Genomic DNA, 57671 nt, shown 5'->3' on the forward strand with positions numbered 1-57671 from the left:
ACTTTTCAGTTTATAGATAGTGCTTTTTTCACATTGCAATTAATTTGAAAATTAAAATTCAAAATATTTTGATGCTCATCAATATTTCTGTCTTTGTTTTGAAAGGTAAATAGGCATGCTTATTTAAGTTTATAAACTTCGCTACCTGCCAATAAAAAAGCCCCCGTTCCAAAGTTAAACCATGAATCTTTGTCAGCAGGTTTTGGGTCAAAACCGATTGCTTGCACCCACCCTATTTTGCCATCAGCTTGTTGGCAAGCAGCCAAAGCCCTCCATGCTTTATCTACCACGGGTCTGTAGGTTTTGGCATCAAGAATGCCTTTGTTTAATCCCCAGGTTATAGCGAAAGTAAAAAAACCGCTTCCACTTGCTTCTCCAAATTGAAAAGATTCTGGACAAAGTAAACTTGTTCTCCAAAGTCCATCAGGATGTTGGAGGCCTACAACTTTCACAATCATTTCTTTATACAAATTTTCATAAAAAGGTCGATGTACATAATCTTTGGGCATACTATCTAAAATAAGTGCTAAGCCAGCCAAAACCCAACCATTCCCTCTTGACCAAAACACTTTTTTACCATTAGGTTCCCTCTTGTCTGTAGGCATATTTCTAATAAAAAACCGATTGTCCCGATAGAATAATTTTTCTTCTTTATCATAGAGGTAATTGTAGGCTTCTGTGTAATATTTATGCATTTCTTCCAGATACTTTTGGTCTTTGTGAAGGTTTGAATATTGAACTAAAACAGGAGGAGCCATAAATAATGCATCACACCACCACCACAAAATTTTCTGTTCGGCGTTCCCTTTTCCTTCTTTCCAATCTTGTGGTTGATAAAGATGTTCGTAAATCCACGTGTCAGTAGCTTGGAGATCCACTTCGGGATTTCCAATGGACTTTAGATAAACGTAAGCAGCAGAAATGGCAATGTCGTCAGCATGGAAATACCTGTCGTGTGTTTTCCATTGGTTACTCTTACCGATTGCGACCATTGCCTCCTCAAAAACAGGATTTTTAGTGGCTTTATGAGCCCGCATAACTCCAGAATAAAAAGCCCCGTTGGTCCAATCTGTTGGGCCTTTACCATATTTATGATTTTTTTCTTGCCATTGCATGGCTTTTACCATCGCTATTTCAATATCACTTTTATCATACCCTTTACTAGCTTTTTGGCTAGTTTTGCAAGACTGTAAAACAAAAGAAACAAGTAATATTATCACAAATACTATATTTCTAAAAACCCTAAACGAGCAAGTATAAGATTTGCTGTATTCCATTTTAAAATGTATTAATTCTTAGCTCAATTTTATTAATTCCAGAAGAAAGTCTGATATTCCCAAAACGTGTATCTACTTTTTCTTTATTCAAAAAAACCATGTCATTAGGTGAAATATCCAAATACAATTCAGCTGAAACATTGGCTGGAATTTCAATTTCATAAACTTGATTGAGTTTACTTTTTCTAAGATATTTAGCTGATATCGTACCTTTTAACATAGGCACTAAAATTTCGGAATGCTCCAAATTGGCCAGCTGTGGCATGATAGTAATAATACCACCACCAGGAATTTTTGGCTGAATGCCCCACATATTTCGAGCAACAATATTTGCAGGTGCTGCACCCCAGGCATGATTCCAGTCAAGATTAGGTTTGTATTTAATATCCCAAGCTTCCAAAGTCATTGTAGAGCCCACTTTTATCATGTTATACCAACTTCGGTCGTTTTTTGCTGTCATTAAACTTAATGCATAATCAGCTTCTTTGGCATTATACAAAGCCTCCAAAAGGTATTGCGAACCATACACACTGCATGCCATTCCGCGGGACTTTATAAAATCTGCTACAGACTGTCTATTCTTTTCTGGAGTAATATCAAAGGCCAAAGCCATCATATTGGCATGGAGCGAACTATGTGACGTACCTTCGCCATCTGTATAAGCACCCGTTTTTTCGTCAAAAAGCTTTTCATTTATCGCACTTTTAGCTTTAAAAGCCAATAGTTTAAATTTACTTTCATCTTCTGTCTTATTTAAAACACGTGCAAACTCAGCCATTATCTCCATGTTTTTATAATAAAAACAATTTACCACAGTGTTGATAGGCGTAAAAACATAGCCGTCACGTTCGCCCTCGGCAGTGGCTATCTTCCAACCGGTGTCCTTCTGAGCTGGCGGCCAATCTACAATATCTTTCAATTGAATCTTTGGGTCTTTAAAACCAAGCTTCTGCATGAATTCTGGTGTATTGTTGGGTGAAGTAGAACTTATCAAGCCATCTTCCCGAGCTAGATCCATTAATGTTTTATATTTCAATTGCTCATAATATTTGGCGATTAGCTCAGTATTGCCCGTGTACATGTAATCTTGATAAAACATTAGAGCAACATGCAACTGCCACTCTGTAGGCCAAGTGGGATGCTCCATAAAATACTCAATGGTTTTACGAGCTATGCCGTATTCTCTATCAATTGCATAATGACTGAGCTGGTTTAAATAAGCATCTGCTTCATAAGGAATTCGCTCGCGGTCGCCGTCCAAATAAAGACCTGAAAACGAGCTCCCTTTTATGGTGTATTTACACAAATCCCACACTTGGTTTAAAATGGTGTCCGAACTATTGAAGCTACTTTGACTATCTTCAAAATAGCTAAAGTAGGCTTTTTGAATGATGTTTTCTGAAGAAATATTTTGTTTTGCATTTGCTATTTCGCAATATCTAAATGGCAATAAAACTGGAAAAGAATCAGGCAAAATAACCGCCCCAGCCATAGACTTAGTGTTTCTTTCATCAGGCTTTATTTGTAGTTGGTAGGTTTTGGTACCTTTCTGTACCGGCAATTTTACTTCTTGGTATCGAATATGCCCCATTGGCTTTCTATTAATGACATTGTTTTCTAATTGCTCCCCGATTCGTATTATTAAAGTGTCTTTTTTTCGAGAAGAATAGGTCAGTTCAAGGTTGGCAAAAGCCGCTTTTCCAAAATCTACAAAATAGGAATCGTCACTTGTTTTTTTGAAAACTTGGGGGTGATTTTTTTCTATTTGAAAAATGTTGGAAGTAGAAATTGAACCAAAATCGCTATTAAGTCTAAAGCTTTGACTTTCAGAATATTCTCCGGTTCTATTATCGTTGTCCCATATTCTGACTTTCCAAAAATATTGGCTACCTGACTTTAGCTCATTCCCTTTAAAAACAACATTAGAAGACTGATTGCTTCGTACTTGTTGGCTATTCCAAACATCACCAATATTTGCATCGATATTTTCTTTTGATGAGGCTACAAGAATTTGGAATGCTGACTGATTTACGGCTTCTTTCGGAACTATCCAAGCAAATTCAGGGGTTTTATCATTAAGTAATGTATGGGCAGGTTGTCTTATAAACTCCACCATCAAACCAGTAGGCACTCCCGAATAGGGGTCTTTATATTTTTCAGTTAGCAGATTTGTTTTACTCCTTAGCTCTTTCAGTTTTTCAAAGTAATTACTGTTTTTTGCCAAATTTACCTTTTCAAGTGAATCAGACTTTAGATGATATAATTCTTCTTGGGTTTTATTATTGACATATCTAAAATACTTCCAATCCAGGGTTCTGAGTCCTTCACTGGGCGGAATCTGGTCAAACTCCCACAAATGTTCGATTAAGACAGTATCTCTTTTCATCGAACTAGCGTTTCCGCTTACCAAAGGATAAAGACTTTTGCCATGCCAAACATTGGGTGACTTTACGCCAGCCAAATCGGCAATGGTAGCAGCAATGTCAATATTAAGAGCCATTTCTTCAATATCCTGGTGTTTTTTAACTCTGGGATCAAAAATAATTAAAGGTACTCTGATGGAATTGTCATACATTAACCATTTGTCCGCAATCTGCCTTTCGCCCAAAAAATACCCATTATCTCCCATTAGAATAATTACCGTATTTTGATCTTGGCCTTGCTTCTTTAACTCAGCCCTTATTTTAGCAATCTCCAAATCAATACCAGCAATCATTCTGTAATAGCCCTTTACCATTTTTTGGTATTTCTCAGGTTCGTCAAACCTCCAAGTCCATCTTAATCGGCTGAAACCCGCTTTAACGCCTTCGGGTAGGGCATCGAAATACTTATCTTCTCCTAATAGTGGTGGATCAATTGTTGTGTTCTCCAGCAAATGAGCGGTAGACTCATCATAAAAATATTGCTCTTTGGCATTGTCGTGGGCATGGGGTGCTGAAAAACTCAAAGACAAACAAAAGGGTTTTTCCTTTGGAGCATCTTTGATAAAATCTATGGCTTTTTGACCAGTATATCTGGTAAGATGCACAGTATCTTTTCCAATTGTTTTGTAATAATAACCTCTTCTATCTGGAAACTTCACATTTCGGTCATAGTCTTCGTGAATATCAAACTGTTGATTAAGACCATCGTATTTCACACCGAATTTTCCATAAAAACCAGTATAATAGCCTTGATTTTTTAAGAGTTTAGGATAGGCCGTTTGCATATATTCATCCCGAATATTGCCTGTCTGAAAAGTATATTTATGTGTACGCTCCTGCATTGAACTCAGTATACTTGCCCGACTTGCCGCACAAATAGGCGTAGTAACCATTGCCTTGTTGAAGTACGCCCCTTCCCTAGCCAATTTATCCATTTCTGGTGTTATGGCATATTTGTTTCCAGCATAACCTAAAGCACCCGCTCGGTGATCATCAGTTAGAATGAAAATTATATTTGGCCTTTCGTCTTTTGGGTAAACGGAATGCTTTGTTTTAAAAGAAAACCCTAAAACTATACTGCAAAATACAATTAATACTAAAATTCCTTTCTCCACTTTTTTTTTCACTCTACTATAGGTTTACCTTCATAATTCATTTTAATATAGGGCACAGTCTCTGTTTCATCTACTACGTAATTCCACTTTTTAATGTACTCCATACCTGGTCGGAATTCATCTTTCCTTTTGGCCAATTCTATTTTTAACGCTTTTTCTAATTTGGTTTGGACATTTTCATATTCAGACTTTCCAACAAGATTGTTAAGTTGAAAAGGGTCACTTTCATTGTCAAAAAGCAACCAAGGGCCATTTAAGTCTTTTGTGTAAGTGTATTTTCCAGTATAAACACCTCTGTATTCTTTACCACCTTTTCGCCTATCCCACTGTCCAAAAGGCTGATAGCATGCTATCAAAGTTTGTGAAATTTTGTCTTTTTTTGTACCTTTTAATACTCCAGCAAAATCAATTCCTTCAACGGAATTTGGGATTTTTATACCAGAAAGTCCTAAAAGCGTAGGCATGATGTCCGGAGAATTAATTAATGCAGGTATGCTCTTTGGCGTTTTTCCAAATAATTTTGGGTAATGAATTAAAAATGGCACACGTATACTTTCGGCATAAGGCTGTTGTTTATTCCAAGCACCATGAGCCCCTAACAAATCTCCATGATCTGCAGAAAAAACAATTATTGTGTTTTCCTCAATTCCTAAATCTTTCAAAGTCTGCCACATTTTGCCTATGCATTCGTCAATTGCCGTAATATGTGAATAATAGCCCAAAAGGTCTTTTTTTACTTTTTCAACCTTGTCGGAGGGAACGTTTGGATTAACTTCCAAATCCTTGTTTTCATACAATTTACGATATTTTTCAGGTGCTGACTGATAAGGATCATGTGGGCTACCAATAGAAATAAACATCAAAAAAGGATTTTCTTGAGCGGCTTGTTTTTTCAAATATGCACAAACATCCTCAGTTTGGGCAATTACATCATAGCCCTCCCAAGTCAATTTCTTTTTTGAATTTCCAACATAATAGTCAGAATTATTATAATTGTGTGTGCATTCTAATGCTTTCCAATATTGAAACCCTTGTTGGCGAGTGGGAGGAATATAGCTATTCCTTCCGTGCCCATCTATATGCCATTTGCCTACATATCCAGTAGTATAACCCGCGTGCCTATAAATTTTGGCCATTGTTGTAGCATTGGTATCCAACAATACGTCATTCATAAACATGCCATTGGTGAGAGGATATTGCCCTGTCATAAGCGAAGCACGATGAGGTGTACAAACAGGCGTGCCAGAAATCGCATTTTTTAGGTTGATACTTTCAGAAGCCAAACGGTCAAGATTTGGAGTAATCACATTTTTATCCCCAGCATAGCCAGTAGCTTGAGCTCGCCATTGATCTACTAAAACATAAAGGATATTAGGTTTTTTTTGAGCAAATATTAGCTGAGAATATGCTATAAGTATGATATAGAAAAAGCATTTTAACTTATTCATAGTCTTTTTGATTTTAATATATGAAAGTCAACACCTAAGCTTAAAAAGCTTAGGTGTCGAACATTCAAAAAATCATATAATTACACTATTTATTTTGCCTTAAACATGGCATTTTTCTCATTTCCACCTGCCATTAAATAGGCCATCAAATCCTTATATTCTTCTTCATTAAGGCTATTTATTAAACCTTGGAACATGATGGATACATTCGAAAGCTTAGTAGAAGCTACATTCTTTTTCAAAACTTTCTCAAGTGTCTCAGGAGAATATGGATTTTGAGAAACATAATAGGCCAATTTATCTTCGTTTACCAATCTACCAACTATTGAATTACCATTTTTAAGCGTGAACTGGGTCGCAGCATATTGGTCTGAGACAGCTTTATTAGGGTCAACTATTGCCTCAAGCATATCTTTAGCAGAGAAACGAGTTCCTAACTGTGTCAAATCTGGACCAGTTGCTCCACCTTCGCCTCTCATAGTGTGACAGGCTTTACATGTAGTGGCTGCAAACATTGCTTTTCCTTGCTCAAAATCTCTATCCGTAAGGCCTTTTTCGAGTATAGGGAGACCATTTTCTACTCTCCAGTTTCTACCAGGTCCTTTAGGATAAGCCGAAGAAACAAGGTTGTTACCATTGCTTGACAATAATTCTGCACCAGACAATTTATCAAAGTACGATTTTTTATCTTCCGGAACATTCTTTAAAGCTAACTTCCTTGAACGATCAATAAAGCCTACATAACTATTTCCTCCTTTATAGGAAAATGCATTATTGAACCATTTAAAATAGGTCTCTCTTTGTGCAGGTGTCCAACCTTTTTTCGCCATGCTTAATACATTGGCATAATAAGTTTGTTGCATAGGAGGCAAATTGGCTAAAGTATTCGCAATATCCCCTCCATATTGCGTACTTCTAAGTATCAAATCACTCGAGTTGGTTGCTGATTCCAACATGTTGGCATTGCTACCTGGCTCACTCTTAAGCTTCATCAATGTTAAAGTTTTTTGAATAGCTCCTGGTGCATCTAAATACAATAAAACTTTACTCAACATTCTATTTAATTCTGCTGTTTCCCCGGGATAACTAGGATTCAAACTAGCAACAATTTTAGCTTTATTTGCCTCGGTAGGCATGCCCATTCTTAAAAATGCCAACTCATAAGCTCTTAATAAATCAATCTTTTGACTTTCTGAAAGTGATTTATAATTGATTTTCAATAATGCATTTATGATTTCATTTTGCTTATCTCCTTTACCCATTCTTATCAAAGATATCAAAGACTGCGTTGAGGCAATTGGGTCTTTTTCGGCCAAAGCCAAACTTTGCCATTCTTCTACGGGCTGATGCTCCAAAGCTAATCTTGCTGCATATCTGATAAACCTGTCGGTGCTTTTTAAATGTGGCCAAGCGGTTTTCACAGCATCAGGATTTGGTCCACCTGTATGGAATTTCTCCAAATTCCTTCTTAAGGCATTCGCTGCATTAATTGGTTCTACTGGGATTGCATCTGTATTTTCTTTTCCTACATAAGAAACTCTATAAAGGTCAGATTCTAGTCTTCTTCCACCTGTCATAAAATACAATGCTCCGTCTGACCCAATTACACCGTCAGTTAATGGTAAGGGTAAACCAGATAAAAACTCTTCTCGTTCACCAGAATAAGTAGAGCCAGAAGGTTTTAAGTTTATAGCATGTACAATACCAAAACTCCAATCAAAAGCCAAAAGCGTATGTTTGTATTTAGCTGGGAACTTTGCATCTTTTAGATGAATCAAGTTGGTAGGCGAGCCTTGACCAATATTAATAACTGGAGGCAGATTATCAGGATAAGTTGGTGACCATTTACTGTTTCCAGTTCTCCAGCCAAACTCACTGGCCGATGTGGCATGACAGATACGAGTTGGGCGATACCAAGGCAAACCAAAGTCCCATTCCATATCCGCATCGTAAACAAACAAATCACCTTCAGCATTAAAGGCTATATCAAAGGCATTTCTATAACCAGCACTTATCAACTCCCAATGTTTGCCTTCAGGGTCTACATTCGCTATCCATCCGCCGGGTGCCATGCGATCATTTGCATGCCCTCTTGGGTCTTTTATCAATGGGAATAAATTATCTTCTTGCCAGTTTTTAGGCAGACGATATGCATCCATTGGTGGCACATCCGTATGATTTCCAGAAATTACAAAAAGAGACTTTCCATCCGGTGACAATTTTATGCTATGTGGACCATGTTCACCATCGCCGTCCATAGATTTTAGTAGCGTAACTTTGTCAAAATGATCGTCACCATTGGTATCCTGAAGCCTATACAAACCGCTATGGCGTGTAAATGTCTTATTGTTTTTGTTGTTATTGATCATAACATAAAGACTATTGAAAGCATACAATAGCCCATGAGCATAGCCCATGCCCATTGTGTCAGCACCTACATCTGAGCCAATTTTCAATTTTTCAACTTCTGGTTTAACGGAAGTAGAACCAATTGGTGGTATTTTCAATCTGTAAAGTTTACCATATTGATCGGAGGTAATTAATCTGCCTTTATCATCAAAAGCCATAGCAACCCACGAGCCTTTTTCTTCGGCTGAAGGGCTATAAATATGCTCCGCAGCAAAGCCTTCTGAGAGTCTAAGTTTTTTAATTTTAGGGTCATCTTCAATTTTGGCATTTGAATATGGCCTTTTATTAATAGTAAATGAAGCGGCAAAGGCAAAGGCTAGAATAGCCAAAGCAAATTTCATAGTTTTTAGGTTGAATAACATAAAGTTTTTTATTTAAACATTTAAATTATGAATAAAAACAACATGCTTCACAGGAAAGCTAAATATTTTTCTTGTGAAGCATGAAGATTATTTAAATTCAATTAGAAATTAGGAGAAAGAGCTCCTTCATCCGCAGGTAAAGCATATAATTCAGTGATATTACTAAAGGCATTACTTCTTGGCAAAGCTCCTTCTGGATAATAATAATCTAAAGGATTGGCTTTAATTCTAGCTCCATAAGCGGTAATCGTCTCAATGGCCTTTCCAGTTCTTACCAAGTCAAACCAGCGTTTGTTTTCAAAAGCCAGCTCAGAACGGCGATCTTGGTATATTTGATTTCTTAAGTCAGCTTGAGAGCTGGCTGTAGTATTGGCCAAGCCTGCACGACTTCTAACTTGATTCAATGATGCAGCTGCTTCACCTAATTTACTTTGCTCCATTTGAGCTTCTGCTAAGAAAAGCAAAACTTCAGAATAACGATAAACTGGCCAATTGTTACCAGTATTTCCATGCAATGAGTGGGTTTTTGCAAACTTTTTAATGTAAGGATAAACCTTGTTGCTTCTTAAGCTACCACTTAATGTTACATAGCCTACAGAGGCATCTTTCCTTAAATCACCACTCTCATAGGCAGCAATCACATCAGGTGTTGGTGTATTGTTTCCTTCACCTGTTAATGGTTGCGGATTGGAAGTTCCAGAAATAGGCTTTAATTCTTCAGGACTCATTGGTCGTGGCAAGAAATTATAAATCAAACTTCCATTATAACCTGCGGAACCTTCTTGAAACTGAACCTCAAACACCGATTCTTTATTGTTTTTATTGCCAGTAGTAGTAGAAAACGCATCGTTATAATCTGGCATCAATGCATATTCACCACTATTTACCACATCTTTCAATAAAGTTTCTGCCTCAGCCCATTTCTTTTGAACTACATAAACATTTGCCAACAATGTTTTAGCTGCTCCAGATGTAGCTCTACCAGCTTCTTGTTTTGATTTTGGCAAAAGGTTGGATGCTGCAAAAGTAGCATCTTGAATAATTTGTGCATAAACCTCATCCACAGAAGCCAAAGGTAGGGCCGCTTCTTGACGAACCGTAACTGGCTCTAAATGCAAAGGCACTTTTCCAAAATACCTCACCAATTCAAAATATGCAAATGCTCTAAGAAAGGAAGCTTGACCTTTCAAATTATTTTTACTATCTGCAGCAAAATCAACATCATCAATTAATGTTAAAATCTGATTTGCCCTTGCTATTATTTGATAATCAAGCCTATACTGATTCAAAACATGGGTATTTGATGTTACGCCATTGGCAGTGGGTACCGCAAAATCAGCTATATCTTCTTGCTGCTCAGTGGCTCCAAAAAGAATATTCCGAGAATAGTAGGTATTGTCAGAGTGCATTTCCCCCAAAAGCCAAGCTCTATCGTTTACGATATTTCGCAGTGGCACATATGCGGCATTTACTGCCTGTTGGAAGTCTGCTTCTTTTTTAAAGAATGTAGCCGAACTTAAGTTTGTTTCAGGAACTACCGTTAAAAAGCCTTCTTTGCAGCTTATCAGACCAAAAACTACAAAGGCCGCTGTTATTATTAATTTTTTCATTTCTTTTTTCGATTAAGGTTTTAATTAAAAATTCAAGTTGGCTCCTATAGTGAAAGTACGTGGTACCGGATAGTTTGATAAATCCACTCCCGGGCTTAAGTTGCCTCCGTCTCCATTTCCATCCCTTTGTGCACTTGTTTCTGGATTTGGACCTCCCCAATATTTGGTAAATACATACAATTGCTGAATCGAAGTATACACACGGGCCGATTTAAACACCTTACTGATTTTCGGAATTGTGTAACCAACTGTTACATTTTTAATAGTAAAGAAAGATGCATCCGCTACAAATCTGCTATTCATCCAGTCTCTTTCTATACCCGTCACATTTCCACCTCCTACTGTTGTGCCATACATACCTAAACCAGGATTATCTACCGAACGGAATCTGTATTTTACACCTTCCACCATATTAAATACACCGTCGAGGTTGGCAGTACTATACAAGTGACGTACCAAAAGTTGATTTCCTTGCGATCCAGACCCAATTATACTAGCATCCCATTTCCCAAAAGAAAAGCTATTGGTAATTCCATAAGTAAATGTTGGGAAAGGATTTCCCATTATTACCCTGTCGTCCTCATTACCCCCGTTAGTTATTATTCCATCACCATTTTGGTCAGTTAGTTTAATACTTCCTACCGTAGACCTTCCTGGTACTTGCGGTGAGCTATTCAAATCTGCCTCATTAAGATAAACTCCCTGAGCTATATGACCATAAAACTGTCCAAAAGGATAACCCACTTTTGTAATGTGAAAAAGCCCATAAACTCTATCTATACCGTCAGCTAACGCAATTACTTTATTTCTATTAAAAGAAATATTGGCATTTGTGCTCCATTTGAATCTCCCTGTCGTGTTTTTTGTATTCAAAGCAAACTCATGACCCCAAAACTTAATCTCTCCAATGTTGTCATTGAAATTAGAGAATCCTGACTCTTGAGCAATTTGAACACTATATAATAGATTGGTGGTATTTTTTGTATAGTAATCATATACAAAAGTGATTCTGTCATTGTACATACCTAAATCTAGACCTATATCGAATTGTTTGGTAGTCTCCCAGCCCAAATTCGTATTAGCAAGCGAAGAAACAATTGCTCCGGGAGCAACCGTATTCCCGAAAACCGCATTGACCGTATTATTTACCAATGCATATGATGTATAATTACCGATGTTGTTGTTTCCAATTACACCATAACTTGCTCTAAGCTTAGCAAAAGATATTTTTTGTATGTCTTTTAAGAAACTTTCATCAGATATAACCCAGCCTGCTGAAAACGAAGGAAATGTACCCCAGCGATTGTCCGAACCAAAACGCGATGAACCGTCTCTTCTGACAGCCGCAGTGAAAAGATATTTTCCTTTATAGTTATATGTCAATCTCGACAATACAGAGGTAAGGGCCCATTCTTGAACACCCGTATTTGTACCACCTCTATTGATATTGATAGCACCCTGAACAGTTGGTAATCTATCGTCAGAATAAGTATCTGCTTGAATTCTGGTACTTTCTTCAGTAAATTTTTGATTTGAGAAACCAGCCAAAAGTTCAAAGTTATGATCATTGAAACTTCTAGTATAAGTAGCCAAATTTTCATTCAACCAAGCTAAACTTTCCACATTTTGACGAATTGAAACTGCTGTGGTAGGAATTGCCACATTGATAGCTGAAGTGGCAGTTGAAGGATTAAAGAAGAAAAACTTAGACCTAAGCATTTCAACATTAAAGGTAGACTTCAAGGTTAAGCCTTTAATAGGTTGGTATTGAATATAGGCGTTTGAAATCAAATTTGTAGTGGTTGTTTCATTTACCAATTCGTTTGCAGCCCTCACCCAGTTAGGATAGGCAAAAATATTCCCAGTGCTTGCAGGAAATCTATTAAAGAGTGTCAAATCACCATTTGAATCGTAAATTGGCATAACTGGCCAAGTATGCAAAGCATTAAACAAAATACCTGTTCCTCTATCTCCATCAGTTCTTGGTGTATTGTCAAATACGTATTGAGGTGCAACATTAAATCCGATTTTTACCTTATTAGATACATCGTATTCATTATTAATTCTTAATGAATATCTTTTGTATTCATTATTAATAACTACCCCTTGTTGGTTAAAAACTCCCGCAACTACCGAAGTCCTTGATTTTCCTGTATTATTTGAAAGGCTCAAATTATAACTTTGTAATGGAGCTTTTCTTAATAACGCACCATACCAGTCATTGTTTTGATTGGCATACTGCGAAGGGTTCTGAAACTCAGCAGGAACAGGCTGACCTGCATCCGTATAATATTCCTTTTTAAACTGTGCAAATTCCTCAGCAGTAAGCATTTTCACTAATCCTCTATCAGGAACTTGTTGAATACCAGTAAAAACATTGAAACTTACATTTGAGCCAGTCTTTCCTTTTTTAGTAGTAATCAAAACAACGCCATTTGCAGCACGTGAACCATATAATGAAGTTGAAGAGGCATCCTTTAAAACTGTAATTTCTTCAATCTCGTCTGGGTTCATAGAGCCAATATTGCCAGTTATTGGAAATCCATCTATTACATATAAAGGATCGCTACCTGCCGAAACTGACAATTGACCACGTATTCTGATGTTCATTCCTTGTCCAGGTTTACCTGTGGTCTGATTTATTTGTACACCAGCCAATTGACCTTGTAGTTTTTGCCCAATTTGAGACACAGGAAGATCTTTGATTTCCTTAGCACCAACTGTTTGCACGGCACCAGTTACGTTTTTCTTAAGTTGAGAGCCATAACCTACAACCACAACTTCATTTAGCAAGTTGTCATCTACACCCAATGTAACATTAATTTCTTTCTGACCATTATAAGTAACATCTTTGGCTTCATAACCCACAAAACTATAAGTAATAACGGACCCATTGGTAGCCTCTAGAGAGTAATTACCATTTGCATCAGATTGTGTACCTTTTGATGTACCTTTTATGGCCACACTTACACCCGCGAGCCCTTCGCCACTTTGGTCTGAAACCCTGCCTTTTACTTGAGAAAAAGCAAAAGAAGAACAGAATAAAACTAAAGACAGGAATACACCTGCCAAATAATACTTATTCCTTCGAATAGTAAATTTGAAGTTCATAGAATAAAAATTTAAGGTTGAATAAATGAGAAAAGGTTTCTTAGAAAAAAAACAAGATTTCTTGATTTTTTTATAAACTTATCTTTTTACAAAGACAAAAGTGTCATGTACTGTGCTGAAATATTAAAAATAAATTTAAATATTTAAAAAATTAACTTATTGATAATGAACAAATGCCGTTCAATAGAGTTTGAAAAACTATTAAACGGCATTATAAAAAGAAGAAAATTTACTAATCTACATTATATGTAGAGTAATAACTCAAAAAATTTGCGAAAAATGTTTGAATAAACCTCCAATTTATTTTTTTTCATATTGATTTCCAAAAGCACTTCCTGAGATTCAAAGCTGAGAAAACTAAAAATGAAAGCAGAATTTGCGGTAAAATCAATACAGTTAGGACCTTTTGGTCGGTTTGATTACCTTTATTAGAGCAATTATTGGTCTCACGTTCTAATGCTTCGGACTTATCATAAGTGACTTTTCCTTTATGGCTAGGAATAGGGAAATTAAGAACAGAATAAAAAAGGTGAATAAACAACAAGGTAATGGAAATGTATTCCCCGAAAGGCCAAATCTATTTACAAAATTGAACAATTTAATGTTGAATAAATGAGAGGAAAACTAATTTTAAAATCAAGATTAAATGATTTTTTGATAAATCAATTATTCGAAAAAAAATAAATCACGCAGTATTTAATTCTAATTCACTTTTAATGTTTTTAAAAATTTTCTAAAATAAAAAAAGATCGTCCTCAAATAATGAGAATGCTCTAAAAATAAACACTATAATAACCCTGTTATCAAATACCTTCTAGCTCTTTGATTGAATTTAAATAACTATCACCACTTTCTATTTTGTCAACCAAATTTGAAATTTTTAAAGTTTCGAATGTTTTAAAAATACTGTTTCTGCAGCCATCAAACTCATCATGAAGCGGGCAAGGATTAATTGCTGAACATTCCTCTCTACCCAAAAAACATTTTTTGAAAATACCCAAACCGTCTATGGCTTCTATAACATCTATCAATGGTCTAGAAACCGTATGATTATTGGCAAAAAAACCACCATTTGGACCTTTGATAGAACCAACTATTCCCCTTCGCACCAACTCCTGCAATATTTTTCCAAGAAAATGCTGCGGAATCTGCAATTCTTCTGCTATTTCATGTATTCCCGCTTTTCGACCACTATTTTTTTCTAGAGCTAAAAAAACTACCCCTCTAATTGCATACCCGCAAGTTTTCGAAATCATAATTATTGTGCTAAATATTTTTCCTCTAAATTAATCACTTTTGGGAAAAGTATGTTGTTTTCTAAATGAATATGTTGAATTAAATCTTTGTCCAAATCTTTAAGTTTGTCTATCATCACCAAGTGTGAATTGCAAGCACCTTCAGCTGCAGTATAATTATTTGTAATTTCACGCATCCTATGAAGAATTGTTCCAGCTTCGTCGTGCTCGTTAAGCATTACATGTATGGGGTTGTTCACAGTACCAAAAAAAGGAGATTTGGCAGGTGAATTGGTCCGGATATCTTGCAACATTTGTTTAATAAATGGAAACAAAATATTTTCTTCTTTTGGCAAATGTCCTATTAAATCTGCTTCTAGAGCATTGTATAACTCATACAATTCGGGCAAATTTTCAAATCGCTCACCGTGTTTATTAAAGACTTTATCTACAAAAAACCGAATTTCAGGAAGATTCCTATACAAATATTGATGATGTACATTAAAAATATAATCTGCCAAAAAATCAAGGTCAAAACTATCAAAATCCAAATTACTCTCAACATTTCTTTCTGAAGAAACCTCGACTAAAGTTTGCCAAACTTTCTGACTATCAAGACCTTTCGAATCACATACTTCTGTAAAAAGCACATTTCCTCCACAACAATAATCAATACCCATGTCCGAAAATATCCCAGCAGCTTTTGGATTTTTTCTTACTATTTCCCTTACTTTCAAACCTTCAAATTTTTCTAAAATTTCCATTTTTTCAAACCTAATTTATTGATAAAGATATAAAGGTCTTTTTTTCTATTTTATGATATCTATCATTTAAAAAACTGCTTTTAAATCATTAAATATTTAAAGCTTCCAAAATACTTTTGTTAAAAGATAAAAAACTCTTTTATTATTTAAATAAACATTTGCTATATGAAAAAAATTATTTTAATGCTATCAGTCTTACCAATAATAATATGGAGCTGTGGCGGAGCAGAAAAAAGGGCCGAAACACCAAAGACTGATGAATCGGTATTATTAAAACAAGATGAAGTCCATGGACAAGAGGTAAAAGAGTTAGCCCTTAGCACGCCATTAGACCAAACAATGGTAAAAGCAGGCCAAGAAATATATGACGTAAAATGTGCATCCTGCCATAGACTAACAGAAGAAAAATTAGTTGGGCCAGGTTGGAAAAATGTAACCACACGACGTAAACCAGTATGGATTGTGAACATGATTACTAATGTAGACATGATGCTTGCAGATGATGCCGAAGCTCAGAAAATGCTGGAAGAATGCTTGGTAAGAATGCCAAACCAAAATATTACTTCAGATGAGGCAAGAAGTGTTATTGAATATATGCGACATAATGACGGTGAAAAATAATTAAACAATAAACAAATGAAAAACAAGATTTTTACAAGTTTAACCTTATTGGGAACTTCAATGTTCCTTCTGAATAGTTGCAAACCCGCTGGACAAGGCTCTGGTGGTGGAAGCACACTGGCAGGTGATGCTGCTCAAAAAGTATATGTTGCCCCCGGTACACATGATGAATTTTATGATTTTGTATCTGGTGGATTTAATGGACAAATGTCTGTTGTAGGTTTACCCTCTGGTCGAGTTTTAAGAATTATTCCTGTGTTTACACAACATGCCGAAAGCGGTTGGGGATACAGTGAAGAAACAAAGCCTATGCTGAATACCTCTCATGGATTTGTGCCTTGGGATGACGCTCACCACACAACTTTATCGGTTACAAATGGTGAACATGATGGCAGATGGGCGTTTATTAATGGTAACAATACTCCTAGGATAGCCCGTATTAGTTTAAAGTCATTCAGAACAGAAGAAATTATCGAACTGCCTAACTCTGGAGGCAACCACTCCTCACCATTTGTTACTTTCAACTCTGAATATGCTGTGGCAGGCACTCGTTTTTCCGTACCGCCTGATAATTTCGGAGACGTGCCTATAAATACCTTTAAACAAAACTTTAAAGGGTACATAAGTTTTGTAAGTATAGACAAAACTACTGGGAACTTAGCTCTTAAGTTTCAACTGACCACCCCAGCCATAAGTTATGATTTGGCACGTGGCGGTAAAGGCCCATCTAAAGATTGGATATTTTTCTCGTCTTACAATACCGAACAAGCCAATACGCTTTTAGAAGTAAATGCATCACAAAAAGATAAGGATTTTATTTTAGCTGTAAACTGGAAAAAAGCAGAAGAATATCTTGCAAAAGGCAAAGGGAAGAAAGTTCCTGCTAAATATGCTCATAATGTATATAGTGATGTTACACACTCAGCAACTTCAACTATAATGACTGACGTAATGACCTTGGACCCAAAAGATTGTCCTGACATGTTGTATTTTATTCCTTGTCCAAAATCACCACATGGATGCGATGTAGACCCAACAGGTCAATACATAATTGGTTCGGGTAAATTAGCTGCAGTGATACCGGTTTTTTCATTTGCAAAACTTCAAAAAGCAATTGCTGACAAAAAGTTTGACGGAAGCTTCGAGGGAATTCCTGTGATGGATTACAATGCCGTGCTTCATGGAGAGGTGCAAAAACCTGGATTAGGACCACTTCATACTGAGTTTGATGGAAAAGGCAACGCATATACTTCGATGTTTGTATCTTCAGAAATTGTAAAATGGAACATAGAAAAACTAACCGTATTAGACAGAGTTCCAACTTATTATTCAGTAGGTCACTTGAGCATTCCTGGAGGCCCAACTACCAAACCCTGGGGAAAATACGTAATAGCCTATAATAAAATCACAAAAGACAGATACTTGCCTACAGGCCCAGAGTTGACGCAATCTGCCCAACTCTACGATATAACAGGTGAAAAAATGAAACTACTCTTAGACTTTCCAACAATTGGTGAGCCCCATTATGCTGAGGCCATTCCGGCAAGCATGATAAAAGACAAAACCATAAAACTATACAAAATAGAAGAGAACAAACACCCTTATGTAGCAAAAGGAGAAAAAGAAACAAAGGTAACTCGCAACGGAAAGGATGTCCATGTGTATATGACATCTTCTAGGTCGCATTTTGCCCCTGATAATATTGAAGGTGTAAAACTAGGAGATGACGTTTATTTCCATGTTACTAACCTCGAGCAAGACTGGGATGTACCGCATGGATTTGCAGTAAGGGGAGCAAATAACGCCGAAATATTGGTAATGCCCGGCGAAACTCAAACACTAAAATGGAAGGCAGATAGAATAGGAATTACTCCGTTTTATTGCACGGACTTCTGCTCTGCTTTGCACCAAGAAATGCAGGGTTATATAAGAGTATCTGCACCAAACAGCAACGTGCCTTTGACATGGCACACCGGAAAAACAGCCATGAAAGAAGCTGATGATAAATCTCAAAAATAAATTCAAATAAACAGAGGCGAATTCAATTCGCCTCTATTTTATTCATTTCGAAAATTAAAAATTGATGAAACCTTTAAAAAATGTTTCCAGAATACTAATTGCAGCCGGTTCGTTATTACTTATCGCTACGTTTTTTTTGCCGATTTGGAAGATAGACCTCTGGGCTCCTCAATACCCTGAAGGCCTTTCGATGCAAATTTGGCTGTATAAACTGACCGGGCAAGTAGAAATAATAAACGGTTTGAATCATTATATTGGAATGGCTCATATCAAAGAAGAGATGTTTCCTGAGTTTAAAATTTTGCCCTATTTTGTAGCTGGAATAATAATACTTGGCTTAATCACGGCTTTCCTAAAAAACAGAAAAATTCTGATTGGATATCTGTTAGTTTTAGTTTTGGCTGGATGTGCTGCATTATACGACTACTGGAAATGGGGATACGAATACGGCCATAATCTTTCAGACGAAGCTGCCATAAAAGTGCCGGGAATGACCTACCAACCCCCGCTAATTGGCTACAAAGAGTTGCTCAATTTTGGTGCATATTCAGTACCAGATATAGGAGGATGGATGTTTGTGGTCTTGGGAGCCATATTAATTGGGGTTTTATTTTTTGAAACAAAAACCAACAAATGATATGAGATACCTTCTTTTTATTGTTTTTATATGGTTTGCAAGCTCTTGCAACATAGAACCTCAGCCTATAAAATACACAAGCGATCCTTGTCAATTTTGCAAAATGACAATCATGAAACCTGGCTTTGCATGTGAGTTGGTAAATTCTAAAGGTAAAAATTTCAAATTTGATGATATTTCCTGCCTCATAAAATACATGAAAATTGAAGGCACAAGTCAATCAGATTATGAATTCATAGTAGTAAACCAGTTTCAAAAGGAAGAGTTTATAGATGCTAAAGAAGGACTATACCTACAATCTGAAAATTTCAAAAGCCCTATGAGAGGAGACATCGCTGCCTTTAAAAACTCACCCATCCAAATAGATATTTCTGACTACGAGGTTGATTTGAAAAAGGTCTTAACATGGGAGGAAATATTTGATCTATTTTAATTTCAAAAAAATGCATTTTCAAAAAACATATCATTTGTATTTTAAATCAGTATTGCTGAAAGTTTTATTACTTATATGCTTGGTTGTTTCTAATATTTTTGCAAAAAAAATTAATGTAAAAAACAAAAGTGAGCTTTTAAAAGCTATTCAAGAATGTTCAGATGGCGATATAATAATGGTTTCGAAAGGAAGGTATGAGATTAACAATCTTACTATAAACAAATCAATACAATTGCTGGGCATCGGACTCCCGATTTTTGACGGTAAAAATAAAGGAGAGATATTGGCAATAAAAGCTTCAAACGTAATCATAAAAGATTTAAGATTTGAGCATGTTGGTGTAACCAGTTCTATTGATTGGGCCGCTATAAAAGTTATTGAAGCTTCAAATGTCCAAATAATTGAAAATCAAATATTCGATAGTTTTTTCGGGATATATTTATCTGCTTCACAAAATTGCCTAATCAAAAACAACCAAATAAAAGGATCTCCACAAAACGAACAAAATACCGGCAATGGTTTTCATGCCTGGAAATGCGACAAAATACGAGTAGAAAACAATACCGTAGAAGGCCACAGAGATGGGTTTTACTTTGAATTTGTAACAAACTCTGAAGTTACCAACAACTTGAGCTTTCACAATATACGCTATGGCTTGCATTTTATGTTTTCGCACAAAAACAATTATTCATACAATACTTTTGACAACAACGGTGCTGGAGTGGCAGTAATGTATACAAAAATGGTGACGATGAAACATAATGTTTTTAAAAACAACTGGGGAAGTTCCTCTTATGGTATATTATTAAAAGACATTACAGATAGCGAAATGGAAAACAATGTGTTTGAAAACAATACTATGGGAATATTAATGGAAGGCTGTAATAGGTTTGTAATTAAGCAAAATGATTTCACAAAAAACGGAGTTGCAATAAGGATGCAAGCCAATTGTGAGTCAAACGAACTAACAGAAAACAACTTCAAAAACAATACTTTCGACATGGCAACAAACGGCACTGTAGTGTCTAATACACTAAACAATAACTATTGGGATAAATACGACGGCTATGACCTAAACAAAGACGGCATCGGAGATTATGCTTACAGACCGATTAGTTTATTTTCTACTTTAATAGAGCGAATGCCCCAAACAATGATGCTTTTGAGAAGTTTTACAGCAACACTTTTAGATAAAATAGAAAAAGTGCTGCCAAGCTTCACACCAGAAAACCTCAAGGACATCAATCCAAAAATGAACCCTTTTCTAAATTTTGAAAGAGCATAAAACCATGATAAGATTTGAAAATATTTACAAAAAATTCGGGAAACTTGAAGTTCTAAATGATATAAGCATAAGGTTTGACATCGGGCAATCGATTGCGATAGTAGGCCCAAATGGTTCTGGTAAAACGACCCTTATTAAAATCTTACTTGGGATGGTTTTACCAGATAAAGGCAAGCTTTTTTTCGAAGATAAAAATATATTTCAAACTCATGCATACAGAGGCAACATTGGCTATATGCCACAAATCAGCCGCTATCCACCCAATTTAAAAATAAGGCAATTGATAGAAATGATGACCGAAATTAGAAAATCCGAAGGCTGGAATGGAGACATTGATGAGGATTTGTATGAGGCATTTGAACTAGATAAAATAAAAAACAAACCAATGGGAACTCTCAGTGGCGGAACTAGTCAAAAAGTAGGTGCGGCCTTGGCTTTTAGATTTAACCCTAAAGTCCTAATTCTAGACGAGCCTACAGCAGGATTAGATCCGATAGCGGCAGAGATATTAAAGGATAAAATACAAAAAGAAAGAGCAAAAGGTAAACTTGTTATTATTACCTCTCATATAGTGTCAGACCTAGAGGAACTCACCGATTATATGCTTTATATGCAAGAAACCAGGGTTCATTTCTTCAAAAAAATAGATGATTTAAAAGATCAATACGGTGGCGAAAAATTAGGTAAAATCATAGCCTTCTTAATGAAAAAAAAAGCTTATAACACATTAGAAACAATTTTAAGTAAGGTAAAACAATGAGAAAAGTGCTTAAATACGTATTATATGATATTCTAAGAAATAAATTTCTTTTAGGATATACGATATTGTTATTGATTTTGAGTGGAGCTTTTTTTGGTTTTGAAGTTGACCCTGGAAAAGGAATAATCAGTATTTTAAACATCAACTTGATAGTGATTCCGTTGGTAAGTATTGTTTTCTCCACCACTCACTTTTACAATTCTTATGAATATCTTGAATTGCTCTCAGCACAACCACTGTCTAGAAAAACCATTTTCTTTAGTCAATACCTAGGCGTCAGCATTACGCTTATTTTGGCATTTTTGGTTGGAGTTGGCTTACCAGTAATAATTTACAACGGAGACTCATCTGGAATAAGGGTCATTTTAACAGGAATATTGTTAACATTGGTCTATGTATCCTTGGCTTTTTTGGCGGCAGTATTTACCCGAGACAAAGCAAAAGGTATAGGATTATCATTGGTAATATGGTTTTACTTTTCATTGGTATATGATAGCCTTGTTTTAGCACTTTTTCTCAATCTAAGCGACTATCCAATGGAAAAAATAACCGTGCTTTTTTCGCTACTAAATCCAAGCGACCTTGCCAGAATATTGGTATTAATTAAACTTGACGTCTCTGCACTCATGGGAATAACCGGAGCGGTTTTTCAAGATTTTTTTGGATCTACCAATGGACTTTTAATATCTTTTTTAGCTCTAATTTCCTGGTTTTTAGTGCCTTTAATTGCATCTTTTCGAATATTTAACAAAAAAGATTTATAAAAAAATAATTTTAAATTTAAACCAAATACAAAAATGAAGGAAATAGTGATTTCTCTCTTATTCGCAAGCGTCTTATGTGCTTGTCAATCATCTCAAGAAACTACCGAAACCACTGATGCCGTTGCAGTAAGTGCGGGTCAAGAAGCAGTGGTAGACGATGTCTCACAGAAAGATGTGGTGAAAGTGGCGGTTGGTTCGGCTGACCATACTACATTGGTAGCGGCGGTAAAAGCCGCAGATCTTGTTACATCTTTATCCAATGCTGGCCCCTTTACGGTCTTTGCACCAACCAATGCAGCTTTTGACAAACTACCAAAAGGAACAGTTGAAGATCTATTAAAAACCGAAAATAAAAGCAAATTGGAAACTATTCTTCAACATCATGTGATGACCTCGGCATTAGCAGCAGACTTCTTCCAAGATGGACAAACAATGGGAATGGTTGACGGAACAAATGTGACTTTTACAGTGAAAGATGATGGAACCTATATTGATGGAAATAAAATACTTGGTTCTGTAAAAGCATCCAATGGTTGGGTTCATGTTATAGATACAGTTTTGTTGCCTAAATAAAAATCAAAAAGCCAAAGGGATATTAATAATTTCTTTGGCTTTTCAAAATTTTTAAAAAAATACAATTTTATGATATTTATCAATACAATTTTTAAATTCTCAAATTACATTTGCACTGAAGATGGAATTAGTTAAAAAAATAACAGGAGCGATACTTTTTGTCACCATAGCATTTAAGATGTTTATGGCTCCGATTATTTTTGCGAACTACGAACTCCGTAAAGACTTTATAATCAAGAACTATTGCGTTAACAAAAACCGACCAGAGCTTCATTGTGATGGTAAATGTTATCTTGCAAAACAGCTAAAAAAGGCAGAACAAGAAGACCAAAAACAAGCAACTGGAAATTTCATTTCAAAACTACTTTCGTTTGAAAGTGAAATCAAAACCAATCTTTTTGCCAATTATTTTGCTAAAAAAGCTTTTACAGAAAAAGAAAATTCTAATTTTCAATATAAAGAATCATTCTCTTTGATTCAAGCTTTTTCGTTTTTTCATCCTCCGCAGGTATAAATACTTCTCCTTTTATTATTTTCTTCCGAAATCAATTTTATGGTGATTCGTCATTTTATTTGGTTTTGGCCTTGGAATGCGTATTTCCAGGAAAATCGTAATTAATATTAATATCTTTTAAAAAAATGAAAAAATTATCTATCGCCCTAGTAATGGGTATTTCTATATTCTTTGCAGCATGTGAAAAATCAGACAGCATCGGTCCAAATGACAAAAACGACTTGAGCATGTATTTCGAAAACATGGTAGGTACCGAACCTATTACTTTAGGTACTAAAACCTATACAAGCGGTGCAGGCGAAGACTTTACCATAACTACCTTGAACTATTTCATCAGCAATATTTCTATCAAAAAAAGAGACGGAACTGAGTTGAAATTTGCTGATCAATATTTTTTAGTAAAAGAAACAGATGAAAACAGCAAAACCATCACGCTTAAAGACGTACCTGCTGGAGATTATTCTTCTATATCTTTTATGGTTGGTGTGGACAGTGCTAAATCTGTATCGGATGTATCACAAAGAACTGGTGTTTTGGATCCTGCATCGTATGGTACTGACAATATGTATTGGTCTTGGAACTCAGGCTATATTTTCTTCAAAATGGAAGGTACATCCACAAAATCTACAGGAGCCGGAAATGGATACAAACTACATATTGGAGGATTTGGTGGCATGTCTGCAAAAACAGCGAATAACCTTAGAACAATCACTTTGCCGTTTGGAACTGATGCTGCTCAAGTAAGAAAAAACATTGCTCCTGAGATTCATCTTGGAATTGATGTTCTTAAAGTATTTGGTTCAAACGTGAAAATTGCCGACAAAAACGAAATAATGAACCCCACTTTGGGTATTCCTGTGGCTGATAATTACAAAAACATGTTTGATGTGGAACACATCCACAACGACGCAATGTAATTTAGCATGAAAAAGAGAATCGGAATTGTACTTGGTTTGACATTAGGACTGTGGTCGTGTTCGGAAAAAATTGAAACCGAACCAGAAGCTGTAGAAAAGCCATTGTTTGAAATACCAAGTACTTTTCCAACTCCTACTTACAATATGGCCTCTAATCCGATAACGGAGGATGGGTTTGTACTTGGTAAGAAAATTTTCTTTGATGGAAAACTTTCGCGGGATGGAACAATCTCCTGTGCAGAATGCCACAACCAAGTGTATGCATTTACGCATCATGGCCACGCCATAAGCCACGGACTTGACGGTCTGGTCGGAATCAGAAATGCCCCTACATTGGTAAATCTTGCTTGGCAAAATACATTTTTCTGGGATGGAGGAGTTTTTGACTTGGACTTATTTTCATTAGCTCCTATCGAAAATCATGTAGAAATGGATGAGAAAATTGGCAATGTTTTAGACAAACTTAGAAATGACAAAGATTATCCGGGTTTATTCAAAAAGGCATTTGGCACAGAAGATATTACTACAGAAAGATTTCTAAAATCCTTGTCTCAGTTTATGCTGACTTTGATTTCAGCCAATTCAAGATACGATAAATACATTGCCGGCAAGGAGCCATTTACTTCAGAAGAAACAGAAGGTTTAAGACTTTTCAAAGAGAAAGGATGTGTTACTTGTCATCCTGAGCCATTGTTTACCGACCATAGCTTTAAGTCAAATGGCTTGCCTACTGACTTTTACAGAAATTTTATTGACTACGGTAGGTTCAGGATAACAGAATTGGATGTGGACAAAAACAAATTTAAGGTTCCAAGTCTAAGAAATATCGAATACACTTTCCCTTACATGCACGATGGCCGTTTCAATGGCCTTGATGAAGTTCTTGACCATTATTCTGACGGAATGGCGGATTTAGAAAATCTCGACCCAATATTCAAGAAAACCACAAAAATAGGTGTGGCACTTACTGCCAAGGAAAAGTCTCAAATCATTGCTTTCTTAAAAACCCTTACCGATGAGGGTTTTCTAAAAGATAAGCGGTTTGCGGCTCCTTGATTTAATTTTAAAAAAAAATGAAAAAAATAATTTTAGCAATCAGCATTTTGATAAGTATTCAAGCAATAGCTTTACAACAAGAACCAACAAAAAAAAAAACTGAAACTTTGGCCAAAAATGGCACAGATCCAGTTTGCAAAATGCCAGTAAAAAAAGGCACTAAATTAGTTTCCACCCACAAAGAAAAACAATATGGTTTTTGTAATAAAATGTGCAAGGACCAATTTGACAAACAACCAGAAAAATTCATAAAATAGATTTTGAGAAAAAATAAACTCCTCAGATTAACCTACAGCCTACATAAATGGACAGGCTTGATAACAGGATTCTTTTTGCTGATATATGGCCTTAGTGGCTCATTATTGGTTTATAAAGATGCCTTGGAGGAGTATTTTTACCAAAAACCAATTGAGGTAGAGGCAGGCTCTAAGCCGCTTCCACTAGATAGCCTTTATCATATAATTACTCAAAAATACCCCGCAATTGATGGATTGGCCTGGGTAAATCCCGATGCGGTCAAAAAACTACCCTATCATTTCAGACTATACCTCAACGATGCCCGTTTGATTTCTTATGATTTAGGAGCATTGACTATCAATCAGTTTACGGGCGAAATTCTGAGCCATGGCAGAGGAGATGACCTTGAAGTCGGTTGGATTGAATGGATTTATCAATTACACTTTTCATTACATCTTGGCATACCTGGGGCGGCTCTTACGGCCATTTTTGGACTTACGATGTTAATTTCTATCATTACGGGATTCTTGGTTTACCGAAAATACATCGTAAAAGTACTTTCTTTCAAAATCAAGCTCAAAGGTAAAAACTGGAGAATCATGTCTTCAGAATGGCACAGAATTATTGGTGTATGGTCATTAGTTTTCAATGCTATCATTTTCTTTACTGGTTTTTGGATGAACCTTTTCGCTTTCGAAAAAGAATCTTGGGAAAGAGAAACTATTCCTACGACTACCAACACATTGGCAAAAGCATCTTTTGATAAAATGCTGAAAGAAACATACCAAATAAACCCAAATTTTGAACCTCAATATATATATTTCCCAACCCAAGAAAACAAAAAGTTTAATCTAAGAGGCAAACTAAAAGGTCAGAATGAAATGTTTGCAGGAGGAAATGCTATAAGATTTGATGCACAAACTGGGAAATTGGTAAGCATTAGTACTTTTGAAACATTGAGATTCTCCGAAAAACTCGAAGCTTTTGTTTTCCCACTACACGTAGGCAATTTCGGTGGACATTTTTTAAAAATATTTTATATCATCATCGGTCTTACACCTGGTTTTTTGGCAATTACTGGCTTTTTACTTTGGTGGAGACGAAAATCAAAAAGAAAATGAAAAATCTTTTTTTCATACTAATTCTATTGAATTCCATAAACGCCTCCGCATGCGACATTTGTGGTTGTGGGAATGGATCCTCTTTTTTTGGTATTTTGCCACAATCTCATTATAAATTTGGAGGGATTAGATTTCAAAACAAAACCTTCGAATCACATGCAAGTTTGCCTTTGCTAAAAACCGAAGAAAACTTTCAGTCCATAGAGCCATGGCTTCGCTTGTATCCATTTCCAAAAACGCAATTGATGATTTTAGCACCTTTCCAATACGGCACCCAAACGGTAGTCTCAACCAATAAACAGACTAAAATAAATGGAATGGGAGATGTTTCTGCAATTATGCATTATAATATCAAAAATACTTTTTTTGATTCTACTGCTCACAAATTAGACCAAATTTGGTTAATTGGAGGCGGTATAAAATTGCCTACTGGAAAGTTTGACTACACATCAGATAAATCAACTGTAGATAACCCAAATTTTCAGGCAGGAACTGGTAGTTTAGATTTTATAATAAATAGTATTTATACCATTCGAAAAAACAATTGGGGTTTCAATACGGACCTCACTTATAAAATCAACACCACCAACAAAAACCAATATAAATATGCCAATAAATCAAGGCTAATATTGAACGTTTTTAACCAAATTGCCGCCAAAGATTTTACGTTTTTACCCAATGCCGGAGTATTGTCAGAATATGCAAAATACGATTCAGAAAAAGGCATAAAGAACAATTTAACAGGTGGTTACATGGTAAATCTAATGGTAGGAAGTGAGATTTATTACAAAAAAATTACAGCAGGATTTTCGTTTCAAAAACCAATGAAGCAAAACCTCTCTGGTGGCGAGCTAAAACTTACAAATAGCTTTATGGGGCATGTGACATTATTGTTTTGAAAATATAGTTTTTTGCTTTTCTATAACAAAGCATCCTTATTCTACGATAACTTTATTTTTCAAATAACGTCAAAGCCTACTTTTACCAAACAAAATTCATTTTTTACAAGAGAAAATTTCACTAATTCTATTTTTTTAAAATTAAATTTCAAAAAAAGAAAATCATTTTTTTGTTATTTATCAATAAAAAATATTAATTTTCGCAGTTTTCTGTTTAACCCTAACCTAAACATTATAAAACTATGGAACAAATCATCGGTCCATTGACCAAACTCGGGCGTTTTCTTTTAGCTGTCCCGATGGCAATTTTCGGAATTTTACATTTTATGGCAGCTGACAATATGGCTCCAATGGTACCAGTACCCGGCGGAGTTATTTGGGTGTACATTACTGGCGTTGCTTTGATTGCTGCGGCTGTGAGCATTATCATGCAGAAAAAAGCCAGATTAGCCTCTACTTTGTTGGCAATTCTACTTTTGATTTTCGTATTTGCTATTCACTTACCAGGAGCAATGGCTGGTGGAGATGGAGGACAAATGTCGATGATGAGCCTTTTGAAAGATTTAGCAATTGCTGGCGGAGCACTAATATATGCCGGCACTCAACCTATTGAATAATTATTTACCCTGTATTTTTACCCCTAAACCTATATAAATATAATACATCTCAAATTTTTGAGGTGTATTTTTTTTGTTTTCAAAAAGCATAAACCAAGAATTTACTATATTTGAAAAAACAATTCAACCCAATATTATGAAACCTTCAAGAAGAAAATTCATTAAAAACATAGGCGGTGTAGCGGCACTTTCTGGCATTAGCACTATTGCCAAACCCTTCAATATCATTAAAAGTTTAAATATTAGCCCAAACGACAAAATACGCATTGCCACAATTGGTATGGGTATTCAAGGGAATTATGACACAAAAGCGGCTTTGAAAAACGAAGGAATTGAGTTTGTAGCGGCCGCTGACCTTTACACTGGTCGGCTGGAGCGAGTAAAACAAACTTTTGGTAATGAGGTTTTTACTACAAGAGATTATCGAGAAATTTTACAAAGAAAAGATATAGACGCAGTGTTGGTGGTAACACCTGACCATTGGCATGACAAAATAGCCATAGAGGCACTAAATGCAGGCAAAAACGTTTATTGCGAAAAACCAATGGTGCAAGCCATAAACGAAGGCTTGCCGGTTATAAACGCTTGGAAAAAATCCGGTAAAACCATGCAAGTTGGCAGCCAAAGAATTAGTGGAAGTGTGTTTCAAGAAGCCAAAAAGATTATAGCTGCTGGCGATATTGGAGCTATAAACTATATAGAATCTAACAATGACCGTTTTAGTGCTATCGGGGCATGGAACTATTCCATACCAACCGACGCCTCACCTTCAACGGTTGATTGGGATACTTTTTTGAAAGACACCGCCAAAATGCCTTTTGATGCAAATCGGTTTTTCCGTTGGAGAAATTACAAAAACTATGGCACAGGTGTAGCTGGAGACCTTTTTGTGCATTTGATAACTGGTGTCCATTACGTGGTTGACTCAAAAGGGCCCAACCGCATTTATGCTTCTGGCGGTCTTAGATATTGGAAAGAGGGTAGAGATGTGCCAGACGTTATGGTAGCAATTTTGGATTATCCAAAAGACCAGACGCACGATGAGTTTCAAATGGTTTTAAGGGTGAATTTTGCCAATGCAGGCACCATTAACAACAATACAAGAATAATTGGAACCGAAGGTCAGATTGATTTTTCAGGAAATGGCTTGACTTTAAGCAAAAAGAAATTACCAAAAGCCCCAGGATTTGGCAATTACGACAGTTATTTTACATTTTCTGAAGCACAACAAAAGGAATTTGAGAAAGAATACAATGCCCGATATTCCGAAGCCGATAAAGTAGGTGAACCCGTAAAAGAAATAAAATTCACCGCTACACCTGGCGATGATGAACATAAAAACCATTTTGCAAATTTCTTCGAAAACGTTAGAAAAGGTAGCCAAGGCACTATCGAAGACCCAGTTTTTGGTTTCCGAGCGGCAGCTCCGGTTTTGGCTTGCAACGAAAGTTATTTCCAGAAAAAAACCATCAATTGGGATCCTGTGGGGATGAAGAAGGTGTGAAGAAAATTTCTTAATTAAAAAATCCAACTTAAAAATATTTAAATGAAATCTTTTTTGATTCAAACATTTGCAATTTTTTGTTACCTAAATTCATTTTCCCAAAATCCTCCAATAAAATGGGTAAAGTACTTTAATAACGTAAATCGTGTATATGACATGGCTTCAACACCGGATAATGGAGCTATATTTTCAATTAGTACTTATGAAAGCCCTTGGTATCAAAATTTATGCGAATTTAATTATAGTGCGAAAGATATTTTAGTAAAAGTTGATAGTACTGGTTCGATTCTCTGGAAAAATTGCCTTCCAAGTATTCAAACTTATCAAGCCAATTTTGGTCAAATAGTATCAAACATTGATTCAACATTTTTTCTAATAACTACAAATTCTACCGGAACCATTAGTAAATTTGATAAAAATGGGAACGAGATATTTACTAAAAATTTAAATTCCAATGGTTTATGCTACTTTAACTACTTATCTTCAAATGTTAAGGTTTTTAACGGCTATATTTATTTAATCAATGCTGGCTTTAGTCCTTCACTATTTAAACACTTTTTGCAAAAATATGACTATAATGGTAATTTAATATCTCAAATATTCTTACCTCAAATTACAAATGCAAACAATGTATTTATAGGATCCTCCAAAATTGATATATCTCTGAATGGAGATGTATTAATATCAACTTATGCAAACACACCAAATTCTAACACAGCAACAGACTTATTAATTCTTATGTTGGACAATCAACTTAATTTAACTTTTTCGAAGCAAATTGACAGATATGGAATAGACATACCTTGCGGAATTAGTTTTTTAAATAATGGAAATATTTTTGCTTCATTAGAGGATAATTCCAATAATACAAATCATTTCGAAATATCATTAAATAATGGAGATATAGAAAATGAGATAATTGAAACTTCAAATTATGGATATTTACACTCTACTTTATTCCCAAATACTCTATTTAAAGACTTTGATTCAAATATAGTCCTGTGTAATTCTGGTAAATTTAAAAAATACAATACAAACAATAATAGTTACAAACTAAATCGAATAATGCATTCAGGATTAAATTTAAAAAAAATAATACCAACAAAAGACAAGACATATATAGGGATTTTTGATGTAGATTATTTTGGAGTAGATGGTTTTCCAAAACCCATTTCAAACTATGGGATGTGTTTAATTAAATTTGAAAAAGAAAATAATTGTCCTTTAAATTTTAGTATTTCTAATCATTTTAAACACAATTTTGTCTCAAGTTCAATTAATTTAGCCGCTGAAAGTAACCACTCTGTAAATACGACAACAAACTTATTTGCTGAAAAAACAATAACTTTAAATCCTGGTTTTTTCCTTCCTTTAGGAGGTATTTTAAATGCTGAAATACAAAATTGCCCTCATTACTAGAAAACAATTTAAATAAGGACAGAAAATGGATTGACATAGAAGTCATTAACCCTAAAATTTATTACATTGTACTTTTTACTTAATAAACATTAGATGCTTTATTTTAAAATGAAATGTTTAATTGGAATCGAAGTTTACATATTGTTAAATATTTCTCTTTTTATTAAAATTTCAAATTAATAAATCATTTTTTAACAAACCAAATCTAAAATCATGAAATCAAACCGTAGAAAATTTCTTCAAAATATTAGTGTAGGAACTGGTGCCGCAATTGTGGGCTTACCAAATATTTCAGAGGCGGCTCAAACTTCTGGATCTGAAGACTTTTTAAAACCCAAGGGTTCTCAATTATTCAACATGTGTGGCTATGCAGCTCCAAAAATGGATAAAGTGAGAATTGGCTTCATTGGACTTGGCAATAGAGGTTCTGGAGCGATAAAACGATATATCAGAATAGAGGATGCAGAAATAGTGGGTCTTTGTGATAAAGACGCTACGAAAGTTTCTAAAAGCCAAAAGGTAATATCGGATGTTGGCTTGCCAAAAGCCAAAGAATACAGTGGAAATGATGGATGGAAAGCTATGTGCGAAAATCCAGATATAGATTTGATATACATCTGTACCCCTTGGAGTTTACATACTCCTATGGCTGTTTATGCAATGAATCATGGTAAACACGCTTGCACAGAAGTACCTGCAGCCAAAACTATTGACGAATGTTGGGAATTGGTGGAGACTTCAGAAAAAACTAAAAAACACTGCATGATGTTGGAAAACACCTGCTATGATTTTTTTGAACAACTTACATTAAACATGGCCAGAAATGGAATGTTTGGCGAACTTGTTCATGCCGAGGGTGCATATATTCATAATTTGATAGATTCCAATTTCAGCAAAACAGCCTATTCTGATATGTGGCGTTTGAATGATAACATGGATAGAAATGGAAATCTCTACCCAACCCATGGCTTAGGTCCAATAGCCCAATGTTTAAATATCAATCGAGGTGATAAATTTGACCATTTGGTTTCTATTTCTTCGAATGATTTCCAAATGGGACAAATGGCAAAAGATTTGGCCTCAAAAGACGATTTCTTTAAAGAATATGTCGGAAAACCTTTTAGGGGTAATATGAACACCACCATCATTAAAACCAATAATGGAAAGACGATTATGCTTCAGCATGATGTAACGTCAACACGCCCTTATTCTAGAATTCATCTTTTAAGTGGTACTAAAGGAGCCGCCCTAAAATATCCTGAACCCGGAAAAATAGCTTTGGGAGAAGATTGGATGAGCGAAAAAGAACTAAAAGAGATTGAGGAAAAGTTCACCACGCCTTTGGTAAAATACATAGGAGAAGTAGCTAAAAAAGTAGGCGGCCATGGCGGCATGGATTTTATAATGGACTGGCGTTTAATTGATTGCTTAAGAAATGGACTACCTTTAGACGAAGATGTGTACGATGCCGCCTCTTGGAGTGTAATAACGGAAACTAGCGAAATGTCCGTTGCAAATAGAGGAAAAACTGTAGATATCCCTGACTTCACACGAGGTGCATGGAAAAACAACCAACCCGTAAGTTTAACTCTTGAAGGAGGAGGAAATACGGGGGTAAGAAAGGTTTAAAGCAGATATAGCAAAAAGAATTTCGAAGTTGAAATTCTTTTTACCAATTTTCTACTAAATGATTAATTTTATCTAAAAGAAACTGGGTTTTAGGGCCAATTCCTCCTTTTCCTATTATATGCTCATCAATTTTTGAGATAGGCAAAACTCTTTTGGTCGTACTTGTAGTAAATACCTCCTCTGCATCTAACGTTTCTTGAAAACCAACAGAACGAAGCTCAATTTCAAAATCATTTTTAGCCAATTCTAAAACTGTCCTTCGGGTGATTCCTTCTAAAATATTTTTGTCAGGCGTAATGAGTTTATTTCCATTAATTATAAAAACATTGCTTCTGCTCAACTCACTTATTTCTCCATTTTTATGAAATAACACATCAGCCGCTTTTTGCTCTTTCAATTCACCTTGAAGTATCATATAGTGCTTATAATCAATGCTTTTTATAGTTGGCAAATCTCTAACATATTCATAAGACATTACTTTTATACCAGTAAGATATTCAACAGGAGATGCAAAATGCAAACTCTCTGAAATTATCATTAAATTGGCTTTGGCGGAGGTAACTGAATCAAAAGTATAACCACCTGTAAGTAAAAACCTAATAGCAACTTCCCCTTCACCATGCATTTGGATAAGAGATTTCACAACTTCAAAAGCCTCATTTTTAGAAATAGGATTTTCAATTTTCAAAAGCTTTGCCGATCGTTCGTATCGTTCCCAATACCAATCCCATTGAAAAGGTTTCTGATTATAAGTTCTAAAATAATCGAATAATCCATAGCCTCTCATTAGGCCGAGGTCATTGATATTGATTTGCGTTTTGTTCGCTTCAGTTATTGTTCCGTTAAACCAACAGTGATGCATGATTATTGAAGTTTTCTGTATTTAATTCTTTTAGGCGTCAAATCATTCCCCATTCTCTTTCTATGATTTTCTTCGTATTCGGAGAAGTTGCCTTCAAACCAAACTACATTAGAATCTCCTTCAAAAGCCAAAATATGTGTCGCTACTCTATCTAAAAACCACCTATCGTGGGTGATAACCACAGCACAGCCTGCGAAGTTCTCAAGGCCTTCCTCAAGGGCCCTTAATGTATTCACATCCAAGTCGTTAGTCGGCTCATCTAATAACAACAAATTCCCGCCTTCTTTCAGCATCATTGCCAAGTGAACTCTATTTCTTTCTCCACCTGAAAGCACACCTATCTTTTTTTCTTGATCAGAACCTCCGAAATTAAATTTACTTACGTAAGCTCTTGCGTTCATTTGTTTATTACCCAACATCACCCAGTCATTGCCTTCTGAAATCAACTCGTAAACTGTCTTGTTTGCGTCTAAACTATCATGTTCTTGATCTACATAAGCCAGTTTTACAGTTTCACCTACATCAAAAGTACCTTCTAGTGGTTTTAATTGCCCAGTTATAAGTTTAAACAAAGTGGTTTTACCTGCTCCATTGGCTCCTATTATGCCCACAATTCCTGCTGGCGGAAGAGTAAAGTTCAGGTTTTCATATAAAAGTCTATCTTCAAAACCCATTTTTATACCTTTGGCCTCAATAACTTTATTACCCAATCGCGGTCCTGGCGGAATATACAACTCTAATTTTTCGTCTCTTTCTTTGACGTCTTGATTTAATAAATTATCATAAGCACTTAGTCTTGCTTTAGATTTCGCCATTCTTCCTTTTGGCGACATCCTTACCCATTCAAGCTCTCTTTCCAAAGTTTTTTGACGCTTCGATTGCGACTTTTCTTCTTGAGCCAATCGATTTTGTTTTTGCTCCAACCACGATGAATAATTACCCTTCCATGGTATGCCTTCTCCCCTATCCAATTCCAAAATCCAGCCAGCAACATTGTCCAGAAAATACCTATCGTGCGTAACTGCAATCACTGTTCCTTTGTATTGATTCAAGTGTTGCTCCAGCCATAAAACAGACTCAGCATCCAAGTGGTTGGTCGGCTCATCAAGTAGCAGAACATCAGGCTGTTGCAAAAGCAACCTGCACAAAGCCACTCGCCTTTTTTCACCTCCTGAAAGAGTACCTATTTTAGCCTCTGATGGTGGACAACGAAGGGCGTCCATAGCTCTTTCAAGTTTACTATCTAGCTCCCAAGCATCTAGTGTATCGAGCTTCTCTTGTACATCGCCTTGGCGTTCCATTAGTTTGTCAAAATCAGCATCAGGATCTGCAAAAGCTTCGTTTATTTCATCGAATTCTTTCAGCAGGTTTACCGTTTCTTGAACACCTTCCTCTACAATTTCTTTTACCGTCTTGTTTGGATCAAGCTGCGGTTCCTGCTCAAGCATACCTACAGAATACCCGGGCGAGAAAACAACTTCGCCATTTATGTTTTTATCTATACCTGCTATTACTCTCAGCAAAGTGGATTTACCAGATCCATTAAGTCCTAAAACCCCGATTTTAGCTCCATAGAAGAAGGATAAGTATATATTTTTAAGTACTTGTCTTTGCGGTGGAATGATTTTACTCACACCAGCCATAGAAAAGATTATTTGTTCGCTCATATTAAAGAATAGTTAAAAAAAGAAGGCTTAATGTTTTTTTTTGCACAAATATCGCAAGCTTACTTTGTAATATGCAAAAAAACAACGATTTTTACATTTTTAAAACCATTTATTACATACAAAAAGTAGCCACTCCTTAAATTATGAAAGGCGTTACATTAGAAAACGAATACGCTTACATCCTTGATAGTAAGGTATTTTTAAAAGGGTACATGGACATGCCCGACCGACAAATTGGCGAAGTGAAAAGAACTGAAGAGGAAGCTTTCCAGTACTTCGTTAACCGATACGACATAGCCGTATCTAAGGTGAACCAACTTGAATCTGAAATTGAGGAAGCTCAAAACAAAGGTTCTTATCTTACTAAATTGATTCAATTGCGTAAAAGATTGTTGAATTTTGATGGTATTGGAAACTTCATTCCATTACTTGAAAAACTTGATGTATTGGAAGGCGACTTGACTTCATTGATTGGAGAAAATCAATCGACAAATCTAGAAATCAAAAAAGCGTTGATCGAAGAGGCAAAGCCTTACGAGCACAGCGAAGATTGGAAAGATACTGCCGACATTCTTCAAGAAATTAGAACTAAGTGGATAAGAACGGGGCCTGTCGAGAAAGAACTTAACGAACAGATTGAAGAGGATTTCAAATCAATTCTTGATACTTTTTATCAAGCAAGAAAAGTATTTTTTGAGGAACAAAATCGAATTATCGATGAAAGAATCAATAAATATAACGAACTTATTCGTAGAGGTGAGGAACTACAAAGTAGAACTGACTGGGATGAGGCTTTCTTGGACTTGAAAAATATGCAGACGGAATGGAAGATCATTGGTGATATTCCCCCGAAAGTATTGAAAGTTTTGTATAAAAACTTCAAGAAACCTACATCGTTATTTTACGATAGATACTGTAGATCAAAAGGTATTGTGCCTAAGCGTAGAATTGATCCAAGGATTGAAGCCCAAATGAAAATGGTGAAAGAAGTTGAGAAACTTGCAGAATCAGAAGATATGGTTTCAGCTACAAACAGAGCTAAATATCTATTGAACGAATGGAAAACCATCAGGGTTCCTGCACACGTTGCAGATAGAAATGTTGCGGAGAGGTTTAGGGCAGCTTGTGATAAAATATTCGAGCTTAGCTATTTACATAAAGTTATTGCTCGTAAATATCCAACTTTCAGTTTCTTGAGCGACAAGCAAAAAGACCTTACGAAGTACCGTGAAATGGAAAATATCGTGAGACGTGCTAGAACTGACTTGGATGACTTGATTCATAGCTATGACAGCCAAAGTTCAGGCTACGAAATGGATCAAATGATGCAGTCGAACCTTAAAACTCAAAAACGTAAGCTTTTGATGAAAGAGGTAATACTTGAAGAATTGAGACATAAAGTTGCTACATTATAATAGTAAAAAATAATTTAAAGGTGATAGTTTTGATACACATCAAAGCTGTCACCTTTTGTTTTACCATAAATTCAGAATATGAAGAAAATAGCCATAATGCAACCTTATTTTTTGCCTTATATCGGCTATTTCCAACTTATAAATGCTGTTGATGAATTTGTGATTTATGACAATATTCAATTTTCGAAAAAAGGCTGGTTTCACAGAAATAGAATTTTGCAAAACGGGAAAGATGAATACATTACTTTACCCTTAAAAAAAGACTCTGACTATCTAGATGTAAATCAGAGATTCCTAAGTGATACGTGGGAGACCGAAAGGGAGAAACTCTTTAGAAAAATTAAAGAAAACTATCGAAAAGCTCCATTTTTTGAGAACACAATTGACTTTTTAGAAAAAATTCTCTTTTTTGAAGACAAAAACTTATTCACCTTTTTGGCTAATTCTCTTACGCTTACCTGCAACTATTTAGAAATAAGGACACCAATTATTACTTCTTCTACACTACAAATAGAGCATAGCTTAAAAAGCCAGGACAAAGTTTTGGCTATTTGCAAGGAGATTAAAGCAACTAAATATATAAATCCAATAGGAGGTCTTGAACTGTATCAAAGTTCAGATTTCCAGATACAAAACATTGAACTCAGTTTCATAAAATCCAAACCCATTGAATATCTGCAATTTGGAAAAGAATTCGTGCCTTGGCTTTCAATTTTGGACCTTTTAATGTTTAATGATATTACGAACATTCAAAAATGGCTAGGTGAATTTGAAGAAATAAGAATTTAATAATATGAATAAGAAAACCAATGTACTAGTTTTTCCGTGTGGAGCCGAAAGTGCTTTAGAAATCCACATTGCCCTAAAAGATGTAATGAATATTCGTCTGGTAGGTGCCTCTGGAAAAGAAGATCATGGGAGAATGGTGTATGAAAATTATTATGGCAATTTTCCAAATATAGTAGAGCCCAATTTTATTCAAGAACTCAATAATTTAATAGAAAAAGAGTCAATAGATATTATTTTACCAACGCATGACACCATTTTGGTCTATTTGGCCAAGCATGCTGGCGAAATAAATACCAAAATTGCGGTTCCCGGCTTGGAACAAGCGGAAATATGCAGAAGTAAAAAACGAATTTATGAGCTTTTCAAAAAATTTGATTTTTGTCCAACTGTATTTCCAACTTTAAGCGACATAAAAGAATACCCAGTTTATGCAAAATTAAACGAAGGGCAAGGTAGCAAAGGAGCGTTTATTGTAAAAAATGAAAAGCAATTGTTGGATTTGCCAGATTTGGATAACTATGTAGTTACAGAGTTTTTGCCAGGAGAAGAACTCACCATAGATTGTTTTACGGATAGACATGGAAATCTACAATTTGTTGGACCAAGAATCAGAAAAAGAGTGCACGATGGAGTTTGTGTAAACAGTACCACAGTACCTGCAACAGACGAAATCAAAAACATTGGCAAGATAGTTTCTGATAAAATTGGCATAAGAGGTGCATGGTATTTCCAACTTAAAAAAGATGTAAATGGAAAATATAAACTCTTGGAAGCATCTTGCAAAGTTTCTGGAAACATGAATGTTTTCAGAGGCTTGGGCGTGAACTTCCCAATGCTTATGATTTACGATTATTTGGATTATGATGTGGAAGTATTTTCAAATGATTATGTTTTGGAAATGGATAGAGCACTTTATAGCAGGTATTCACCAAAATTCGAGTATAATACAATTTACATTGATTTTGATGATACCATCACAAAAGAAGAGAAAGTAAACGCCAACGTAATGCAGTTTCTGTATCATCAAAAAGCAAAAAACAGAACCATTAAACTAATCACAAAACACCAAAAGGATATTTATAAAACTTTAGAAGATTTGGCGATTCACAAAGGTATTTTTGATCAAATAATACATTTAAAAATGGATGATGAAAAGTATAAGTATATAACAGAAAAAGAAAAGGTGATTTTTGTGGACAATGCATATGGAGAAAGAGCAAAAATCAAAAAAACATTAAATATTCCGGTTTTTGATGTGGATGCCTTAGGCACTTTGATAGATTGGAAAGAATAAAAAAGAGCCAAATCGGCTCTCTTTTTATTCAAAACTTCTTAAAAATCAGTCTTTAGTGAATTCTCCTGAAACTTTAATTACAACATCATCGCTTAAAGTTGCTCCAGAAGTACCAACTCCATATGAAATTCTATTAATTGTACCAGAAGCTGTTATTCCCATCATCATTTTTTTGCTTCTTGGATTTTCAATTGGCCCTTTAACTATTGCTGTCAAAACCAATGGTTTAGTAACACCATGCATCGTAAGGTTACCATTGATAGTTACATTTTGACCTTTCCCTTTTTTAATTGAAGTGCTTTTGAAAGTTAAAGTTGAAAACTTAGCAGCATCAAAAAAGTCAGGACTTTTCAAGTGCCCGTCTCTCATTTCGTTGCCAGTATTTATACTTCCTACCTCTGCCGAAAATTCAAATAATGCATCAGAAAAATCTGCTTTTGAAGAGGTCATTTTTGCATCATACACTTTAAAACTACCATCAACATCAGAAATCATCATGTGTGTAATAGTGAAGGCTACATTTGAGTGAACTTTGTCCAAAGTCCAAGTTTGTGCGAAAGTTGAAAGGGATAAAAATCCAGCTACAAAAAATAAAAATACTTTTTTCATTTGAAAATATTATTAAAAGTTTAAACAATTAATGTATATACATTTATTAATATTGTTTAGTTCAAATGTTTATAAATAAATTGAAAAATTCATTTTTTGTGAAAAAATGAAGGTTTTATGGCATATAGTCGTATTTTTAAGTTTATTTGTAAATACAATTTCATCAAATAATAATTTTTCAAACCCTATTAAATAATATTAAATGTTAAACCTATTAAATTTTGAGCCTGGAATCGACGAAAAAATTGACAATGCTTTTGCCCCAATAGCCAATGCATGGGAATCATTAATCTTGTATGGTGTACCTATCACTGAAGGCAAATCTATGCCAATAGTAGTGATTTTATTGGTATGCGGTGCGGCGTTTTTTACTATTTATTTTGGATTTATAAATTTAAGAAAAATACCATTTGCAATAAAAGTTGTAAAAGGTGAGTATGATTATTTAGATCAACATCCTGACCCAAATGATCCAGACTTAAATATTGTAGAAGGAGACATAGTAGATACTATAAAAGACGAATCAAAACATGGTGAAGTAAGTCATTTTCAAGCCTTAGCTACAGCAGTATCGGGAACTGTAGGCTTAGGAAACATTGCTGGTGTAGCTGTAGCTGTCGGACTTGGAGGACCAGGGGCTACATTCTGGATGGTTATTTGCGGCCTTTTGGGTATGACTTCAAAATTTGTAGAATGTACACTAGGCGTAAAATACAGAGACATTGATAGCAACGGAATAGTACACGGTGGACCTATGTATTATTTAAAGAAAGGCTTAGCAGAAAAAAACTTAGTTGGTTTAGGAAAATTCTTAGGTGCTCTTTTTGCAGTACTTTGCGTTGGGGCGTCTTTTGGTGGTGGAAATGCTTTCCAGTCAAATCAGGCAACTCAGCAGATAACTACTATGTTTGCTCTAGATGGGGGAGCTACAAAAACAATTATTGGTGTAATAATGGCTGCTATAGTTGGTGTAGTTATCATAGGAGGTATTAAAAGGATTGCTCAATTCACTGAAAAGATTGTGCCTTTTATGGCCGTTTTATATGTTTTAGCCTCTTTGGTAATTATTGGTTACCACTACGATTTTATTGATGATGCATTCGGGATGATATTTAGCCAAGCTTTTAATCCTCAAGCTGGAATGGGAGGTTTAATAGGCGTATTAATTGTAGGATTTCAAAGAGCTGCTTTTTCAAACGAAGCCGGAGCAGGTTCTGCGGCAATTGCTCACTCGGCAGTGAGAACTAAATATCCAGCATCAGAAGGAATTGTAGCACTTTTGGAGCCTTTCATAGACACTGTAGTTATTTGTACGATGACAGCCTTGGTAATTATCATGTTTAATCAAGACAACATATTTACTTATGGCGGAGTCGGTGGACAAGTTGTATTAAATACCACGGGCCAATCAATGGGCGGTGTTGATTTAACTGCAGCTGCTTACGATTCTGTTATTCCTCATTTTTCGTATGTACTTACTATCGCAATCGTTCTATTTGCATTTTCTACCATGATTTCATGGTCATATTATGGCTTACAATCGTGGAAATACCTTTTTGGCAAAAGCAAACAAGCAGATTTAGTTTTCAAAATCTTATTTCTGCTGTTTGTAGTAATCGGTGCAGCAGCAAAACTTGACTCGGTGATAAAGTTTTCAGATGCCATGATCTTAGCCTTAGTTTTTCCAAATATGATTGGCCTGTTCTTTTTATTTCCTAAGGTAAAAGAAGAATTAAATAGATATTTAAATGCTATAAAGGCAAAATAAAAAGCATAGGTAATCAGCCTCTTCTTACATTTTACCATTTAATAAAAAAAGACTAATTTTGCAGAATAAACCAATTTGAATTGAATAAAAGCTTTTTAGTCTTTTTTTGTTTTACCTTATTAATATATTCTTGTAAAGAAACTCCTACTCCTCTAGCTCCATTGCCAATTCCTGACCCTACAGTGAAATTAGGGCAGACAGAAATAGACATCCAAGAAATTCACTCTCAATCAGCGGGGAGTTTCAATTTCAAAAAGAAAGGTCCTGGTTTAATTAAATACGAAGCTACTTCAAACAAAAATTGGCTGATTATAGACAATCCTAATGGAATTTTAAAATTGGTATCAGATACTGTAAGATTTCATGTAAAAATGCCTTCGGAGGAGTTAATTGAAGGAGAAAATGCAGCAATTATTACGGTCAAAAATTCAATAAATGGTAAAGAAAGCTCTGATATTATTTTTAATGTAAAAGGGACTTTCAAACCTACAATTTTACAAAGTAACACTACCTTAATTGAACTCGGAACTATAAAATCTTTTTCTAAAAGTAAAATAATACTTTCAAAAACAGGATTAGAAGACTTAGAATATCTGGCAAGTACCGACCAGCCTTGGCTAAAAATCAATAAAACTCAAAATTCAAAAATAACGCTAGATAGCTTAGAAATCGATATTGATACTGAAAAAATATCAGCTGGAAATTTTGAAGGGTTTATCTCAATTTTACCCAAAGTTTTAGGGCAAGTTGGGAAAACAATTATGGTAAAAATCACGGGAAATTATGACGATACAATTAGTGGCGAAATACAGGGACACACACTTAGCAAAGACGAAACTTGGGCTGGAATGATAAATTTAAACGGCTCAATTGTTATACCTAAGTCAAGAAAATTAACAATAAAGCCTGGAACAATTATTAATATCAAAAACACGCTACCGCTTTCAACAATTACATGTGATGGTAAATTGTTTAGCAATGGAGACATTAATAATATTATTGAAATGAAATCTTCGGATCCATTGGGAACAAATAGCGATTGGAATGGATTAATCTCAAACGGAGAAATAGAGCTGTCTTATTCTACTATTAAAAATGCAAAAAATGCATTAAGCTTTGAGTTCTTTACGACTTCATCAAGTTCGATTCCTCCAAAAATCCACCATGTGCTTTTTGACAAAAATTTCATCGGAATATTTGATTACAAGACTACTGCGAATTCTTCCATCTCTAATGTTACTTTTAGAGATACTGAATTATTTAGTATAAAATTTTACAGCTCAAAGAATACCACCTTGGAGTCTTGCGAATTCCTAAACGATGTGTGTTATATTGATTTGGACATTTCGAGTAACAATGGTATTTACAATATTAAAAACAGCAATTTCACTCAAAAGAAATTTTCACATCAAAGTCATATGGAAGTAATTTCTGGATTTCAATTTAATACTATAAATACAGAAAATTGCTATGGACTAAATACGATAAACGGAATTTGGACTGGTGGAAATATTTTATCCAATAACTCTGACCTAAGCACTCCTAACTTAAACATTGGCTGTGGGTTTATAAACAAATATCCTGCAAACGGAAGAAAAAAATATGTGAAGTAGTTTACTTCACATATTTGCTAAATGTTTCTAAAAATCTATCTGCTTCTTCTTTTTGAAGTGCCAAACTTGGCAGTAATCTGATAGTATTTGCACCCGCAACTCCGGTAAACATATAATCGTCAAAAAGTAATTTGTTTCTTATTTCAGAAACGGGCTGTTCGAGTTCAATTCCTATCATTAAACCCTTACCTCTCAAGTCTTTGATATTTTTGAATTTGCCTAATTCTTCAAATAAATAATCACCTAGTAAAGCTGCATTTTCAATCAATTTTTCTTTTTTAATCACATCCAAAACCGCGATAGAAGCAGCACAAGCCAAATGATTCCCTCCAAATGTAGTCCCCAAAAGCCCATGTTTGGCTTGAAACTTTGGTGAAATCAAAATTCCACCCACAGGAAAACCATTGCCCATACCTTTGGCAACTGAAACAATATCTGGTTTGATTTTATAATGCTGAAAAGTAAAAAACTTACCCGAACGACCATATCCACACTGTACCGAATCATGTATAAAAACAGCTCCAGTCTTATCACATGAAGTTCGGATAGCTTTCATAAATTCCTCTGTCGCAACTTGTATCCCCCCTACGCCTTGAATACCTTCAACAATAACTGCACAAGTTTCATTGTCAATAGCATTTTTTGCAGCCTCGGCATCGTTAAATGGTACAAAAACCACGTGATCTGCAAAGTTTAAAGGTGCCTTAATACTTGGATTATCAGTAACCGCCACTGCTGCCGAGGTCCTGCCATGAAAACTTTTCGTAAATGCAACAACTTTGGTTCTGCCAGTATGAAAAGAGGCTAATTTTAATGCATTTTCATTGGCCTCAGCACCTGAATTCGCCATAAAAAGACTGTAATCTTTCAATCCAGAAAGCTTACCCAATTTATCTGCAAGCTCATCTTGCAAAGAAATCTTGACAGAATTTGAATAAAAACCAAGGTTTTTAAGCTGCTTACTTACTTTCCTTACATAATGCGGATGAGAGTGACCAATGGATATAACCGCATGTCCGCCATACAAATCTAAATATTCTTGTCCTTTATCGTCCCAAATTTTGCTACCCAATGCTTTTACAGGCTCAATATTGTTTATAGGATATACATCAAATAATTTCATTTCTTCTTATTTTTTAAAAACCAACACTTTTTAATTTCAAACCTTCAGTTTCATCTAATCCAAAGGCAAGATTCATATTTTGAACAGCCTGACCCGAAGCCCCTTTTACCAAGTTATCAATAATAGATGTAATCAATAATTTACTTCCTTCTTTTTGCAATTGAATTAGGCATTTATTGGTATTTACCACTTGTTTCAAATCTATCGGGCTTTCAGAAATATGACAGAAAGGATGCTCTGAATAATACGATTCAAATATTTCCTTTGCTTCTGCTAAAGTACCCTCAAAGTTCAGGTAAACATTGGCCATTATGCCGCGAGTGAAGTTACCACGATAGGGAATAAAATTTATTTCCTTATCAAAACCACTTTGCAATTGAGACAAACTTTGGCCAATTTCAGCCAAATGCTGATGGGTGAAGGCTTTATAAATAGATGCATTATTGTTTCTCCAACTAAAATGCGTGGAAGCACTCAGCGACTGCCCAGCTCCAGTAGAACCAGTAACTGCACTAACATGTACCTCATCTTTAATTAAACCATTGGCAGCCAGAGGCAACAAAGCCAGTTGAATAGAAGTAGCAAAACAACCTGGATTTGCAATTTTTGTAGCTTGTCTTATTTTATGGCGATTGAGCTCAGGCAAACCGTAAACAAAACCTTCTGTCTCGTTTCTAAAATCCGTACTCAAATCTATTATTTTCATGTTAGAAGGCACATCATTTTCAGCCAAAAACTTTGCAGATTGACCATGTCCAGAGCATAAAAAAATCACATCTACTGTGTCAAATGCCAAACTTTCAGAAAATAACAAATCAGTGTCTCCTAATAAATCTGTGTGAGTACTTGAAACTGGCTTGCCAGCTTGACTTTGAGAATTGACAAATACAACTTCAGCAAAGCGATGATGTATGAGAATTCTTAGAAGCTCACCACCTGTGTAGCCTGCTCCTCCTATGATTCCAACTTTTATGGAGTTCATTAAATATTATGATTATTGAATAAAAAAATAGATTAAACCGAAAATGTGTTATCGTCGGAGCAATCCTCGAAGTGGTCTTCGGAGAAATAATATGGAGGCGAAATATTTCAATTTTGGCGTCATCAGCTACAAAATTAATTAAAACTTGTTAAGATTTTTAATAAATTTAGTTTGTTTTAATCTTAAAGGCTAAATTTACTTTTTTAAGAAAGACCTAAAAATAATATATGCTTTTAAATCAAATAGTGTGGGATGTATCGCCCACAATCGTAAAAATCGGCAGTTTCGAGATCAGATGGTATGGTTTGCTATTTGCTCTCGGTTTTTTGATAGGCTTCCAAATCATCGCTAGGATTTTCAAAATAGAAAGGAAAGACGAAAACGATCTAGACAAACTGCTTTTGACGATGATATTGTCAATAGTTCTTGGAGCTCGGATTGGCCACTACGTGTTCTACGAAGGTGGACATTTTATGGAAAATCCTGGTGCATTTCTTTGGGATATGCTGATACCGCCATATTCTGGACTTGCAAGCCATGGTGCTGCATTCGGCGTATTATTGGGTCTTTTTATTTTCAAAAAAAGAAACCCAACCTACGATTATCTTTGGCTAACAGATAGATTAGTAATAGTAAGTGCTTTAGGTGGAGCATTTATTAGGTTTGGAAATTTCATGAACTCCGAAATAGTTGGAAAAGCTACAGATGTGCCTTGGGCGGTATTGTTTAAACAAAACTTTGAGTTTGATCAAGTGCCTAGACATCCAGCACAATTGTACGAATCCATCAGTTGTTTGATACTCTTCGTGATTCTATTTTTTCTTTATGAAAAATGGAAAGGCAACACGCCAAGAGGTTCATTGACAGGTATATTTTTCATTTGGATATTTGGTCTAAGATTTTTCTATGAATTCCTCAAAGAAAATCAGGAGAAATTTGAAGACGGAATGGCACTCAATATGGGACAAATATTAAGTATTCCAGTTATTTTATTTGGCATTTTTGTTTTGGTAAGGGCACTTAAAAACAAACCCAACTTAAATTCTTGATTTTCAAACAAAATTTTCAAATATCTAAAAGCCAGAATTCTTAAATTCTGGCTTTTTTATTTAATTTATCATTCCTAAAGTTCTCCTAATATAACGTGAAAATTCCATCATCCACAGAGGAATAATATGGTCTCTAATTACCAATTTTAAATGGGTAATATTTGGATACATCAATGAAATATACTTAAGTGCAACTCCAAATTTTTTGAAATAAAAACCTTGATACTGTTTTGAATTAAGCAACAAATAATACCAACCCCCTAAGTTTCTTTTAAACTTATCGTGAAATTTATAAGCTGTATCCTTATCAAGATTTGTATACATCATGATTCTATTTTCTAAAAAAACCGCATCATCTTTGTGGTCAGTATTGCTTGCTCCTGCGGCATGTCTTCTGTAAGCCGCAGTTACGCTATCCAAAAACTTGATTTTTCCATGTCTGGCAGCAAGCATTATCATTGGTATATCTCCACTTTTAGTTTTATGAAACCATGGCTCTACAGGGAATATGACATTCAATTTATAAAAAAGTGTAGCTGTGCCCATAAACCACACTTCGGTTTCGGCTATTAGATCTTTTAATTCGAAAACATCTTTTTCTAAATCTTGATTTAAGATATAAGGTTCCTCTTTTCCTTCAAAAAACTCCACGCGAGTATTTGTAAAACACATCGCAAAGTCAGGATTGGCTTCCATAAAGTCGACTTGTTTCTGTAGTTTTAGCTCGTCTATCCAATAGTCATCCCCTTCCAAAGCAGCCATATATTTTCCCTTGCAATTCTCAAGGATTCTTATCGAATTGGGCTGAGGACCGCCATTGGTTTTTCCTCTTACTACTTTTATCAGTTCCGGATATTTAAGAGCATATTCGTCAACTATCAAACTAGTACCATCTGTAGAGCAATCGTCTCCAATGATGATTTCAAAAGGAAAATTTGTCTTTTGATTAACCACACTTTCAATCGACTGCCTGATAAATTTGACGTGATTATAGGTTAATAAATGAACACTAACTAATGGTTGATTTTGCGTCATAGATTAAAAAAAAGAAACAGGATAGAAATCCTGTTCTTTGAAAATATTAAAAATTTTTATGCTAAAATCGCATATATATTTAAGAAGTCATAACCTCCTTGATGTCTAAAATTATTTTATCTGCTAGATTATCCGCTTTGGTTTCAAACTCACTTTCAGCATAAATTCTAATAATAGGCTCTGTGTTTGATTTACGGAGATGTACCCATTCTTTGTCAAAATTTATCTTTACACCATCTCTGGTATCTAGCTCGTATTTTGAATATTTCTTTTGGATTTTTTCTAAAATAACATCAACATTAGTACCCAAATCCAGCTCTATTTTCTTTTTTGCAATAAAATAATTTGGGTATTTTTTTCTAAGAAAACCAACTGGTTTATCAAATTTGGCTAAGTGACTTAGAAATAATGCAATCCCCACCAAAGCATCTCTACCGAAGTGTAGCTCTGGAAAAATGATACCTCCGTTTCCTTCTCCTCCAATTATTGAACCTACCTTCTTCATTTTTTCTACCACATTTACTTCTCCAACCGCCGCTGAAAAATATTCACCTCCATGACTTTCGGTCACGTCTTTCAGGGCCATTGTAGAAGATAAATTTGAAACCGTAGTGTTTTTATGTTTCTTATTTAAACTTAAAATATAATCAGCAACTGCAACCAAAGTGTATTCTTCACCAAATGGCTCTCCGTCTTCACATATCAAAGCCAAACGATCTACATCAGGGTCAACAACTATTCCTAAATCATAATCCCCTTTTTTCATTTCACTCGAAATCTCCCGGAGGTTCTCAGGCAATGGTTCAGGATTGTGTGCAAAAATCCCAGTTGGTTCACAATTTAATTCTTTTATTTCTTCTACACCCAAGGCTTTTAGGAGCATAGGAACTGCAATTCCCCCAGAAGAATTAACTGCATCTACTACCACTTTAAACCCTGCTTGCTTTATAGCTTCTACATTTACTGAAGTCAAAGCTAAAATAGCATCAATATGTTTTTGTAGATAAGTATCATTTACTTCGTATTTTCCCAAATGCTTAACATCAACAAACGAAAAATCTTCATTTTCAACTAGTTCTAATAGTTTTTCGCCATCAGCTCCAGAAATGAATTCGCCTTTTTCATTAAGTAATTTTAGTGCATTCCACTGAATAGGATTATGACTTGCCGTCAAAATAATCCCTCCTCCAGCATTTTCAAGTGGCACAGCCATTTCTACTGTTGGTGTAGTTGACAAACCTAAGTCAATAACATCAATACCCATTCCGATTAAGGTAGAAACAACCAAATCAGAAACCATCTTTCCTGATGGTCGGGCATCTCTACCAATTACAACTTTAGGATTGACATCTTTTTTACTTACAATAGTGGCCGCAAATGCAGCCGCAAATTTTACTACATCGAGAGGTGTGAGATTTTCCCCACTTTTCCCGCCAATAGTACCTCTAATTCCAGAAATTGATTTTATTAAGGTCACGAAGAATGAATTAAATATTTCTTAAAAATAATTATGCTTTTTTATTAGACATTTGGAATTAAACAAAAAAAAACACTTCAATAATAGTTATGGATAACTGGGTCAAAATTACTTAAAAAAAGATTATTAAGTGGACTTTATGATATTTCTTTAATTAAAACTTCAGTAATCAACGTAGATTCAACATGATTATTTGACCTAAAAGTTCCTCTAACTGGGTTCAGTCCTAAAGATTCTATAGAAGATGCTAAAGCTATGTAATTTTTATCTACGACTTTTCCTTCAGTAGGATCAAATCCTCTCCAGCCACCACCTGGCAAGAGCACCTCAACCCAAGCGTGAAGTTCGTGTTGATGCAAATCGCTACCGTATAAATAACCACTTACAAATCTCCCCAAAATACCTTGGGATGCACAAACTTCAATCATCAAAACAGAGAAATCTCTGCAAGAACCCGATTTGGAAACTAATGTCTCCTCTGCCGAAAGTGCATTTCCTCTTTCTCTTGAGATATAACCAAACCCTCGATGGATGTCAGAGGTTAATTCCATCAAAAAATCAATGGTATTATAATTGGCTCTCTGTGCTATCCTATTTCCATAAGCTTGAATTTCAGTACTAATTTTTTTTGTACTAAGTATTAAATCTACATAAATAGCCATCCGATTGGGATATTTAAAAGGAATTTTGGCCGTTTCGAAAGGAAAAAAAACAAAATTCAATCCTTTAAAATCATCAGATTGTATGGTGAATTTAGAATTTACTTCAAAAGTTCTAACTTGAAGATTCATAAAACAAATGTGCTGGATATTGCCTTCTTGATCGATGTTTTTATTAATCAAATCGGGCTTTGGTAATATACTCAGGTTATGTTTTACTAAATATTGATAAGGATTTGGCTTCGGACTTAAATAAAAATAATGTGGATTAAGACCCACATAATCTGAATATGAATAACTTAGTTGATGCTCAACTTCTAATATCATAATTGTTTTTTTCTAAGCAAAGGATCTATCCAATCAACGGGTAGTTTCTGCACTGAATTATTTAGGAGAGCATTCCATTGATAAGAAATATGTTCCAAATCTTGTTTTTCAAACATGTGCTCAACCATATTATAACTGTCTTTTTCGTAAATAAGTACGTCGATTGGAAAATCCACATCGTTGGCACTAACTCTAGTAGAATCAAACGCTAAAAACCCTAATTTCAAAACCTCCTCAAATGGACTAGAATATTTAATGTTTCTATATAATATCGGCTTACCATAGCCAGAATTTCCTATAATAATAAATTGAGAGCCTTCAGTAACTTCAATCCAATTTCCTTCTGGATAAAGTAAGAACAACTTATGCTCTTTGTCGTTTTCCAATTGTCCACCTACTATAGCTGAAAGATTAAATCTCAAACCCGAACTTATAATAGATTGTTTATCTTCTTGAGCTACTCTCTTTACTTGACTTCCAAAAGCGTTAACTGCCAAATATAATTTATCGAAATTCCCACTCTCCTTTTCTATAACTTCCTGAAAATAAGTAATCGCCTTGTCTCTTACTGACCTCAAACCTGCCGTCATAATAAACAATGAATGGTCTTTAATCTGATGAACTGAAAGTTTTTTCTCACTAGACACCTCGCTGCCCGAAGTTATTCTTCTGTCAGCGATTGCTACCAATCCTTGTGCCGTCTTTACGCCTAAACAAAAAGTCATATATCTAAATTTTAAAGTAGTTTACGGATGCAAATTTAAATATCTTTTCTTACTGATTTTTTGAATCTAAATCAAAATAAACTTTAAAAATTTCTTGATCTACTATATTGTTTTTTATTTGAAAATCATTTAAAAACCTATGAAGCCCCATCTTTACGATTTCGTTGGTCTCTGTAAAATCTATCTCGTGCTTTAATTGCGTAACTGCTTTTTCAGCCGAATTGGAGTAACTATCTTGTGGCCTTGCTCCTGAAATTCTATAAATAGCATATTCAGCTTTCTTTATTGAATGCCCTATCGCTCTTGGAAAATCTCTGTCTTTAATCAAAAATTCAATGATATTTTCCTGTTTCAAACTCTTATATCGTTGCCTGTACATGTTAAATGCACTTACTGATTTTAAAACTGAAGACCAAATCAGCAAATCTTGACTGTTGACAGCTTTCGAATCTGCCATAGATTTGAAATTAAAATATCCGATATCTAGAAATCTTGAAGTCTTATCTGCTCTTTCTAAAAATTTCCCCATATTGGCAAAATAATAGGCCTCGTCTCTGGACAATGTTCCTTCTATCATTCCTGTAAAAAGTTGGCATTGTTGTTTTATATTTTCATAAAAACTGGGTAAATTATCGTTGAGCTTATTCTTTTGAGCTGAATAAGACTTAAATTCTAAATAAAATGAATTAAGGTGTTCCCAAATTTCTTTTGGCAGAGTCTCTTTTACAGTTCGAGCATTCTCTCTTGCATTACCCAAAATATTAAAAATCGAATTGTGATTCTGCGGATCAAATGTAATAAAATTAATAATTTGCTCCTCTGATTCTTCACCATATAACTCATCATATCTGGCTTTGTCATGAGTTGCCTCAAGCAGAAGCCCCCAATGTTGCGAAATGACACCTGGAAGGTCATACGACAAATTGATGTTTACACTCACAAGTCTCGCGTAATTTTCAACTCGCTCTATATAGCGATTCATCCAATAGATGGAATTTGCAACTCTACTTAACATTTTCTTTGGTATTATTATTAATAACCAAATATACCCAAATAAAAATATTAGACAAACTCTTACAGAATTATTAAAATCAAATCATTGAAAAATATAATTTTATTGTTTTTTTGATCTTTTGAAAAAAAACATAAAAAAAGCGAGCCTTAAAAAAGACTCGCTACATACTGGGAGTGATGCGGCACACCGACTAATGGGGCTCGAAGCGAGATGTCGCACCACCACGACCCTCAGCACCACAAACCAGTACACATCATTTATTAAAATTCACAAAAAAAGCGAGCCTTAAAAAAGACTCGCTATATACGGGGAGTGATGCGGCACACCGACTAATGGGGCTCGAAGCGAGATGTCGCACCACCACGACCCTCAGCACCACAAACCAGTACACATCATTTATTAAAATTCACAAAAAAAGCGAGCCTTAAAAAAGACTCGCTATATACGGGGAGGCTAATGGGGCTCGAACCCACGACCCCCGGCACCACAAACCAGTGCTCTAACCAACTGAGCTATAACCTCCGTATTGAATTGGACTGCAAAAGTAGAGATTATTTTTATTTCTTCAAATAAAGGACAGTATTTTTTTCAAAAAATAAACAGCTAATTCTAAATCAATATTTTAAATTTTGGGTTTCTTATTTCTTTTATTTTTTCTTCGAAAAAACAATCTTAAATTTGAGCATATAAACCTATTTAATATAAGTATATGTTTAAACTTCACAAAAAAGTAGCAATAGTTACTGGGGGGGCAAGCGGAATTGGACTTGAAATATCTCGTGCTTTCGCCAAACAAGGTGCCATTGTACACATCTTTGAACTTAATATTGACCTTGCCGAAAGAGAGGCTGACTTAATAAATGCAAATGGCGGCAAAGCCTATTGCCATCAAGTAGACGTATCAAATCAAGAGGCCGTAAAGAAAAAAGTTGCAAAAATAAATGCTATTCAGCCCATAAATATTTTGGTAAACAATGCCGGAATAGCCCACATTGGTACTGTAGAATCTACAACTGAGGCTGATTTGGATAGAATTTATAGCGTAAATATCAAAGGACCGTACAATTGTATGCACGCAGTAGTGCCATTTATGAAAACCAACGGCGGCGGAGTTATAATTAACATGTGTTCAGTAGCAGCAACAGTCGGAATCCAAGACAGATTTGCCTATTCTATGAGTAAAGGAGCAGTATATACCATGACAATCCAGGCAGCCAAAGATTTGGTCTCTGATGGAATTAGAGTAAACAGTATTTCTCCTGCTAGAGTGCATACGCCTTTTGTGGATGGTTTCTTAAAGAAAAATTACCCAGGAAGGGAAAAAGAAATGTTTGAAAATCTGGCCAAAACCCAACCCATCGGAAGGATGGCCAAACCTGAAGAAGTAGCTGCTTTAGCTGTCTATTTAGCCTCAGACGAAGCTGCTTTCGCTACTGGTTGTGATTATTTGTTAGACGGCGGTTTTGTAAAACTTAATAATTAAAAAATGAAATTAATACGATTTGGAGCTTTTGAAAACGAAAAACCGGGCATCATAAATTCGGAAGGAAAACATTTGGACGTTAGTGCTTTTGGTGAAGATTTTAACGAAATTTTTTTTGCAACAAACGGAATTGAAAGGTTATCAGAATGGCTAAAGACTAACAAAGCCCCAGAAATATCAAAAAGTGAAAGGTTGGGTTCTTGTGTAGCAAGGCCGTCAAAAATAATTTGTATAGGCCTAAACTATGCCAAACATGCCGCAGAATCAGGTATGGACGTACCAAAAGAGCCAGTAGTTTTCTTTAAAGCTACTACGGCACTTTGTGGTCCCAACGACAATGTAATAATACCTCGTAACTCTGTAAAAACAGACTGGGAAGTTGAGCTGGCCGTGGTTATTGGCAAAAAAGCATCATATATAAGTGAAGAATCTGCGATGGATTATGTGGCAGGATATTGCCTTCACAATGACTACTCCGAACGAGAGTTTCAGTTAGAAAGAGGAGGACAATGGGTTAAAGGAAAATCGAATGACACTTTTGCTCCTTTAGGGCCATTTATGGCGACAAAAGACGAGATTACTGATCCTCATAATCTAGATCTTTGGCTTGAACTTAATGGCAAAAAAATACAAGACTCAAACACCAACGACTTGATTTTTAATATTCCTCAAGTTATAAGCTATTTGAGCAATTTCATGACTCTACTTCCTGGGGATGTTATCTCCACAGGTACTCCAGCAGGTGTTGGTTTAGGCTTTAAACCGCCGATGTATTTGAAAGCTGGCGATGTGGTAAAGCTAGGAATTGAAGGATTAGGTGAACAACAACAAACAGCTGAAGCTTGGAGTTGAAAATATAGAACTTTTGTAAGAGGATACATTTAAATTCAAATTCAAGTGTATCCTTTTTCGTTTTTTTTGCTGCCATGAATGCTTAAATTCTAATTCTTTTGGCAAGTATTACCCATATTTTTTATTTTGATTACTTTTGTCATTCAGGATTTTCAAAGAATTATTACGAATGAAACAAAACCTTACTACTTGCCCCAACTGCGGCCATCAGTTTGATGCTGGCGAAGCTCTGCAAAAACATCTTAAAATAGAACTCAAAAAAAGTCTGGAGGCTCAAGAAAAAGCCAATGAGCTGAAATTGGAGGCTATGAAACAGAAGTTTGCTGAGGAAAAGAAGGCTTTTGAACAGGAAGAAAAGAAAAAAATGTGGGCAATAGCTCAATCAGAAGCCCAAAAACGCTCAGACGAAAAAAATGCAGCTATGCTTGCTGCTCTGAAAGAAGACAACGAGCAAAAACAAAAACTGATTATACTGGGTAGAGAAAAGGAAATAGAACTCCTTAAAAAAGAGCAAGAACTGAAAAATCAACAAGAATTGATGAAGATTCAGCTCGAAAAAACCATGCTTGAAAAAACCAAAGATATAGAAGAAGCTGCTAAAAAACGTAAAGACGAGGAGTTTGAGTTGGTAAAAAAAGACTTTGAGCAAAAACTCAAAGCTCAGGTGGATTTGGTAAACGAAATGAAACGGAAGGCCGACCAAGGTTCTATGCAGCTGCAAGGCGAAGTGCAGGAGTTAGCGATAGAGTCAATGCTTCAACAGGCTTTTCCTTATGACGAAATTGAGGAGATAAAAAAAGGACAAAGAGGAGCAGATGCTATTCAGACTGTGATAAATGAGTTTGGAAATAAATGTGGAAAAATAATTTTTGAAAGCAAGCGTACCCAAAACTTCGGCGGAGACTGGATAGAAAAACTAAAATCCGACCAAAGAGAAACTGGTGCCGAAATAGCCGTATTGGTAACCCAAACCATGCCAAAAGACATGGAACGATTTGGTGAGAAAGATGGTGTTTGGGTTTGTAATTTTACAGAAATAAAAAGCTTAGTGTTTGTACTGCGAGAGATTTTGATAAGAACCCAAATGGCGAAATCAGTAAATGAAAACAAAGCTGACAAAATGAGCATTCTCTACAATTTCCTAACCAGCAGTCAGTTTAAGCAACAAATGGAGGCTATCGTAGAAGGTTTTAGCAATCTTAAAAACGAGCTAGACAAAGAGAAAAGAGCTATGGCCAGAATATGGAAAGAGCGTGAAATGCAAATAGAAAAAGTAATAGGAAACACCATTGACATGTATGGTAGCATAAAGGGTATAGCCGGCAATGCCATCGCCCCTATTCAATACCTTGAACTTGGCGGGAGCGATGAATTAGAAGTTGATTAATATCGCAAAATCCATCAATTTGCATTTCTAAAAAGCCATTTAATCAAAAACTGTAGTATTTGATTTCAATTTTAAGAACTTCAAAAAGTCTATTTTTTCTCAAGAAAAAAACCTTTTGGCACCCTTTAATTATAATTTCTTTCAAAATTTTTAAAAAAAATATTCGTTTCTGTCATTTTAGGCATGAATTGTGGTTTTAATATTGATAGCCAAATTACCATTTTCTAATATGATACGAATTACATTTTTTATTCTACTGGTTTTTTCAATCTCGACACAGGCACAAACAGATTGCAACTGCCAAAAAAACTTTGACGAGATATACCAAAAAGTTCGTGATAACTACGCCGCTTACAGCATGAAAGTGACGCCAACCACCAAACCGAAGTTTGATGCACTTTCTAAAAAAATAAAAGATGCTTCTGCTGGTGTTACTGACCCCAAAGAATGCTACAAAATCTTGAAAGAATGGACGGAGTTTTTCAAAGACGGTCATTTATTTATCAATACCCAGATTCCTTATATTGACGCCGAACCAAAAGCTGTAATAGAAAAAAGAGCTGCGAGTATTTCGACTCAAAAATATACTTCTGAACCAATTTTTCAGGCTTATCTTACCGAAAACTTGGCAAAATTAACGCCCGTAGAAGGTATTTGGGAAAGCGATGACAAAGCCTACAGATTAGGAATTATCAAAGATGCCACCAAAGAGGGAAAGTTTTATGGCTTTCTTTTGGGTAAAAAAGATGAGCTTTGGACTGCAGGAAAAACTAAATTCGTTTTGGAGCAATTAGAAGAAAACAAATACAAATCCACTTATTATTATGCAGATTTCACAAGCGAAACCATAATTAGTAACCAAATAAAAAATCTTTTGGTAATGGAAGGAATCTATAAGTTTAGTAAACTAAGTCCGATTCCAAAAGTATTTGCAAGCCAAGACGACCTGATACATAGAGTACCAGATTACAGAGTTGAAAGACTCGATTCTAACAATACTTTAATCATCTTGCCACCATTTACGATGGCCAACGCTGAGCTTTATGTAAGCGAACTCGTTAAACAAAATGCTAGTTTGATTAAAGCCTCAAAAAACTTAATCATCGACCTTAGAAACAATCCAGGTGGTGACGAAAACGTATTTGATGAGCTTTTCCAATATATAGGAAATGGGCCAATAGTGAGAAAAGGCTCCAAAATGAGAGCTTCTGTGGAAAACTTAATATTGTTAAATCATGAACTAAAATCAATTCAAGATTACCCACAATATGCTAAAAACCTCGACCCAAAGTTGAGAAGCATAATTAGAAATATGCAAATGCACCCGGGCACTATGATAGATGCTCCTGACAAAGCTTTTGAAGTAAAACCAAACACAAACAATCCCAAAAAAGTGGTGATTCTGTTGAATAAAAATACCGCTAGCTCGGCAGAAAGTGTCTCTTTAGAAGCAAAACAAAGCTCTAAAACTATACTAATGGGCACCAATACCAAAGGTGCATTTGATTATACCGAAGTGCGAGATTGGGGGCTTCCTTGTTACGCTTGGAGGCTAGCATTACCACTAGGCATGAGCTATAGGTTACCCACAAATCCACTAGAAAATGTCGGAATAAAACCCGATGTAAAAATCCCTGACACTGAAGCTGATTGGGTAGGATTTGCCGTAAAATATCTGAATATGCTCAAATAATAAAATGTTAATGAAAGCTCTCAACTTTGGGGGCTTTTTTATTTTTTTTATGTTTGAATTACTTTTACCAAAAAAAGGTTTTTAATTAGCACTAAATTAAAATTCTCCAAATGAAATCGTTTAAATATATTTTCTTTTTAGTCGTAAATTTTCAGGCGTTTTCGCAAAATAATTTTTCAAAATATATTATAAATGATTGGAAAAAAGTTGAGATAAAAGCCAAAGATGGTAGTAGAATTTTTGACCAAGATATTAGCAATGCAACATTCGACTTAAATATATTTTCGCAAGATTCTTTACAGCTTTTTTCAAATGGTAAAATAACAAAATACCCTTATCAATTAAAAGATAGCATTTTGATATTTAACAAAATGACATTAAAAATCAAGGCGATTTCCGATATTGAAATGACACTTGACCAAGCAGATTATACCGATGCCACAAAAGCTTTAAGTCTAACATTCACTCCAAAAAAATTATTTGACCTAACATATACGCCACCATCTTATGTTTCAAAAAAAGGTGAAGTAGTTTATGAACAAGTCTGGGGAAAACTTGAGCCCTATTTTGTAGACAGTAAAATGTCTGTAATGGATTATATTTTTGAAAAATTCGGTTTTCCTGAATATCGAAAAGGAGGTTTTGTGGTGAGATTTGTCGTAACTAAAACTGGAGAGATAAAAGGCGTGAGAATCGTAGCCTCCACAAATGACAAATACAACAATAAACTAATAGCTGCTGTAAACGAAACAAGAGGGAAATGGCTACCCGCACAATATATGGGAGAAAACGTAAATGTAGAAGTAGAATATGACTATAATCTTGGCTACGAGGACCGTAAACTTACATCCTCAGTAGACTCACTACAATATTCCAAAATGTACTTTGGATATGGAAATGACTTTTTTGAAAGAGCAGCCTACAAACAAGCAGAAGGTTATTACCAAAAAGCAATATCTTTTGACCCGATGAATATCCTCGCTTATTACCAACATGCAGCTTGCTGTATATTACTTAGACGCAAAGATGACGCATGCCATGACTACCAGCAATTGGTGTTTTTAGAGCAAAAGAAAGCTAAAACTTTG

47 protein-coding genes and 1 tRNA gene (1 of these 48 running past the window's edge) are annotated in these 57671 nt (G+C 35.2%); 29 read left to right on the forward strand and 19 right to left on the reverse strand.

All coding sequences use genetic code 11. The features are described 5' to 3' along the window. Positions 1 to 119: 119 nt before the first annotated feature. The 8 genes from EGI22_RS22070 to ric all read right to left on the reverse strand — a co-directional run bounded on the left by EGI22_RS22070 (position 120) and on the right by ric (position 15754). On the reverse strand, positions 120 to 1277 hold the full coding sequence (locus tag EGI22_RS22070) for a glycoside hydrolase family 105 protein (RefSeq protein WP_255070720.1): 1158 nt from the start codon (positions 1275 to 1277) through the stop codon (positions 120 to 122). A gap of 1 nt (position 1278) precedes the next feature. Next, the gene (locus EGI22_RS22075) at positions 1279 to 4827 is read right to left on the reverse strand and encodes a sulfatase-like hydrolase/transferase (protein WP_255070721.1); all 3549 of its coding nucleotides are present in this window, start codon (positions 4825 to 4827) and stop codon (positions 1279 to 1281) included. Continuing rightward, complete coding sequence (locus tag EGI22_RS22080) at positions 4824 to 6263, reverse strand: sulfatase (protein WP_255070722.1); 1440 nt, start codon at positions 6261 to 6263, stop codon at positions 4824 to 4826. Before EGI22_RS22080 ends, EGI22_RS22075 begins: the two co-directional genes overlap by 4 nt. Before the next feature lie 89 nt (positions 6264 to 6352). Then, positions 6353 to 9013, reverse strand: coding sequence for a c-type cytochrome (locus EGI22_RS22085; protein ID WP_255070723.1), 2661 nt, complete (start codon positions 9011 to 9013; stop codon positions 6353 to 6355). Positions 9014 to 9135: 122 nt separating this feature from the next. Then, positions 9136 to 10644 carry a RagB/SusD family nutrient uptake outer membrane protein gene (locus tag EGI22_RS22090; protein ID WP_255070725.1) on the reverse strand — a complete coding sequence of 503 codons (1509 nt, stop codon included), beginning with the start codon at positions 10642 to 10644 and terminating at the stop codon, positions 9136 to 9138. Positions 10645 to 10668: 24 nt separating this feature from the next. Further along, positions 10669 to 13755, reverse strand: coding sequence for a TonB-dependent receptor (locus EGI22_RS22095; protein WP_255070727.1), 3087 nt, complete (start codon positions 13753 to 13755; stop codon positions 10669 to 10671). A gap of 803 nt (positions 13756 to 14558) precedes the next feature. Beyond that, positions 14559 to 15011, reverse strand: coding sequence for an Rrf2 family transcriptional regulator (locus EGI22_RS22100; protein WP_255070728.1), 453 nt, complete (start codon positions 15009 to 15011; stop codon positions 14559 to 14561). 2 nt (positions 15012 to 15013) lie between these two features. After that, positions 15014 to 15754 carry an iron-sulfur cluster repair di-iron protein gene (ric, locus tag EGI22_RS22105; protein ID WP_255070730.1) on the reverse strand — a complete coding sequence of 247 codons (741 nt, stop codon included), beginning with the start codon at positions 15752 to 15754 and terminating at the stop codon, positions 15014 to 15016. A 183-nt stretch (positions 15755 to 15937) separates the two neighbouring features. Here ric and EGI22_RS22110 point away from each other — a divergent pair, with 183 nt between their 5' ends. The 18 genes from EGI22_RS22110 (at position 15938) to EGI22_RS22195 (ending at position 32759) form a co-directional block, all read left to right on the forward strand. Then, entirely contained in the window at positions 15938 to 16375 is a 438-nt protein-coding gene (locus EGI22_RS22110) for a cytochrome c (RefSeq protein ID WP_255070731.1), read from the forward strand. Between the two features lie 60 nt (positions 16376 to 16435). After that, a complete protein-coding gene (gene nosZ, locus EGI22_RS22115) occupies positions 16436 to 18394 on the forward strand; it encodes a Sec-dependent nitrous-oxide reductase (RefSeq protein ID WP_255070872.1) in 1959 nt (652 codons plus the stop codon). Positions 18395 to 18458: 64 nt separating this feature from the next. After that, complete coding sequence (locus EGI22_RS22120; RefSeq protein WP_255070732.1) at positions 18459 to 19031, forward strand: hypothetical protein; 573 nt, start codon at positions 18459 to 18461, stop codon at positions 19029 to 19031. A 112-nt stretch (positions 19032 to 19143) separates the two neighbouring features. Further along, entirely contained in the window at positions 19144 to 19464 is a 321-nt protein-coding gene (locus EGI22_RS22125; RefSeq protein WP_255070733.1) for a hypothetical protein, read from the forward strand. A 10-nt stretch (positions 19465 to 19474) separates the two neighbouring features. After that, positions 19475 to 20749, forward strand: a complete 1275-nt coding sequence (gene nosD / locus EGI22_RS22130; protein ID WP_255070735.1) for a nitrous oxide reductase family maturation protein NosD — start codon at positions 19475 to 19477, stop codon at positions 20747 to 20749. A gap of 4 nt (positions 20750 to 20753) precedes the next feature. Beyond that, positions 20754 to 21509 carry an ABC transporter ATP-binding protein gene (locus EGI22_RS22135; protein WP_255070736.1) on the forward strand — a complete coding sequence of 252 codons (756 nt, stop codon included), beginning with the start codon at positions 20754 to 20756 and terminating at the stop codon, positions 21507 to 21509. After that, a complete protein-coding gene (locus EGI22_RS22140) occupies positions 21506 to 22273 on the forward strand; it encodes an ABC transporter permease (protein ID WP_255070739.1) in 768 nt (255 codons plus the stop codon). Before EGI22_RS22135 ends, EGI22_RS22140 begins: the two co-directional genes overlap by 4 nt. A gap of 33 nt (positions 22274 to 22306) precedes the next feature. Beyond that, entirely contained in the window at positions 22307 to 22846 is a 540-nt protein-coding gene (locus tag EGI22_RS22145; protein WP_255070740.1) for a fasciclin domain-containing protein, read from the forward strand. Between the two features lie 121 nt (positions 22847 to 22967). Further along, positions 22968 to 23360 carry a hypothetical protein gene (locus tag EGI22_RS22150; RefSeq protein ID WP_255070741.1) on the forward strand — a complete coding sequence of 131 codons (393 nt, stop codon included), beginning with the start codon at positions 22968 to 22970 and terminating at the stop codon, positions 23358 to 23360. Positions 23361 to 23485: 125 nt separating this feature from the next. Beyond that, positions 23486 to 24277, forward strand: a complete 792-nt coding sequence (locus EGI22_RS22155) for an MbnP family protein (RefSeq protein WP_255070742.1) — start codon at positions 23486 to 23488, stop codon at positions 24275 to 24277. A gap of 6 nt (positions 24278 to 24283) precedes the next feature. Further along, positions 24284 to 25333 (forward strand): cytochrome-c peroxidase, encoded by a 1050-nt coding sequence (locus EGI22_RS22160; protein WP_255070744.1) that lies wholly within the window; start codon positions 24284 to 24286, stop codon positions 25331 to 25333. Positions 25334 to 25350: 17 nt separating this feature from the next. Continuing rightward, positions 25351 to 25590: a YHS domain-containing protein gene (locus EGI22_RS22165; protein ID WP_255070746.1), complete on the forward strand. Its 240-nt coding sequence runs from the start codon at positions 25351 to 25353 to the stop codon at positions 25588 to 25590. A gap of 3 nt (positions 25591 to 25593) precedes the next feature. Further along, positions 25594 to 26691: a PepSY domain-containing protein gene (locus tag EGI22_RS22170; RefSeq protein ID WP_255070747.1), complete on the forward strand. Its 1098-nt coding sequence runs from the start codon at positions 25594 to 25596 to the stop codon at positions 26689 to 26691. After that, positions 26688 to 27590, forward strand: coding sequence for a hypothetical protein (locus EGI22_RS22175; RefSeq protein WP_255070748.1), 903 nt, complete (start codon positions 26688 to 26690; stop codon positions 27588 to 27590). Before EGI22_RS22170 ends, EGI22_RS22175 begins: the two co-directional genes overlap by 4 nt. A 242-nt stretch (positions 27591 to 27832) precedes the next feature. Continuing rightward, positions 27833 to 28207 carry a DoxX family protein gene (locus EGI22_RS22180; RefSeq protein ID WP_255070749.1) on the forward strand — a complete coding sequence of 125 codons (375 nt, stop codon included), beginning with the start codon at positions 27833 to 27835 and terminating at the stop codon, positions 28205 to 28207. Positions 28208 to 28343: 136 nt separating this feature from the next. Then, on the forward strand, positions 28344 to 29711 hold the full coding sequence (locus EGI22_RS22185; RefSeq protein ID WP_255070751.1) for a Gfo/Idh/MocA family protein: 1368 nt from the start codon (positions 28344 to 28346) through the stop codon (positions 29709 to 29711). A gap of 42 nt (positions 29712 to 29753) precedes the next feature. Further along, complete coding sequence (locus EGI22_RS22190) at positions 29754 to 31130, forward strand: hypothetical protein (RefSeq protein WP_255070753.1); 1377 nt, start codon at positions 29754 to 29756, stop codon at positions 31128 to 31130. Positions 31131 to 31343: 213 nt separating this feature from the next. Further along, on the forward strand, positions 31344 to 32759 hold the full coding sequence (locus EGI22_RS22195) for a Gfo/Idh/MocA family protein (RefSeq protein WP_255070754.1): 1416 nt from the start codon (positions 31344 to 31346) through the stop codon (positions 32757 to 32759). 40 nt (positions 32760 to 32799) lie between these two features. Here the strand turns inward: EGI22_RS22195 and EGI22_RS22200 are convergent, their stop codons facing one another. Both EGI22_RS22200 and ettA read right to left on the reverse strand, forming a co-directional pair. After that, positions 32800 to 33621 carry an aminotransferase class IV gene (locus EGI22_RS22200; RefSeq protein ID WP_255070755.1) on the reverse strand — a complete coding sequence of 274 codons (822 nt, stop codon included), beginning with the start codon at positions 33619 to 33621 and terminating at the stop codon, positions 32800 to 32802. A 2-nt stretch (positions 33622 to 33623) separates the two neighbouring features. Further along, entirely contained in the window at positions 33624 to 35288 is a 1665-nt protein-coding gene (ettA, locus tag EGI22_RS22205) for an energy-dependent translational throttle protein EttA (protein ID WP_255070757.1), read from the reverse strand. A 143-nt stretch (positions 35289 to 35431) separates the two neighbouring features. Here ettA and EGI22_RS22210 point away from each other — a divergent pair, with 143 nt between their 5' ends. The 3 genes from EGI22_RS22210 (at position 35432) to EGI22_RS22220 (ending at position 38786) form a co-directional block, all read left to right on the forward strand. Beyond that, positions 35432 to 36703 carry a DUF349 domain-containing protein gene (locus tag EGI22_RS22210; RefSeq protein ID WP_255070760.1) on the forward strand — a complete coding sequence of 424 codons (1272 nt, stop codon included), beginning with the start codon at positions 35432 to 35434 and terminating at the stop codon, positions 36701 to 36703. Positions 36704 to 36781: 78 nt separating this feature from the next. Beyond that, a complete protein-coding gene (locus tag EGI22_RS22215; RefSeq protein ID WP_255070762.1) occupies positions 36782 to 37492 on the forward strand; it encodes a WbqC family protein in 711 nt (236 codons plus the stop codon). 4 nt (positions 37493 to 37496) lie between these two features. Then, positions 37497 to 38786 (forward strand): ATP-grasp domain-containing protein, encoded by a 1290-nt coding sequence (locus EGI22_RS22220; protein ID WP_255070763.1) that lies wholly within the window; start codon positions 37497 to 37499, stop codon positions 38784 to 38786. Between the two features lie 45 nt (positions 38787 to 38831). Here EGI22_RS22220 and EGI22_RS22225 read toward each other — a convergent pair whose 3' ends face one another. Continuing rightward, positions 38832 to 39395 (reverse strand): YceI family protein, encoded by a 564-nt coding sequence (locus EGI22_RS22225; protein WP_255070764.1) that lies wholly within the window; start codon positions 39393 to 39395, stop codon positions 38832 to 38834. A 202-nt stretch (positions 39396 to 39597) separates the two neighbouring features. Here EGI22_RS22225 and EGI22_RS22230 point away from each other — a divergent pair, with 202 nt between their 5' ends. After that, positions 39598 to 41163: a sodium:alanine symporter family protein gene (locus EGI22_RS22230; protein WP_255070765.1), complete on the forward strand. Its 1566-nt coding sequence runs from the start codon at positions 39598 to 39600 to the stop codon at positions 41161 to 41163. 80 nt (positions 41164 to 41243) lie between these two features. After that, positions 41244 to 42776, forward strand: a complete 1533-nt coding sequence (locus EGI22_RS22235) for a hypothetical protein (protein WP_255070766.1) — start codon at positions 41244 to 41246, stop codon at positions 42774 to 42776. A 1-nt stretch (position 42777) separates the two neighbouring features. Here EGI22_RS22235 and EGI22_RS22240 read toward each other — a convergent pair whose 3' ends face one another. Both EGI22_RS22240 and argC read right to left on the reverse strand, forming a co-directional pair. Beyond that, positions 42778 to 43899: an aspartate aminotransferase family protein gene (locus EGI22_RS22240; RefSeq protein WP_255070768.1), complete on the reverse strand. Its 1122-nt coding sequence runs from the start codon at positions 43897 to 43899 to the stop codon at positions 42778 to 42780. A 13-nt stretch (positions 43900 to 43912) separates the two neighbouring features. Continuing rightward, positions 43913 to 44881, reverse strand: a complete 969-nt coding sequence (argC, locus tag EGI22_RS22245) for an N-acetyl-gamma-glutamyl-phosphate reductase (protein ID WP_255070770.1) — start codon at positions 44879 to 44881, stop codon at positions 43913 to 43915. Between the two features lie 227 nt (positions 44882 to 45108). Between argC and lgt the strand changes: the two genes are divergently transcribed. Beyond that, positions 45109 to 45930: a prolipoprotein diacylglyceryl transferase gene (lgt, locus tag EGI22_RS22250; protein ID WP_255070771.1), complete on the forward strand. Its 822-nt coding sequence runs from the start codon at positions 45109 to 45111 to the stop codon at positions 45928 to 45930. Between the two features lie 60 nt (positions 45931 to 45990). Here the strand turns inward: lgt and EGI22_RS22255 are convergent, their stop codons facing one another. The 6 genes from EGI22_RS22255 to EGI22_RS22280 all read right to left on the reverse strand — a co-directional run bounded on the left by EGI22_RS22255 (position 45991) and on the right by EGI22_RS22280 (position 51690). After that, a complete protein-coding gene (locus EGI22_RS22255) occupies positions 45991 to 46965 on the reverse strand; it encodes a glycosyltransferase (protein ID WP_255070772.1) in 975 nt (324 codons plus the stop codon). Between the two features lie 79 nt (positions 46966 to 47044). Continuing rightward, entirely contained in the window at positions 47045 to 48442 is a 1398-nt protein-coding gene (glmM, locus tag EGI22_RS22260) for a phosphoglucosamine mutase (RefSeq protein ID WP_255070773.1), read from the reverse strand. 137 nt (positions 48443 to 48579) lie between these two features. Further along, complete coding sequence (locus EGI22_RS22265) at positions 48580 to 49428, reverse strand: transglutaminase family protein (RefSeq protein ID WP_255070774.1); 849 nt, start codon at positions 49426 to 49428, stop codon at positions 48580 to 48582. Continuing rightward, the gene (locus tag EGI22_RS22270; protein ID WP_255070775.1) at positions 49425 to 50153 is read right to left on the reverse strand and encodes a peptidase; all 729 of its coding nucleotides are present in this window, start codon (positions 50151 to 50153) and stop codon (positions 49425 to 49427) included. The genes EGI22_RS22265 and EGI22_RS22270 overlap by 4 nt, the downstream gene beginning before the upstream one ends. A gap of 49 nt (positions 50154 to 50202) precedes the next feature. Further along, positions 50203 to 51168, reverse strand: coding sequence for an alpha-E domain-containing protein (locus EGI22_RS22275; RefSeq protein WP_255070776.1), 966 nt, complete (start codon positions 51166 to 51168; stop codon positions 50203 to 50205). Positions 51169 to 51616: 448 nt separating this feature from the next. Continuing rightward, positions 51617 to 51690: transfer RNA gene (locus EGI22_RS22280), tRNA-His, on the reverse strand. Positions 51691 to 51877: 187 nt separating this feature from the next. Between EGI22_RS22280 and EGI22_RS22285 the strand changes: the two genes are divergently transcribed. The 5 genes from EGI22_RS22285 to EGI22_RS22305 all read left to right on the forward strand — a co-directional run. Further along, positions 51878 to 52651, forward strand: coding sequence for an SDR family NAD(P)-dependent oxidoreductase (locus EGI22_RS22285; protein ID WP_255070777.1), 774 nt, complete (start codon positions 51878 to 51880; stop codon positions 52649 to 52651). Positions 52652 to 52654: 3 nt separating this feature from the next. Continuing rightward, entirely contained in the window at positions 52655 to 53503 is an 849-nt protein-coding gene (locus EGI22_RS22290) for a fumarylacetoacetate hydrolase family protein (RefSeq protein ID WP_255070778.1), read from the forward strand. 169 nt (positions 53504 to 53672) lie between these two features. Beyond that, entirely contained in the window at positions 53673 to 54890 is a 1218-nt protein-coding gene (locus EGI22_RS22295) for a DUF2130 domain-containing protein (RefSeq protein ID WP_255070779.1), read from the forward strand. 229 nt (positions 54891 to 55119) lie between these two features. Continuing rightward, entirely contained in the window at positions 55120 to 56583 is a 1464-nt protein-coding gene (locus tag EGI22_RS22300) for a S41 family peptidase (RefSeq protein WP_255070780.1), read from the forward strand. A gap of 110 nt (positions 56584 to 56693) precedes the next feature. Then, a protein-coding gene (locus EGI22_RS22305) for a hypothetical protein (RefSeq protein ID WP_255070781.1) crosses the window boundary here: on the forward strand, positions 56694 to 57671 show its 5' portion. The gene runs 21 nt beyond the window's last position; the window shows 978 of its 999 coding nt (coding positions 1-978); its start codon is at positions 56694 to 56696; the stop codon falls past the right edge of the window.

Origin of the sequence: Lacihabitans sp. LS3-19 (assembly GCF_024343575.1) — a bacterium.
Lineage (GTDB): Bacteria > Bacteroidota > Bacteroidia > Cytophagales > Spirosomataceae > Leadbetterella.

Excerpts from the sequence above, each read along its gene's own strand:
- EGI22_RS22165 (WP_255070746.1), top strand. The coding sequence starts at position 25,351 with ATGAAAAAAATAATTTTAGCAATCAGCATTTTGATAAGTATTCAAGCA.
- EGI22_RS22210 (WP_255070760.1), top strand. The coding sequence starts at position 35,432 with ATGAAAGGCGTTACATTAGAAAACGAATACGCTTACATCCTTGATAGT.
- EGI22_RS22300 (WP_255070780.1), top strand. The coding sequence starts at position 55,120 with ATGATACGAATTACATTTTTTATTCTACTGGTTTTTTCAATCTCGACA.
- EGI22_RS22070 (WP_255070720.1), bottom strand. The coding sequence starts at position 1,277 with ATGGAATACAGCAAATCTTATACTTGCTCGTTTAGGGTTTTTAGAAAT.
- EGI22_RS22125 (WP_255070733.1), top strand. The coding sequence starts at position 19,144 with ATGAAACCTGGCTTTGCATGTGAGTTGGTAAATTCTAAAGGTAAAAAT.
- ric (WP_255070730.1), bottom strand. The coding sequence starts at position 15,754 with ATGGAAATTTTAGAAAAATTTGAAGGTTTGAAAGTAAGGGAAATAGTA.
- EGI22_RS22160 (WP_255070744.1), top strand. The coding sequence starts at position 24,284 with ATGAAAAAGAGAATCGGAATTGTACTTGGTTTGACATTAGGACTGTGG.
- EGI22_RS22230 (WP_255070765.1), top strand. The coding sequence starts at position 39,598 with ATGTTAAACCTATTAAATTTTGAGCCTGGAATCGACGAAAAAATTGAC.
- EGI22_RS22195 (WP_255070754.1), top strand. The coding sequence starts at position 31,344 with ATGAAATCAAACCGTAGAAAATTTCTTCAAAATATTAGTGTAGGAACT.
- EGI22_RS22240 (WP_255070768.1), bottom strand. The coding sequence starts at position 43,899 with ATGAAATTATTTGATGTATATCCTATAAACAATATTGAGCCTGTAAAA.
- ettA (WP_255070757.1), bottom strand. The coding sequence starts at position 35,288 with ATGAGCGAACAAATAATCTTTTCTATGGCTGGTGTGAGTAAAATCATT.
- EGI22_RS22225 (WP_255070764.1), bottom strand. The coding sequence starts at position 39,395 with ATGAAAAAAGTATTTTTATTTTTTGTAGCTGGATTTTTATCCCTTTCA.
- nosZ (WP_255070872.1), top strand. The coding sequence starts at position 16,436 with ATGTTCCTTCTGAATAGTTGCAAACCCGCTGGACAAGGCTCTGGTGGT.
- EGI22_RS22220 (WP_255070763.1), top strand. The coding sequence starts at position 37,497 with ATGAATAAGAAAACCAATGTACTAGTTTTTCCGTGTGGAGCCGAAAGT.
- EGI22_RS22200 (WP_255070755.1), bottom strand. The coding sequence starts at position 33,621 with ATGCATCACTGTTGGTTTAACGGAACAATAACTGAAGCGAACAAAACG.
- EGI22_RS22275 (WP_255070776.1), bottom strand. The coding sequence starts at position 51,168 with ATGTTAAGTAGAGTTGCAAATTCCATCTATTGGATGAATCGCTATATA.
- EGI22_RS22100 (WP_255070728.1), bottom strand. The coding sequence starts at position 15,011 with ATGATTTCGAAAACTTGCGGGTATGCAATTAGAGGGGTAGTTTTTTTA.
- EGI22_RS22215 (WP_255070762.1), top strand. The coding sequence starts at position 36,782 with ATGAAGAAAATAGCCATAATGCAACCTTATTTTTTGCCTTATATCGGC.
- EGI22_RS22080 (WP_255070722.1), bottom strand. The coding sequence starts at position 6,263 with ATGAATAAGTTAAAATGCTTTTTCTATATCATACTTATAGCATATTCT.
- EGI22_RS22135 (WP_255070736.1), top strand. The coding sequence starts at position 20,754 with ATGATAAGATTTGAAAATATTTACAAAAAATTCGGGAAACTTGAAGTT.
- EGI22_RS22095 (WP_255070727.1), bottom strand. The coding sequence starts at position 13,755 with ATGAACTTCAAATTTACTATTCGAAGGAATAAGTATTATTTGGCAGGT.
- EGI22_RS22295 (WP_255070779.1), top strand. The coding sequence starts at position 53,673 with ATGAAACAAAACCTTACTACTTGCCCCAACTGCGGCCATCAGTTTGAT.
- nosD (WP_255070735.1), top strand. The coding sequence starts at position 19,475 with ATGCATTTTCAAAAAACATATCATTTGTATTTTAAATCAGTATTGCTG.
- EGI22_RS22145 (WP_255070740.1), top strand. The coding sequence starts at position 22,307 with ATGAAGGAAATAGTGATTTCTCTCTTATTCGCAAGCGTCTTATGTGCT.
- EGI22_RS22270 (WP_255070775.1), bottom strand. The coding sequence starts at position 50,153 with ATGACTTTTTGTTTAGGCGTAAAGACGGCACAAGGATTGGTAGCAATC.
- EGI22_RS22090 (WP_255070725.1), bottom strand. The coding sequence starts at position 10,644 with ATGAAAAAATTAATAATAACAGCGGCCTTTGTAGTTTTTGGTCTGATA.
- EGI22_RS22150 (WP_255070741.1), top strand. The coding sequence starts at position 22,968 with ATGGAATTAGTTAAAAAAATAACAGGAGCGATACTTTTTGTCACCATA.
- EGI22_RS22185 (WP_255070751.1), top strand. The coding sequence starts at position 28,344 with ATGAAACCTTCAAGAAGAAAATTCATTAAAAACATAGGCGGTGTAGCG.
- EGI22_RS22140 (WP_255070739.1), top strand. The coding sequence starts at position 21,506 with ATGAGAAAAGTGCTTAAATACGTATTATATGATATTCTAAGAAATAAA.
- EGI22_RS22255 (WP_255070772.1), bottom strand. The coding sequence starts at position 46,965 with ATGACGCAAAATCAACCATTAGTTAGTGTTCATTTATTAACCTATAAT.
- EGI22_RS22155 (WP_255070742.1), top strand. The coding sequence starts at position 23,486 with ATGAAAAAATTATCTATCGCCCTAGTAATGGGTATTTCTATATTCTTT.
- EGI22_RS22190 (WP_255070753.1), top strand. The coding sequence starts at position 29,754 with ATGAAATCTTTTTTGATTCAAACATTTGCAATTTTTTGTTACCTAAAT.
- EGI22_RS22265 (WP_255070774.1), bottom strand. The coding sequence starts at position 49,428 with ATGATATTAGAAGTTGAGCATCAACTAAGTTATTCATATTCAGATTAT.
- EGI22_RS22285 (WP_255070777.1), top strand. The coding sequence starts at position 51,878 with ATGTTTAAACTTCACAAAAAAGTAGCAATAGTTACTGGGGGGGCAAGC.
- EGI22_RS22175 (WP_255070748.1), top strand. The coding sequence starts at position 26,688 with ATGAAAAATCTTTTTTTCATACTAATTCTATTGAATTCCATAAACGCC.
- EGI22_RS22290 (WP_255070778.1), top strand. The coding sequence starts at position 52,655 with ATGAAATTAATACGATTTGGAGCTTTTGAAAACGAAAAACCGGGCATC.
- EGI22_RS22180 (WP_255070749.1), top strand. The coding sequence starts at position 27,833 with ATGGAACAAATCATCGGTCCATTGACCAAACTCGGGCGTTTTCTTTTA.
- EGI22_RS22085 (WP_255070723.1), bottom strand. The coding sequence starts at position 9,013 with ATGAAATTTGCTTTGGCTATTCTAGCCTTTGCCTTTGCCGCTTCATTT.
- EGI22_RS22110 (WP_255070731.1), top strand. The coding sequence starts at position 15,938 with ATGCTATCAGTCTTACCAATAATAATATGGAGCTGTGGCGGAGCAGAA.
- EGI22_RS22120 (WP_255070732.1), top strand. The coding sequence starts at position 18,459 with ATGAAACCTTTAAAAAATGTTTCCAGAATACTAATTGCAGCCGGTTCG.
- argC (WP_255070770.1), bottom strand. The coding sequence starts at position 44,881 with ATGAACTCCATAAAAGTTGGAATCATAGGAGGAGCAGGCTACACAGGT.
- lgt (WP_255070771.1), top strand. The coding sequence starts at position 45,109 with ATGCTTTTAAATCAAATAGTGTGGGATGTATCGCCCACAATCGTAAAA.